We start from the raw sequence: 57,671 nt of genomic DNA on the forward strand, positions 1-57,671 counted from the left end.
CAAAGATCGGTATAAAGCAATGATTTACCTGAGATTTGGAAATCTGAATACGAGCTTCTTCCACTAAGAACGGTGAAGAGCCTTTTATATACAGTATTTTGAGTAAGGTATTGATATGGGTAAAAGCCCCTTCCTGAATAATGTTCGTACGTTTATGCGCCTGCGCGGAATGAGCCTCCGTACCGAGCATACCTACATTTACTGGGTCAAAGACTTCATCCGTTTTCATCGTCTCAAACATCCGGCGACGCTGGGCGGCGATGATGTCATGGCTTACCTGAGTTATCTTGCGGCAAAGCGTAACGTCGCGATTAATACGCAGAAAATCGCACTCAATGCACTGGCATTTTTATACAACCAGTTTTTGCAACAGCCATTAGGAGATCTGGATTTTACCTTTGCAACCAAGCCAAGGCGTTTACCTGAAGTGCTTAGCACACAGGAGGTTGCTGCAATTCTGCGCGATCTTTCAGGGCGCGATAAGCTGATTTTTTCTCTTTTGTTTGGTTCTGGTCTTCGTATTACGGAATGTCTGCGCTTACGCGTGAAAGACTTTAATTTTTCTCATGGAACATTAACGGTTCATGATGGCAAAGGCGCTAAAGACCGTGTAACCATTTTAAGTCCCTTATTACGCCCTGCCATTGAAGCAGAGATTTATAACGTACTTCGGCTGCAGGTGTCTGACAATCAACAGGGTATCGGCCCTTCTATTCCGGGAGTACTGGCCAAAAAGTATCCTTCGGCTTATCGGCAAGCTGCCTGGATGTTTTTGTTTCCATCATCCGGTTTATGCAATCACCCAATCACCGGCACTCTTTGCCGACACCATTTGCATGATTCTGTTCCTAGGAAAGCACTTCGCAAGGCGGTTATAAAAGCCGGACTTACCAATAAGCGCATTACCTGTCACACCTTCCGGCACAGTTTCGCTACCGAGCTGCTTCGTACTGGTCGTGATATTCGCACCGTACAGGAGTTACTGGGACATTTTGATGTAAAAACAACCCAGATTTACACCCATGTAATTGGTCAGCATTTTGCTGGCACTGCAAGCCCTCTGGATGCCATTGCATCGTTCTGAATTCAGGCACGCTGCCGCCCTTCCTTGTTCACGCCACAACAGGACTGGCAATATTTGATTTATGCATATCGTTCTCAGGGAGTATCAGCATCCGTTCCGCTGCTCAGACGAGCGGGTAGGCTCAGCAATCCCTGCTTTTTCATTAGACTATCGGACTTTATTACCGCTCTCAACTGATAAATCACTGATCATATACATGGGTATATTTTAAACGGTCGTTCTGATTTACCAGCCATCCTCCCCTGCTCAGTGCCTTCTAAACCTGCACCAAACGGACACCTGATCGTACTCCCGCTCTCTGGAAAATCCGGCAAACCCCGGAAAACCGGCTACACTTGGATGCAGAGTTTCAATTTTAAAGCCTGCTCGCCAGACTGCGGCAGAAGCAGGCAATCGGTGGCTGCCAACCAGCGCGCAGCCCGCACACGGAGGTAATATCACCATGACCGATCTGATGGAAAGTACTGAGGAAATCAGTCTCCTTAACGCCGAGGTTCAACGCCTCGAAGACGAAATTCACCGCATCACCAATAAACTGAATAACGATGGCTTTATATCCCGGGTTCCTGCGGCGATGATTGAGAAAGAACAAAAGAAAAAAGCCAGCTTTGAGCATGATCACGCCAGATTAAAAGAGAAAATTGCCGCCATCAGAGGCTAGCAATATCTGCGCAGGAGTTAAGCGTCGGCAGGCCCGATACTCCTGCAACCATACTCCTAGCTCACAGCCCTAACGGCTAAGCTCCAGACTTCAGACCAGAGATTCCGATCCAAAACCCAAAAGCCTGAATCCAGTGATACCGGATTCAGGCTTTTTTATTCCACAGTCCAACGTCAAGGGGCAAAGCTACCTTAAATACGACTCCAGTAAGTTAAAGCGATATTCAACTTTCCATTCTTCCGGATAATTTTCGCCCACCCAGCGGGTAACATCCAGCGGAATGCTATACGTCAGCTCAGGATCATAGCCAATGGTTGTAACCTGAATACTTTCCACATTTTTATCCAGTAATGGGCCGCCATTCCAGCGGTCTGACGCATGGCAGTATAAAAACCAGTAATCGTCTCCCTGAGGCAAAGTCCATATCCGCGGAGCTGTCTCTGCCCGTTCTTTCAGGGTAAGTTTGAGCTCATAGTTCGTGGCATTAAGAATGTTGTAAGAGCTGCAGGCGATGGAAGTCTCTTCAGACTTATCATCAGCACCACAACCAGCTAATACAAGCGCAGCAAATATCAGAAGTTTTTTCACAGAACATCCATTTCCGGGTAAGAATTACAGAGGAACGGATGCTGCCAATATTACATGACAGATAAATGACAAAACTAAAAATAAAAACTCAGAGCACCTCTGAATAATTCAACGCTGAAGGATATTGCCCAGTTCTTTGCTGCCAGCCGTCACCGGATGAGCCAGCGGGGCTCCATCATGCACATACACTTTACGTGCTCCGGCACCCAACCCAAGCTCGGTGTACATGCGCCGCGCAATATCAGTTATACCGCCTTCTGTTTTTTCCATCGGCTGAATAATCAGCACAGGTGAACGCGGTAGCAGACTTTTTTCATACGCACTGGCAATGCCGTAACGCAGCAACCGTTCTGCATAAGCAAAATCGGCAATTAACAACCGTGGATGATCCAGAGGGTTGATCAGTGTTAAATCTGGCTCTGGCTTTTCATTGGGTTGTTCATTCCGCTGTTCTTTTAATTGCTCTTGCTGATACAACTGCGCGGCTTTGCACCCAACGGCCAGCACAATTTTTTTACCGTTTTCGGTGCATATCGCCAATAACGGCTGGTCGTCAAAAACTCTGGTTGATTGCGTGCAGCTTATTCGGATACGGTCGCTCCATAATTGCGCATAGCAGGTTCCTGATGGCAGTGAGCGGATAAAAGCAGACAGCATGTTATTCCCTTAATCGTCAGTCATTTTGTATACAGAGAACGGGCCGCTATACGTCGTTCAGCAGTGCCAGCGTATAGTTCAGGCGCTCGTTGGCGGAATCCATTTCCAGAATTTCCTGCAGAATATCGGCATCGAAAGCAATCATACCAAACAGCTCAAAGCTGAAGGCCTGCGCGGTTTTTGCCTGCCATTCCGGTGATTCCATTAAATAATTAATACTGCGCTGTACGTCTTCATCGCCCTGCCCCAGCGCGTATAAACGGTGCAGGATTTTATCTTTTAATTGCGCGTTATCGGCGTCTTCCTGTTCGGCATCTTCAGCTTCACGGTCGGGGAAAGCTTCGCACTGGTAAATCTGATAGGGCAATAATTGTACAGCCTCACCCAGGTGGTAACGTTGCTCAATATGAACGTTCAGGTACATGCGGCCGTCGTCGCTGATTTCGACCAGTTCGCAACGTCCGGCGCTGACCACATCGTACGGACGATAGGTTGCCTGGTTGCTGTTCAGTGCTTCTTCCAGATTGTCGGCCGGTTTGCCGGGGCTGATCATTTTTTCGGTATGGCAAATGGCTACCGGCATGCCGGTATCCAGACAATGCTGGATCATCGCACGATAACGTGGCTCAAATACGTGCAGCGGAAACACGGTGCCGGGGAAGGTAACGCATCCGGGTATCGGAAAAATACAAATGTCGGTGGTGCTGCCGCTTGCGTCTGGTGTTGCATGGTCTGCGGTCATTGGCTATTCCTCGGTTTACTTTACGCCATCAGTGAGGCGATATTCTGCGCCGTAAGGTGAATAATATTCTGCCGCGCCTGCGGGCTGATCCAGGCGTTATGTGGGGTAACAATCAGATTCAGATTGCCCTGCTTAAGTGCAGATAACAGCGGATGCCCTTGCTGCGGTGGTTCAATCGGAAGCACATCCACGGCAAGCCCGCCCAGATGTCCGGCCTGCAATGCCCACAGCGCTGCCATCTCGTCGATAATACCGCCGCGCGCGCAGTTAATAACCAGGCAGCCACGCTTAAGATGATCGATGTTGTCGCGGTTGAGCAGCTGCTGAGTATGTTCATTCAGCGGGCAATGAAAACTGAGCACATCGGCTTCTTTTATCAGTTCCGCAAATGCCGGACGGCGGTCATCGTCACCGCCGGGCCGGGCGCTGAATTTTACGATCATACCCAAAGCGTCGGCCAGTTTGGCCACCGCACTACCCAGAGCCCCCTGTCCCACAATCACCAGCGTTTTACCGGCCAGCTCGGTCGTGCGGTGATTAAGCAAACAAAAGAACGGGCTGTGCTGCCACGCCCCGGCCGCCACATCGTGCTGATACAACGGCAAACGCGCGGCTAAAGCCAGCATCAGCATCAAGGTATGCTGCGCAACGGAATGCGTGCCGTAGTTGCTGACGTTGCGCACAGGGACACCCAGTGCCCGGGCAGCCGCCATATCAATATTATTAGTGCCGGTGGCCAACACCAGAATGCCCTTACGACCGTGCATGGCCCAATCCGGAATCAATACTTTATTGGTGAGAATCAGATCGGCGTCGGCCAGGTGCTCTTTAAGCTGCTCCGGATGAGTGCGGGCATGAACACGCAGCTCGCTCACCGCATCGCGGATTGGGCTTAAATCGATATCAGTGCCAAGGGTATCGGCGTCCAGCAATACGGCTTTCATAACATCTTCCCGTGAGTATTGTGCGCATCGGCACGTCTTTAGCGCGGCATGCAGCGGGTATTCAGACCTGCGCATGCAGTCAGCTAAGGCCAGGCAGCGCTTAATTGTATGGTGTAAAAGACATCGCTGGCTAATACACCCTGCCTGCTCCACTATGATTTAAGCGCTGACGGTTAAGTAGTCGCTTTCATATGTGGCTTTAACCAAAAGAAGGCATTGCACCAGCCAGAACAACAGTCTGTTGCGTTATGACAGGATGAATTCCGTAAGCCTGCCCGCATATAGTTATCGCGATAATCATATACCCATCGACCCACCGGAGTTACTATGTCCACCGACACTCAGATTCTGTTCAACGCCACGACCGTCGGCAATGTTACCCTGCCTAACCGTTTCATTATGGCGCCGCTTACCCGCTGCCGCGCCGTTGATCACCAGCCTAATGAGCTGATGGCCGAATACTACAGTCAGCGCGCCAGTGCCGGTCTGCTGATTACCGAGTGCACCATGGTCACACCGAACACGTCGGCTTTTGGTAACGACCCGGGCATTTACTCTGCTGCGCAGATCGAAGGCTGGAAGCTGACAACCGACGCCGTACATAAAGCCGGTGGCCGTATCTTTATGCAAATCTGGCACGCAGGCCGCGCGGCGCATCCGCTGCTGAATAACGGTACTGAAGCGGTAGCACCCAGCGCCATAGCCATTAACGATGAAGTACACACGCCAGAAGGCAAAAAACCATATACCGTGCCACACGCACTGACCACCACAGAAATTACCGCCATTGTTGAAGATTTCCGCAACGCTGCCGCCAGCGCTATTGCCGCCGGTTTTGATGGGGTGGAAATTCACGGTGCCAACGGCTATTTAATTGACCAGTTCCTGCGCGATGGCTCAAACCAGCGCACGGATGAGTACGGCGGTTCGCTGGAAAACCGAGCCCGTTTTCTGACCGAAGTACTGGAAGCCGTTACCGCCGAAATTGGCAGTGGCCGCGTGGGTCTGCGTTTGTCACCGCTGAACAGCTTTAACGATATGCGTGACAGCGATCCTCTGGCCTGGACCGAATATCTGACCAAGCATCTGAACCGCTTTAATCTGGCTTACCTGCATTTAATGCGTGCCGATTTCTTTGGCGTGCAGCAGGCCGATGTAGTGAGCGTGGCGCGTGAACATTATCAGGGCCACCTGATGCTGAACATGGGTTACAACGCCGCCGAAGCCGCTGCCGTTATTGCCGCCAAAACCGCCGATTCTGTAGCCTTTGGTACCAGCTTCCTGGCGAATCCGGATTTACCGACACGTGTAGAAACCGGTGCCGAGCTGAACACGCCGGATCAGAATACCTTCTACACCCCAGGTGCCGAAGGCTATACCGATTATCCGTTTATGACGGCCTGATCATAAAAAAATCCTGCACGGGTTTCGTCCGGTGCAGGATTTTTTTATTTCCGGAGATCTGATCAGGGACGTTCGTCGTATTGTGGAATATCGTCGTGCGCTCCATCCCATGAGGCTTTTGAGCCCATAAAAATATGCGCAACAGGCTTAACCTGCACATCGGTGTCGAGCGTGCCAATGCGCAGCCGGTAAATATCCGGCATCGACGGTCGGCGACTGTACAGCGGTGAACCGCAGTTTTTGCAAAAGGTCCGGAATACACCGGGCGTGGATTCAAACTCACCGACCAGCGCTTGCCCTTTGAGCAGACGGAATTCATCCACCTTAATAGCGGCATTAACCGCAAAAGCGGAACCGTTGGATTTACGACACTTGCCGCAGTGACAGATCATCGCCTGGCCAAGATCGCCATCGATTTCATACTGAATGCCATTACACAGGCAACTTCCGCTTAACATACTCTTCTTCCCCTCCCGTTCAGGACTTCAGCGCAGCGCTGATGGCATCGGCAACAACCGCATCCGTTACTTTCAGATCCGGTGCGAAACGGGCAAGCACAGTACCGTCTTTACCGATCAGAAATTTCTCGAAGTTCCACATAATGTCGCTGTCGTTTTCCGGCAGCAGGTTTTTATCCCCCAGCTTTTCTTTTAATGCACCACCGGCAACCGCCTCAGGCTGAGCTGCAATCAGGCGCTGATACAGAGGATGACGGCCGCTGCCGTTGACTTCGAGCTTGGCAAACAGCGGAAAGGTTACATCGTAGGTGAGGCTGCAGAACTGCTGAATTTCATCTTCGTTGCCCGGTTCCTGACCCAGAAACTGATTGCAGGGAAAGCCTAAAATTTCCAGCCCGTTGGAGGCCTCGGCTTTGTACAAAGCTTCAAGCTCGGCGTATTGCGGAGTAAGACCGCATTTGGACGCCACATTCACCAGCAGCAGCACTTTGCCACGGTAATCGTTCAGCGCCTGAGTCTCGCCCTGAATGTTTTTAACCTGAATATCGTAAATGCTCATACCTGATCTCCGCAGTGGGTTTTTCAGACCACAGGCTGACGCATTAACCCCACAGGGTCAACGACCAGAAATGGAAACAATGCTTGCAGGTAATTGCCGTCAGTCTCCCTGACGGGTGCGCTTGATAAACCGGGCATTACAGTCGGCATCAATCAGGGTAAAAATGCTGTAGTGTTTTTCACCGGTTTTGACGTAGCTGGCCACTTCTTTGCGGCGACTCGGATGGTGCACTTTCAGCACCCGGGCGGGATGAAAGATTTCTGCCACTTTGAAGTAAGCCTTGGCTTTTTCATCGCTGGCAGCCTTGGCGTCACGGTCAAGACATTCGGCATACGCCGCTGGCACCAGAAACAATAGCCCTGCCGTCAGTATTGCCAATAACCGTCTGAAAAAAGTGTCCCAATAAACGCGCATAAACCTCTCCGGATATCAGAGAAGTGTAGACCGCTCAGCCGCCCGCTGTTTGCTGATGTTGGCGATTACTGGCGGATAAATAACAGGCAAAAAAAAGCCGCAGGCATAAGCACTGCGGCGAGCTTCTCGAGCACAGAGAAATCGTTAGTCGTCGGAACCCATCACACCCAGAATCTGCAGCAGACTCAGGAACAGGTTGTAGATAGCAACGTACAGTGTAACGGTCGCAGAGATGTAGTTCGTCTCACCACCGTGAATAATGGCACTGGTCTGGTAAGCAATCAGACCGCTCATCAGCATGATGAACATGGCGGATACCGCCAGAGAGATCATTGGCAGACCCAGGAACAGGTTACCGATAGACAGAGCGAAGGCGACCAGAATACCCACCATCAGGGTTTTGCCCATACCGCTCAGGTCTTTACCGGTGCTCAGCACCCAGCCAGACATAGTCAGGAAGATCAGGCCGGTAGTACCCAGTGCCATGGCGATCATATCGGTGCCGCCCGGCAATTTGGCGTACATAGAGACGATAGGTCCCAGGGTCAGACCCATAAAACCGGTCAGGGCAAATACCGAAACAATACCCATTGCGCTGTTTTTGGTTTTTTCCACCAGGAACAACAAGCCAAAGTAACCCACCAGCGTCAGAATGATGCCCGGGTGTGGCCAGTTAAAAGCCATCGACATGCCAGCCACACCGGCACTGAAGATCAGTGTCATGGAAAGCAGCATGTAGGTATTACGCAGAACTTTGCGGCCATCCACGGCCTGCGTTTCATACGCCTGATTCTGTTCAGCCGGAACAACCACCGGCTCAGCGGATGCAGACTTCATATTCAGATAATCGGGACGATTCATTGCCAACTCCTGTTTGTCAGAGATGCCGCCATTGTAGGCAGCGTGAATACAAAATAATATTCGAATTATCTTACGCCAACGCATCGGTTTTTACGAACATTCTATGAAACGACTCAATTACAAGCACCTGCTCTATTTTCATACGGTCGCGGCAGAAGGCAGTGTTCTTGCCGCAGCCAAACGGCTGAATGTAACGCCGCAAACCATCAGCGGACAGATGCGCCTGCTGGAAGATGACTTGGGCAATGCGTTGTTCGCCAAGGCCGGACGAGGACTGGAGCTGACCGATGCCGGACGGGTGGCGCTGGATTACACACGGGAGATGTTCCGCCTCGGCGATGAACTGCAGGAGGTAATGCATCAGGGCGCGACCGAGCGGCCGCTGGAGTTTCGTGTGGGAATTGTTGATGCCCTGCCCAAATCCATTGCGCATCGCCTGCTGGTGCCGGCTCTGGGTCTGTCTGGGCGTATGCGGATTGTCTGCCATGAGGAGCAGATGCCAACCCTGTTAGGCGAACTGGCAGTGCATCGTCTGGACCTGGTGCTGGCCGACAGCCCGATTCCTTCCGGTATGAATATCCGCTGCTTTAACCATTTGCTCGGACGCAGCACCCTGGCCTGCTTTGCCGCACCGGCCCTGTACCGGCAATACCCCGGCGAGTTTCCGGAATGCCTGCGCGATGCCCCTTTGCTACTGCCGACCGACACCGCGTCCGGGCTGCGTACCGAGTTGCTGAGCTGGCTTGACCGGCTGAGCATACCGATGCAGATTGCCGGCGAGTTTGACGATTCCGCCCTGCTGGAAGCTTTCGGTCATGAGGGTCATGGCTTTTTCTTTGCGCCAGCGGTTATCCGCGACGAAATCTGCCGTAAATATCAGGTGCAGTGCGTGGGCGAGGTGAATGATCTGGTGCAGGAGTTTTATGCGATTTCGGCTGAACGCCGCATCAGCCATAACGCGGTCAGGCTGATTACCGACCGCGCCAAGGATGGATTTCTGACCAGCTGAGCAGGCCCCGGAATTACTCGACCGGGTTCCTGCATTCGTTACGCGCCGGATCGACTTTGCAACGGATCTTACGTTGTAATTTCAGCATCAACGGGTCGTACACACCTTTGTCACGCAGCGCGATGCGCAGGTCCCTCAGGTGCGCCTGCTCTCTGGCCTGTTCGTCGGCCGGAATATCAATCCAGAATGAGGCATCAATATTGGCGCGCTCTTTTTCAACCCGTCTTACGTAATTGTCGAACTTAAACAGGAAATCTTCGCGCAGAATCTGCGCCAGTCCGACCGGAAAACGCTCACTACGGCCAATCAGCTGAATCGTGGACTGTGAAAGCGGCATATTCAGAATGCCCATGCCCGGCTTCGCTTTCCCCGTCCCCGCCACATGGTAAGCCACCAACGGTGCCAGCATCGCCTCCGCCTGACCGCTGACAAACTGATCAACACTACTCAGCAAACCACCCGTACGGGCCTTTGCTTTCAGCTGCTGCGCCAACGCCTGCAGTGATACATCAGTGTCGGGCACGAGCAGATCTTTACCCGCCATCTGCGAGAATTTATGCAGCGTGCGATTGCCGGAATAGGCGTAGTTCTCACCCAGAGACGCAACCCCCAGCACCACATAATCGCCTTCTTGCAGACGCCCGGCCATTTTGGGGCTGGCCACCACCTGCATCAGCATCTGCAGATGCTGCACATCGGGAATACCGCCCAGGGCTTCCAGCGTTCCGGAAAAGCGGTTAAAACTGAGCGCACGACTGCCACTGATCAAAGCCGCATCACACTGTCCGGAAGTCAGGTCATTAATCAGACTGTCTTCGTCCTGATAAGCGATGAGGGTGAGATTGAGCCCGTAATGCATTGAGCGGAACTTTTGGTCATCAACCGCGGCAAACACCGGGCCGGCCTTGCCGAGCATATCCCAGACGCAGAAACTGCGATTGATTTTGCCGTTTTCTAATTGATCGGCGTACAGTTTTTTCAGCGCTCTGATGCGCTTTTCCAACGGCAGATTCTGACTCATGACCGTTGCTTCCAGCTTGTCCAGCTGCTTACTGTCATACTCTGCTGCACTGACCGTGTGCACGCCAAGTAATGCTGTTGCCAGACAGGCAACCCATAGGCTTTTGATCATCCGAATATCCTGCTGAGTTCTGTGGTGATTATGATTGTTGTTATTGTTTTTTAGCGTTGGCTGTAACGGACACCGTCAAATAAAGAGGTTATCCCTTCGGGCCTTATTGTCTTTATCATCGACGCATTAAATGAAAACAATGCCACGATAACAATGTCGTAATCTGCCTTTATAACCCTTTTTATTGCCGGAGATAACCGTTACGGATACGACAACAAAGGACAAAATACGATAAACACACGCATTAACTGCTCCCGCTGACGGTTGCGGCGACCCAGCTCCTGCTGATACAACTGCACACAGCAATGCCCGACCTGGGCAATGAATTAAAAACAGGAATGATTCATCAGTGTCCGGGTGTTCAGTAATTTACCATTCTTAACAGAACAAAAATGAGTTAGTTATTAATGTAATAAACGGCCTGAAGCCTCAGCGATAAAAATAACAAGGACCCACTCATGTCAGTCAAAACACCTCTGGAAATGCTTTATCACTGGGAAAAAACCACACCGGATGCCGTGTATCTGCGTCAGCCGATCGATGGGGTTTTTCATGATTTTACCTGGGCCCAGGTGGGCGAGCAGGTACGCAGAATCGCCAACGCATTAATTGCCCAAAACTTTGAACAGGGCTCGCACATCGCCATCCTGTCGAAGAACTGTGCTGAATGGTTTATTACTGATCTGGCCATCATGATGGCGGACCATGTCTCTGTACCTATTTATTTTACCGCCGGCCAGGAAACCATCCGCTACGTTCTTACGCACAGTAACTGTCAGGCTATATTTATTGGCAAGCTGGACGACACCGAGCACCAGTGTGCCGCCATCGACAGCCACATTACCCGCTTCGCCATGCCTTACGGCGATATTCCTGCACGCTTCCAATGGCAGGAACTGCTGCAACAGCCACCACTGGCCAGCTCACCGGTTCCCGCTGCCGATGACACCATGACCATCATTTATACCTCCGGCAGTACCGGTAATCCGAAAGGAGTAGTCAACACCTTTGGCGCTTACGGCTGGAGCTGTCAGGCTCTGGCCAAGGCTCTGAAAGTGAGCAATCAGGAGCGCATGCTCAGTTACCTGCCACTGGCTCATATTACCGAGCGTGTGTATGTCGAAGGGGCCAGCCTGTACAACGGTTTCAGTGTTGCCTTTGTTGAGTCCCTCGATACCTTTGCCGAAAATCTGAAAGCCGTATCGCCAACCTTATTTATCTCGGTGCCGCGCCTCTGGACACGTTTCCAGATGGGTGTACTGGCTAAAATCCCACCGAAAAAACTCAACCGCCTGCTCAGTATTCCGATTCTGAAAGGCATTGTGGCGAAAAAAATCCGCCAGCAACTGGGACTCGACAGCGCACGCCTGTTTGGTTCAGGCTCCGCACCTATTTCCCCAGCGACACTGCACTGGTATGAACGCATTGGCATTAATATCAGCGAAGGCTGGGGAATGTCTGAAAATAACGGACTGGGAACCCTGAGTTATCCCTTCCGTCGCGATAAAATCGGTTGCATCGGCCACCCCTATGATGGCGTTGATCTGCGCATTGCTGAAGACGGTGAAATTCAGCTGAAAGGCCCCTGCGTGATGAACGAATATTATCTGGAGCCGGAAAAAACCGCCGAGGCCTTTACCGCTGATGGCTACCTGCGCACCGGCGATAAAGGCACGGTCGATGCCGATGGGTATGTGCGCATCACCGGCCGCCTGAAAGAAATTTTCAAAACGGCAAAAGGTAAATACGTTGCTCCGGTGCCGATTGAATCGTTATTAATGGAAAATTCATTAATCGAACAAATCTGCGTAACGGGTTCCAACCTTAAGCAACCCATCGCTCTGGTCGTGCTGACACCGGAAGCTCAGGTACACGACGAAAGCCATTTGCGTCAGAGCCTGAAACACACCTTGGAGCACATCAATAAAAAACTGGAAAGCCACGCGCGCCTGGATGCACTGGTGGTCGTTAATGACAGCTGGAGTGTGGAAAATGGCTTGCTGACGCCGACGCTGAAAATTAAACGTCACTTAATCGAGAGCAAATACCACGACCTGATTCAGAGCGAGCACAGCCAACCGGTGGTATGGCAACACCACTGACAGCGCCACTGATAACCATCAAAACGCGGGCGTTATTCGCCCGCTAACTCTTCACAGCGCCACACGCCCTGTTCGCCAGCCAGCAACTGGCTGAGACGCGGCAGCAGATTCTGCATTTTGGCCTTTAAAGTCCACGGCGGGTTAATCACAATCATGCCGGATGACGTCATTCCCCGGCCATCGGTATCAGCACTTAAACCCAGCTCAAATAACTGAATACGGGCGATTCCTGTCGCTTTAAGCTGCTGCTCCAGTTTATTAATCCGGCTGCGTTCAACCACCGGATACCAAAGCGCATAAGTTCCCGTCGCAAAGCGGCGATGAGCCTTAGCCAGTGTTTCCACGACCAGCTCATAATCGCTTTTAATTTCATACGGTGGGTCCATTAAGACAAAGCCGCGACGCTCACGCGGCGGCAAAGCCGCAATAAGGCCTTTAAAACCATCGCCCTGCTCAACCCGAATCCGGCGATCGGTCGCCATTAATTCGTCCAGCAAGCGAAAATCCTGCGGATGCAATTCAAATAATTGCGCCCGGTCCTGCTCACGCAAAAATAACTGACCCAAACGCGGCGACCCCGGATACAGCTGATCGCTCGTCAGACCACTCTGGTCATGAGCCGGACGACTGTCAGCCACCGCTTGCAGATAATCCTGTAATTCCGGCCAGTCACAATCCTGCAGACGGCCGATACCGGTTTCGAACTCGGCATTTTTTTCGGCTTGCGCCGATTGCAGTGAATACAGACCAGCACCTGAGTGAGTGTCGATATAGACGAAAGGTTTTTCTTTCTGCTGCAGGTATTGCAGGATTTCAACCTGAATCAGATGTTTCAGTACATCGGCAAAATTGCCGGCATGAAAAGCGTGGCGGTAACTCAGCATAAGATGTCCGCAATGGTCAGATTAAACGTGATTAAAAGATAAAAAAAACGCATCGCCAGGCGATGCGTTTTTAAGGCAGGAGGCCATCAATCAGGGACGGTCGTCCACTTCTTCCACTTCCGGCGGCATCAGATCTTCGCGGCTGATGTTCATCAGCAGCAATAAGCTGGAGGCAACGAATACCGATGAATATGTACCCACCACCACACCAATCATCAGCGCCAAGGCGAAGTTGTGAATCAGATCGCCACCGACAATCATCAGAGCAAACAACACCAACGCCGTGGTTAAGGAGGTCATGATTGTACGACCCAGAGTCTGGTTGATCGAATAGTTGATCACCTCTTCTGAATCGCCACGGCGCAGCATGCGGAAGTTTTCGCGGATATGGTCAGCGACCACGATGGTATCGTTCAGCGAGTAACCAATCACCGCCAGCAGCGCGGCCATTACCGTGAGGTCAAATTCCCACTGGAACAGTGAGAACAGGCCGATGATGATGATCACGTCGTGAAACAAGGCCACTACAGCGCCGACCGAAAATTTAAACTGGAAACGTGCGGCAACGTAAATCATCACCACAAACAGCGCCAGTAATAAGGCCAGACCACCCTGGTCACGTAATTCTTCACCGACCTGCGCACCCACAAATTCACTGCGCATCAGTGTCAGTTTGTTCTCGGCACTCTGGGTCTGCAGAACATTCAGAACTTCTGCGCCCAGATTGTCACGGAAGGCTTCTGACATACGCACTAATACATCGGTTTCTGCACCAAAATGCTGAACCGTTACGTCACGGTATCCGGCATTTTCCAGTGCCGTTGAGATACGCTCGATGGATTCCGGTGTTTCATACTGAACTTCGAGCAGCGTACCGCCGGTAAAATCCAGACCCAGATTCAGGCCACGGGTTGCGATAGCACCAATGGAGATCACAATCAGAATAATGGACAGAATGCTGGCTGCATGACGCAGACGCATAAAGTTAAAGTTGGTCGCCCCAATCATGACTGACCTCCGATAGACAGGGTTTCAATACGGCGGCCACCGTAAATCCAGTTGATGATGGCGCGGGTCAGAACAATGGCGGTAAACATCGAGGTGATGATACCGAACGACAATGTGACCGCGAATCCTTTAACCGGACCGGTACCCACCGCAAACAAAATCACCGCCACGATCAAGGTGGTCAGGTTGGCATCGAAAATGGTAACAAAGGCACGATTATAACCTTCATGAATCGCCTGTTGCGGCGAGCGGCCATTGCCCAACTCTTCACGTATCCTGGCAAAAATCAGGACGTTGGCATCCACCGCCATGCCCACGGTTAATACGATACCGGCAATACCCGGCAGCGTTAACGTGGCACCAATCATTGACATCAAAGCAATCAGAATGACGATATTGGCCAACAGGGCAACGTTGGCAACCAGACCAAACAGTCGGTAATACACCGCCATCAGCACCAGTACCAATGCCAGACCCAGCACAACTGAGTTAATACCCATTTCGATATTTTCTTTACCCAGGCTTGGGCCAACGGTGCGCTCTTCTACGAAGTACATGGGGGCCGCCAGAGCACCGGCACGCAGCAGCAGCGCCAGCTCAGAGGCTTCGGCTGATTCCAGACCGGTAATGCGGAAGCTGTTGCCCAGCGTGCTTTGAATGGTCGCCAGCGAGATAATGGATTTTTCCACAATCTGAATGGTTTTCGGAACTTCAACGCCATCGATTTTTTCGTAAGTCGTTTTCGGTTTGCGCTCAACAAACAGCACGGCCATACGACGCTTCACGGCTTTGCGGGTGACCTGAGTCATCATCGCGCCGCCTTTGGCATCGAGGTCAATGTTCACCTGCGGGAAACCGTTTTCATCGAAAGATGGCTGCGCATTGGTCACGCTGTCGCCGGTCGCGATGATGGCTTTTTCCAGACGTGCAGTGCGGAACTGTTCATTGCGGAAAGCGTATTCTTCGGTCTGGAAACGACTGGCACCCGGCTCAGCTTCCAGACGGAATTCGAGGTTAGCGGCCTTGCCCAGAATTTTCTTTGCTTCAGCCGTGTCCTGCACACCTGGCAACTCAACCACGATACGGTTACGGCCCTGACGCTGAACCAGAGGCTCTGCGACACCCAGCTCGTTAACACGGTTACGCAGGGTCGTGAGGTTTTGTTTGATGGCGTAATCTTCAAACTCTTTGATTTTCGCTTCGGTGATGGTTAACACCACATCGGCGTATTCGCCTTTGTCTTCGCTTTCCTGCTGGAACTCAGGATACGTACGGGAAATAAAACTGTTGGCTTGAGTACGTACTTCAGCATCAACAAAACTGATACGCAGGGTCTGCCCTTCGATCTGAATACGACGATATTTCAGCTGTTCTTCGCGCAGGCGATTGCGGAATTCTTCGCGATAGTTCGTCATTTTGCTTTTGACGTAGTCATCCATATCCACTTCCATCAGGAAGTGCACACCGCCACTCAGATCCAGACCCAGTGTCATCGGACCTGCGCCCATATTCAGCAGCCAGTCGGGGGTGGTTGGGGCCAGGTTCAGCGCAACAATAAACTCATCACCCAGCAAACGCTGTACGGCGTCTTTGGCGGGTAACTGATTTTCGTTGCTGGTGAGGCGAAACAGTGCCGTACTGCCGGTCACTTCTTCACCAAAAAATTCAATATTGCGTTCCTGCATAGCAGAGCGGACTTTACTCAGTACCACTTCTGACATTTCAGCACCGGAACGCGCCGGCGTTACCTGAATAGCCGCATCGGGTGGATACAGGTTAGGTGCGGCATAAAGGCAGGCAAATATCAGCGCCAGCACAATCAGAAGGTTTTTCCACAGCGGGTATTTATTGAGCATACAACTGCCCTTATTCCTTATTCAGAAAACAAAGACGGCCTCCTGAGAGACCGTCCTGAGCCCGGAGACGGGGCTTAAGCTTTAACGTCTTTGATGGTGCCTTTTGGCAGAGCCGCCGTAATGGCTACTTTCTGCACCGGCAACTGCACGCCGTCAGCGACTTCGATTACCACAAAGTCATCGGTAACCTTGGTGATTTTACCCAGCATACCGCCGGCGGTTACAACTTCATCACCTTTGCTCAGACCACCGATCAGATTTTTGTGCTCTTTCTGACGCTTGCTCTGTGGACGCCACAGCAGGAAGTAGAAAATCAGCAGAAAACCGCCGAGGAATACCAGCTGACCGGTGATTCCCATTGGCTGTTGTGCAGCCGCGGCACCGTCGGCCATCGCCAGACCGGAGGTAGTTAAGGCCAGAGCTGCCAGAATTGCTTTCATGTAGAGAGTCTCCCAATTACTTACCGTGAGTTTGTCACGGCTGAACGACAAAATGTTTACAGACAACGCCATTAAGGCAATGTTTGTTATTTATTCCCTGGCTCCGGAGTTCTCATCCAGTGGCGGGGTCTTCATGCCCCGTTTGGCATAGAACTCATCGACAAACCCGGCAAATGTACCTTCTTCCAGTGAGCGGCGCAAACCGGCCATCAGGGTCTGGTAATAATGGAGGTTATGAATGCTATTTAAAGTGGCCCCCAGAATTTCTTTGCATTTGTCCAGATGGTGCAGATAGGCACGACTGAAATTTTTGCAGGTATAACAATCGCATTCGTCATCCACCGGGCCGTTATAGCTGCGATTCGCTGCATTACGGATCTTCAGCACGCCTTTGGAAGTAAACAGGTGCGAATTGCGCGCATTACGGGTCGGCATCACACAGTCAAACATATCCACGCCACGGCGCACGCCTTCTACCAGATCTTCAGGCTTACCCACCCCCATCAGATAACGGGGTTTATCCTGCGGCATTTTCGGCGCCACATGACGCAGCACACGCATCATATCCGGCTTCGGCTCGCCCACACTCAGACCACCAATGGCGTAGCCGTCGAAGCCGATATCCTGCAGGCCAGCCAGTGATTCATCGCGCAGCTCTTCGTACATTCCGCCCTGAATAATACCGAACAGCGCGGAAGGATTATCACCGTGAGCGTCTTTTGAGCGCTTGGCCCAGCGCAATGACATACGCATGGAGTCAGCAGCCTGCTTCTCGGTGGCCGGATACGGCGTACACTCGTCAAAGATCATCACAATGTCGGAGCCCAGATCACGCTGCACCTGCATTGAGCTTTCCGGTGTCATCATGACTTTGTCACCATTCACCGGTGAGCGGAAAGCCACCCCTTCTTCGGTGATTTTGCGCATATCACCCAGGCTGAACACCTGAAAGCCGCCGGAGTCGGTCAGGATGGGTTTGTCCCAGCCGATAAAATCGTGCAGATCACCGTGCTCTTTAATCACTTCCGTGCCCGGACGCAGCATCAGATGAAAGGTATTGCCCAGAATAATCTCGGCACCCAGCGCCTCAACCTGATCCGGGTTCAGGCCTTTCACTGAGCCATAAGTTCCCACCGGCATAAACGCCGGGGTCTGAATTTTTCCGCGCGGGAAGGTAATCGTGCCGCGGCGCGCATGGCTGGAGCCATCGGTAATCTCGGAGTGCAGCTCAAACTGCATAAAACATTCACGGGTCATGGACATTATTCCGGTTGAGCGTCGTTCAGCACTGGCTGCGGACGGGATAAAAACATGGCATCGCCATAACTGTAAAAACGATAACGCTGTGCAACGGCTTCGGCATAGGCTGCCATCGTATGATCACGGCCGGCAAAAGCCGACACCAGCATAATTAAGGTTGATTCCGGCAGGTGGAAGTTGGTGATCATGGCATCCACACTGCGGAAACGGTAACCCGGGTAGATAAAGATGCGGCTTTCATCATAAAAAGGCGCGATCTCACCGCTCTGACTGGCACTCTCCAGGCTGCGTACCGATGTTGTACCCACCGCCACCACCCGTTTGCCTGCCGCACGGGTGGCTTTGACGGCATCCACCACATCCTGGCCAACTTCAATATATTCGGCGTGCATTTCGTGATCGTGGATATTATCGACTTTTACCGGCTGAAACGTACCGGCACCAACGTGCAAAGTGACATAGGCAAAGTTTACGCCCTTCTCTTTAAGTACCTGCAACAGCGGTTCATCAAAATGCAGACCGGCGGTTGGCGCTGCCACCGCACCCGGTTTAGCCGCATACACGGTCTGATAACGTTCGCGGTCTTCTTCTGCATCGTCACGCTCCATATAAGGAGGCAGAGGCATATGGCCAACGTCATCGAGGATCGTCAGCAGTGGGCGTTCGTCGAGAAAGCGCAGCTGAAACAAAGCGCCTTCGCGTCCGACAACCTCCACCTCAACACCACCGAGCAGAATCCGGGTACCGGGCTTAGGTGAGCGGGATGAGCGCAGATGAGCCAGCGCCTCGTGCTCGCCGGTCACTCGTTCTATAAGAGCTTCCAACTTACCGCCGCTCAGTTTCTCGCCAAACAGACGGGCCGGAATCACCCGCGTGTTGTTAAACACCAGCAGGTCACCCGGCTCTAACATAGAAGCCAGGTCTTTAAAGGTATTATGTGCCATCTCACCGCTTGCACCATTAAGGCACAACAAACGTGAGGCGCTGCGCTCGGCCATCGGATAACGGGCTATCAGCTCGTCTGGCAGATCAAAATAGAAATCACTGGTTTTCATATAGTCACGAAAAGAGCCGCAGTCAGCCATTATCTGGTAACAGAGACAGCCGCTTTGCAGTATTTGCTGAAAGAGCCGCAAGATTACCGGAGATACTTTGCTAAGTTAAGGAAATCATTAGAAAAAAAGTGTTGACAGTAAAAATAATCACGGTAATATGCGCGCCACTGACGAGCTACTAACGCGCCAGAGTGGCGAAATTGGTAGACGCAGGGGATTCAAAATCCCCCGCCTTTGCGGGTGTGCCGGTTCGAGTCCGGCCTCTGGTACCAAGCAAAAGATGCTGTCAGTATGAAGTGCGAGATGGTAACATGCCGCGCCTCAATGCCCAGGTGGTGAAATTGGTAGACACGCAGTGTTCAGGTCGCTGTGAGCTATGCTCGTGAGAGTTCGAGTCTCTCCCTGGGCACCATTATTTAGAAACTGATAAGTCTCAGACTTACAGACCCACGCCGAAGTGGTGAAATTGGTAGACACGCAGTGTTCAGGTCGCTGTGAGCTTTGCTCGTGAGAGTTCGAGTCTCTCCTTCGGCACCATTTTTATTCTTTCCAAACGGAAGGTATAAAAAGGTGAAAGAAAGTCCCTTCTTAAAAATCCATTCTTAAAAGTCCATTTTTAAAAATTTCTGTTAAACAAAACATCTCCTTATACCCAGCAACACATACGAAGACTGAAACACCTGTAGCTTCGCTGAGTTACCTGTTTTTTTGCCCTACCGTCTGACCTTCTTACTTATCCGAGAAAAACCGGCTAAAAACCAAGTAGAAAAGTCACGTTATACACTCTATACAGTTCCACCAATCCTCTTCTCGTCACCGTCATACGACTGATCACCGCCTAAGACCATTTACTGCTACGGCAACCCCCGATTTTGACTACGCTGAATGGAATGGACCCTCCGGAGCGCAACATGTCGAAATATGGAACCCGAATTTTCTCCGCAGCGGCAGTCAGCGGCACAGCCAGCCTGATACTGGCGCAGCTGATCAACATGCCCGACCTGATCTCACTGCGCGAAGCCGCCGCCATTGTGGCAACCACCGGCATTACCACAGCGGTTCTTTATTACATGATGATCCGCCCACAGATTTTACTCAGCCATCAGATAACCCATCGCCTGACTCATTCCGGGAGTGATTACGACCCGAAACGGCACTCCCTGCCCGCTTATCTGAAAGGTGAAATGCAGCGCCTTGAACAGCAACTGACGATTTACAGCGAACTGAGAAGCAAATTATCCGGGCACGGTGGCCGGATTGCGATTGCCGCGGCTGAAATGTCGTACGCAGCCGATCAGATGAAAGCCAAAATCCATGATGAAGTCGCCGACACAGAGCAAATCGTTGTCTCTGCCAGACAAATCCATGACACCGTGGAACACATGGTAAGCCAGACTCAGGAGGCCGCACGCGCAGCCGGAGAAGCCAAAACCATTAATTCGCACGGTAAAAAAGCCGTGGATGAAACCATCCCACAGATGGAAGGCACGCGTCAGCAGGTCAACACCAATGCTGAACTGATTGCACAACTGGAAGCAAAATCAGAAGAAATTAAAGCCGTCACCCGCGTGATCAGTGACATTGCCGAACAAACCAACCTGCTGGCGCTTAATGCTGCCATTGAAGCCGCACGGGCAGGCGAACAAGGACGCGGCTTTGCAGTTGTTGCGGATGAGGTACGCGCGCTGGCCGCCAAAACCTCCGATGCCACACAGCAAATTGGTGATACCGTTAATCAAATTAATCTGGAGATTAAAAATGCGGTCGGCAACAGCAAAGAGCTGACGGTAACGATTGACCATGGCGTACAAATGACACAAAACATCAGCACCCACCTGAACGATATTTACGACCGCTCCGAAGCGATAGAACACAGCATCAGCACCATCGCCTCCAGCGTGCAGGAAAACAGCCACAATATCAGCCATATCTCATCGATTGTTCAGGAAACCAGCAAACGTCTGCAATTAACTGAAGAAGAAATTGCCTCCATCGCCCAACGCTCACTGGCATTATCCGAAACCGCCGAAAAAATTTACGAAGCGTTTGGCGACACCGAACTCGGAGAACCGCACGACAGCGCAAAAAATGAGGCGATCGAAGCGGCCATAGCAATCGGGGCATTACTGAGTCAGGCAATTGAAAGAGGGACACTCAATGAACAGCAGGTGTTCGATACTAAATATCAGCCCATTAAAGGCACCAACCCCACCAAGTATTCCACTGAGTATGATAAGTTCAGCGATCAGAACTTCCCCTCGATTCAGGAACCGATTCTGACCCGCAACACCAGCATCGCCTATGCCGGAGCGGTTGATATTAATGGCTATTTCCCAACACACAACAAGCGTTTTTGTCAGCCATTGACGGGGGATCACGCCAAGGATTTATTACAGAATCGCACCAAACGTATTTTCAATGACCGCACCGGGTCACGCTGCGGCTCAAATACCCGCCCCTTTTTACTGCAAACGTACAAACGCGATACCGGCGAAGTTATGCACGATTTATCGGTACCAATATACGTGAATGGCCGTCACTGGGGAGGTTTCCGTATTGGTTATCGCAGCGAATGAACCAAGCCTTCTGGTATAGAACAATCGGGTTAACGAACCACACTGGTTGATAAAACGTCTGTTGGGTAATAAATAAAAAAGGATGCCAGCGCATACTTTTTTATTTCACACCCGATAATGCGCAACCTGATTACGGCCATTGGCCTTGGCATAGTAAAGTGCCTCATCAGCACAGCGCACCCATAATTCCGGCTTGTCGTTGTATTGTGGAACATCACCATGTACGCCAACACTGACTGTAACTGCCAGGCCTTCAGCCAGGCGGCTGAAGCTCAAATTCGCAATGGTTTTACGCAGACACTCAGCCACCAGCATGGCTCCGGCAAGCTCTGTATTGGGTAAAATCAGAATAAATTCTTCACCGCCATAGCGTGCAATTAAATCCGTATTACGATGAACTGTCTGACGAATGGCCTGAGCGACAATACGCAGAATTTCATCACCAGCCTGATGGCCATGCACATCGTTTACCTTCTTAAAATAATCGACATCCAGCATCAGTACACTGAGAGGCTCACGCTCACGGATAGCACGGGCCATTTCACGTTGCATAATCTGATCAAAAAAACGGCGATTGCGGACATTGGTTAACGGGTCTGTAATGCTCATAATCTCCAATTTCCGATTCGCACTTTCCAGTTCCAATGTGCGTTCTTTAACTCTTAATTCCAGTGTTTCTGTCGCTTTACGCTGCACTTCAAGAGCACGGGACTGAGCTTCCCGCGCTTCGCGCTCATGCTCCAGCGCTTTATCCTGAGCCTGACGGGCATTACGCTCCTGTTCCAGCGCCACTTCCTGAGCAATGCGGGCAATCTTTTCATGCTCGAAAGCGGCGATCTGTGCTTCAAATCGCTCGCGTTTTTCCTGATTAAGACGATCTGCCAAGGCAAAAGAAAGCAGGATAACTTCAAGTGCAGAACCAAACTGAACAATATTTTCGGTAAACACATTACGTGGAATAATATTGAATTTATTCATTGCCAGAATAGCGCCACCAACCAGCATCGACGACCAGGCAACGGTATAATAACGGGCCGCAGAATATCCCTGACTCCAACGCCATACGCCACCATAAATTGCCAATCCGATACCAACAACCGCAGTCGCGATCAGAATCCGGATCATGGTGTGGTAAGGAATCACATTACTGAGCACGACAATCGCCAGAGACGCGACCACGATCACGCCGAACGAACGGTTAAGCCAGTTAATATCCTGCAGGTTAAGAAAGTTGCGGGTGAAAATTGCAGCAAACAGAACAACACCGCTTAAGAAAACAATAATACTCTGGTCATTCCACTCCGTTGCCGTCGGCCACAGATACTGGAAATTAATCCCCTGAAGACTGCCGAGAAAAGCCGCCATACTGCCGACATACAGTACGTAATAAAGGTAATCTTTTTCTCGTACCGCCAGAAATATAAACAGATTGTACAGCACCATAATTAACATAATGCCGTAATAAAGCCCCATTCCCATTATCTGGTTCTGGTCATAAACGAAAAAATCCCGCTCTTGCCAGATACTGAGAGGAAACTGCATTGAGCTGGACGTTTCTACACGAAAAACCCATTCATCGGCATCGCCGGCAGCCAATGCAATGGGGATGACGAAATAACGATGAATAATCGGCCGCTGATAAAATGACTGCTTGTCACCCAGCTCCAGCAACTGCCACTCACCACCATTACTGCGATGGTAGACACGCACATGATCCAGAACCGGATAGGCCAGGTTAAGAAAACGCTCTGCAGTCTCGCCCCCCGGATTATTCAACGCCAGACGAAACCAGAAAACAGAGTCGGTATAGCCAAACGACATTCTCTGCTGCCTATGATGTTGCCAGCGCAGTGACTCAGGGGGCGCTCCCTGCATATCGCCGGCAACATCTTCATAGTATTGCAACACCTGATCGAGATCCTGCCCCGACGTCAGCGTGCGGATATCAACCGCTTCTGCCGCACCAACAGAAGACTCTCCTGCCGGCATGGTAATGACAGCATCCGCTGCGGCAACTGTTCCGCTCAGGCAAGAAAAGAACACTAAACACACAAAAATCGCTGACGAAAGTAACCGCTCGACCATAATTCATCCATCCACCTAATGAATTCAGTCTAGCAGGCGTACTGCAAACCGATGCTTATCCGCTCCGATTAATTCCCATAAAGAAAAAGTACAAAAGTCCCATTTAAATCTGCCCGGTAGTGCCCAGCACGCGCAACAACCTGAAGTTACATTTTTTCGTTACAAAACCTACTCAAGCATTCTCCGTATCATCAGAATCGATTGATCAGAGTCGCGTTTTGTTCACAGTTTTTTCACCCAATCACTGCTATAAAAGACCGATCAGGATAACAATAACGAGAATGCCCACAAGAAGGCATAATTCAACGCAGTGAGGCGAGGATGAAACACACACTCTGGTTCCTGTTACTGCTGTCTCTGGGCATTACCCTGAGCGGCTGTAAAAGCGACTATTCCGGTAATGTTGGCGGCGCCTCTAATGGCGGCAATGGCAACTTGATCGGCAACTATAATCCCGAAGGTCAGCGTCAATACGAGCGCCAGTGCGCCTCCTGTCACGGCGTCGATGGTAACGGAACGCCGATCGGTTCATCGTTAGTTGCTTGTGCAACCTGCTCAACCGTCAGCGTTCTGGCGGATGAAATCAGCCGCACTATGCCAATTGGTAATGTCGGCAGCTGCAGCGGTAGCTGTGCCACCGATACCGCGGAATACATTCTGTACGCCTTCAATGGCTACAACCTCGCCGCCGCGACCACCACACTGGAAGGTGTTGCCAATCACGAGCTGACCGTTACCCTGCGCAGCGCCGCATTACTGCTGGCTGGCCGCCTGCCCACCGACAGCGAAATCGCCATGGTAGAAAACAATGGCGAAAGTGGTTTGAGCCTCGCCCTTAACCAGCTGATGAATGAAGAAAACTTTTATCAGTGGTTAATGGAAGCGTTTAACGAGCAACTGCTCACCGATAAATACCTCAGCAGCAATCAATATGAAGGCGGCATTAACCTGCTTGACCCGGATGATTACCCCCAGCGCAAATGGTACAACGATGCTTATCCCGCCGATGAGCAAAGCAGCATCCGTGGCTGCGTTCGCACACTCACCAATGATGCCGTTGCCCGCGAGCCACTCGAATTAGTGCGCTATGCCGCTAAAAACAGCCTGCCACATACTCTGTACATGAGCGCCGATTACATGATGGTGAACTGGTACAGCCAACAGGTGTACGAAGCCACACTGGTCGATTCAAATGCGACCTTTAACCGCCTGGCCGAGCCAGTTTGTGATGCCAACGGCGTTAAAGTTTATTACGACCCGAATGACTTCCGCCCGGCGCGGGTTACCAAAGACCTCGAATATGAAATGGGTGGCATGCCGCACGCCGGGGTGCTGACCTCGCCGATGTTCTTAAACCGCTATCCAACCACCTTCACCAACCGCAACCGTCACCGCTCGCGCATTGTTTTTGACTATTTTCTGGATACCGACATTCTGAAAATTGAAGGTGATCGTCCGGGCGATGGCATCGGTGCAGGCACCGCCAATCCAACTCTGCTTGATCCGGCCTGTTATGCCTGCCATCAGGTGATGGACCCGGTGTCGTCGGCTTTCCAGCATTACGATGATCGCGGTCAGTACATTGTCACCGGCAGCACCTCACGCAATCGCTGGGACAGCTCCGATATCGAACCCGCCGGTCTGGCTGGCAAAACCATTCCACTGTCCGGTAACAGCGGTTATTTCCGCAATATGCTGCAGTGGCTGGGGAAAGAAATTGCCAATGATCCACGTTTTATCCGCGCCACCATGCGCACACTGTATACCGGCATCATCGGCCAGGAGCCGCTGGAATCACCGGGCGAAAATGGCAGTGATGCCGACAAAGTCGCTTACAACAGCCAGCGCGCCGTTATCAACACCATCGGCCAGGCCATGGCGGCCGATGGCTGGAATATCAAAACCGGAGTAAAGGGCATCATCATGAGTCCTTACTACCGCGCCAAAGCACTGGACGCCGGCAAACTGGTCGCCAACGAACACATCGGCGCCACCCAGTTCCTCAGTCCGGAACAGATGCAACGCAAACTGCAGGCAACTCTGGGCTTCGGCTGGGATGAATTCCGCAATGAAAACAACCGCATCATGTACGGCGGCATGGATTCCGACAGCATCATTGAACGCATCCGTGAACCCAGCGGCCTGACCATTGCCATTCAGCAGCGTATGGCCACCGAAATGGCCTGCCGCGCCACCGCACTGGATTTCACCCGCAGTGCCGCCGAGCGCAAACTGTTCCGTTACGTTGAACCCACCACCACGCCGCTGAACAGCGAAGGTGAACTCAGCGCCTCAGCGGTCAGCATGATCAAGCACAATCTGCAGCACCTGCACTGGGTCTTGCTCGGCGAACAGCTCGATATAAACAGCAGCGAACTGCAGGCCAGCTACGACCTGTACTATCAGGTCTGGTCACAGGGCCAGGAGCTGCTGGCCAATTACCGCGACTATGACCCGCGCCCAGGTACGTCTATGGAATGGGAATGTCGCGCACGCTGGTATCGGACGGACGATGGCCGCACCAACGGCGATTTGCCGGAAGAAATGCGTATTGAACAGGATGACAACTACAGCATCCGCGCCTGGACAGCGGTCATTACCTACCTGCTGTCTGACTACCGCTTTGCTTACGAATAAGGAGCACGCCATGAAACGTCGTCACTTTTTGCAACTCATGGCCGCCACAGGCATGACCGCCCACATGCCACTGTGGACTCCTAAAGCCCATGCAGCCGCCGCCCCCGATCAGTTTCTGGTGGTCGTTAATGCCAGCGGTGGCTGGGACCCGACCTCACTGTGCGACCCCAAGGGTCTGAACAGTGCCTATGAGGCTCAGTCAGACCGTTACCTTGGCTCCACCAACTCGGTCGACCTTGATCCGGCCAAAGCCTTTGGCAATATTCGCTGGAGCGCCATCCCATCGTACGTATCCAACGATGAGGCGGTGCTGCTGCGTGTAGAAAGCCAGTTTGACCAGTTTTTCAATACTTACGGCAACCGCTTGACCGTGATTAATGGCATCGACACCGGTACCAATAATCACGATACCGGTAACCGCGTTATCTGGTCCGGCAAAGAAGAAATCGGCTACCCGAGCCTGTCCGCCTACTTTGCCGCCGCCACCGGCCCGACCCTGCCAATGGCCTTTATCAGCAATGGCGGCTACGACTTTACCGACTCACTGGTCGCCCGCGCCCGTGCCAGTAACGCGAATTTTATTAACGAACTGGCCGACCCTAACCGCTACAGCGGCGACCGCGGCTTCTTGTTCCGCACCAGCGATCGCAGCATCGACCAGTACAGCGCCGTTGTTGCAGCACAAAAAGCCCGGCTCCAACGCCAGCAACAACAGGAAGCATTACCGTTGCGCCGCCAGCAACTGAGCCAGTTGTTCGGCGTCCGCAGCGAAGACAGCAACCTTGGCCAACTGAGCGTATCGCTGGCCGATATCAAAGCCAACGTCAGCCGTGACAGCCACTGGAACGCTAACCGCTCCAACAGCCTGAAGAGCCAGGCAGAAGTCGTGACTGCCGCCTTCCAAAGTGGTCTCGCGGCCTCAGCTAACCTGAACATTGGCGGCTTTGATACCCACGGCAACCACGATTCCAATGCCTATCCACAGCTGGGTGATCTGCTCGAAGGCATTCACTTTCTACAGGCGGCGTTGCAATACGCAGGCATTGCCAACCGCACCACCGTGGTGGTGGGTTCTGACTTTGGCCGAACGCCCTACTACAATTCCGGCAATGGTAAAGATCACTGGCCGGTCACCAGCATGATGGTGCTGCACCCGAATAGCACCGGTGGCAAGGTATTCGGTGCTTCGACCAGCGATTATCACGCCCAGCCCCTGAACCGCAGCACCGGACTGGCAGACGCTTCCGGCGATAAACTGACCCCCGCTCATGTGAATCAGGCGCTGCGTAAATTACTTGGGGTTGATCAGAGCCCGCTGAACAGCAATTATCCGTTACGCGTTAACGACTTTGATATTTTTGCCTGAACCCGGAACATTAAGGAGATAAGCCTGTGCGCTTACTGATAACCACTGCACTGTTACTGACCACCCTGCTGACTTCATCTTTGAGTCTGGCGCTGGAAACCGGCGACAAAGCCCCGGCCTTCAAGCTGCCGCTGTTAACGCAGAAAGGTCAGCTGTCACTGGCCAGCTACAAAGGCAAAGTGGTGTATGTCGATTTCTGGGCCTCCTGGTGTGGTCCGTGCCGCAAATCCCTGCCGCTGCTGAACGAACTTCGAGCCGAGCTGAAAGGTCAGGGCTTTGAAGTGCTGGCCATCAATCTGGATGAAGACGTTAAAGATGCCCGCGCCTTTCTCAAAGAGTTTCCGGTCAGCTACCCAACCCTGTACGACGGTGAAGGTAAAACCCCCACCGCCTTTGGTCTGCGCGGTATGCCAACCTCTTACCTGATTGATCGTCAGGGGCGGGTTCAGAGCGTGCATCAGGGTTTCAAACCCTCCGATATCAGCAAAATCCGCGCTGAAGTGATTCAGCAACTGAAGCAAAAATAACGGAGTATTGAGTCCATGCTCAGCCGATTACTGCTTACCGTGGCTATCCTGCTGATGATCAGCGGCTGCAGCACGGTAAAACCCTGGGAACGGGGTAACCTGGCCCAGGACATCATGGCCTGGCAGCCCGACCCGCTGAAGGCCTCGCTCGATAACCATATTCATTTTTCCAAGGAAGGATCGTCCGGTGGCGGTCAGGCAGCCGGGGGCGGATGCGGCTGTAACTAGCCCGATATGTTATGAGCAAACACACACTCAATTCTCTGGCCGCTCTGGCAGCGGCCGCGGCGACTCTGCCGGTTCAGGCAGAAAGCGCACCAACCGAACAGGTGATGGCGTACCGCTTCAGTCAGTATCAGGAAGCCGATGCGCCGCGGGCGCGAACCTTTACTCCCACGACTGAACGCTACAGCATCGATATTCACCAGTTTCGCTATGGACGACCACTAGGTGGTGACTGGTATCTGAACAGCGAGTTTCAGTACGAAACCCTGAGCGGCGCTTCTCCCATGCAGACTTACCAGAATGCCAATGGCCAGAGCGTGCTGCTGATGAGCGGTGCCAGCATTTCCGAAACCCGTTACGACCTGAAAGTTGCCCCCAAGCGATATTTCAGCGGCGCTCTGAACGGCCAGCTCGACGGCACGCTGGGAACCAATCTGGCCCTGTCGCAGGAAAACGATTACCAGTCGATTGCCCTTGGTGCCGATGGTTCGCTGGAGTTGTTTAATAAACACACCACACTGCTCGGTTCACTGAGCCTGTCGCTGGATGAACTGTCGCCCAGTGATGCCTATATTTCAGCTGACCGTCGTCGTGCCGATGGCCGTGGTAAGCGCAGCGTCTCCATTTACGAAGGTGTATCGCAGGTTATTGATAAAAACCGCGTGGTACAGGTTGGCGTCGGCTACACCAAATTATCGGGTTATTTATCCGATCCGTATAAATTTGAAGACCGCCGTCCCAGCAGTCGCGGGCAGCTGACGCTCAGTGGTCAATATCGGCATTTTTTCCCACTGTGGGACGGTGCGGCACTGCACGCTGACTATCGCTACTACAGCGATGACTGGGGCATACGCTCGCACACCCTGACGACCCGCTGGGCACAAATGTTCAATCTGGCACCGTTTTCGTTCCGCCTTATCCCGATGATGCGCTACTACCGCCAGACCCAGGCCGATTTTTACAGCCTCGAACAGAATCCGCCGGATGATCAGCTGAACAGCTCCGATGCGCGCTTATCGTCTTATGGTGCCTTCAGCTACGGCCTGGAAAGCCGCATTCTGTATCAGCAATGGACGCTCAGTATCGACTGGCAGCAATACCTGTCATCGGAAGATTTCGCTCTGGTGCAAACCACCAATAACGAAACCCCGGCACTGGTCGATTACAGCATCCTGAGTCTTGGCATTGAATACCGTTACTGAAGCACAGTCCCTGCACCGCCATGAGTTTACCGCCATGGCGTCGCCCTGCTGTTTTCATCTGCCCGACCTGCCCGGTATTCATACGCTGGCGCAACAGATGGAAGAGGAAGTGCGCCGCATTGAGCAGAAATACAGCCGTTACCGCCACGACAGCGTGCTGTCCCGTCTCAATGCACACGCCGGGCAAACCAGCGTAGTCGATGCCGAAACCGCCTGGCTGCTGAATTACGCCAAGGTGTGTTTTGAGCAGAGCGATGGCTTCTTTGATATCAGCTCCGGCATTCTGCGCAGCGTCTGGGACTTCCGCACGCCAACGCTGCCCGACACCACCGATCTGCAACGCCTGCTGCCGCGCATCGGCCTTGGCCGGCTGACCCTGAACGCTAACGAACTGTGGATGCCCGCCGATATGGAGCTGGATTTCGGCGGCATCGGCAAGGAGTACGCCGCCGATTGCGCCGCCGCCATTGCCCGTAATGCCGGAGTGCATCAGGGCATTGTTGACCTAGGCGGTGATCTGCATATTCTCGGCCCGAAAATCAGCGCACAGGGCGAAGAGCCCTGGCTTCTGGGTGTGCGCCATCCACGCAAGCCGGAACAGGCCATTGCCCAACTTCCGGTATACCGTGGCGGCATGGCCACCAGTGGCGATTACGAGCGCTATTTTGAGCTGGATGGCCGCCGCTACTGCCACCTGTTAAATCCACAGTCCGGCTGGCCGGTCAGCCACTGGGCATCGGTGACGGTGCTGGCGCCGTCCTGCCTGCTGGCCGGTACCTTATCCAGCATTGCCATGCTGCGTGAAGCCGCAGCTGTCGACTGGCTTAAGGAACAAGACGTTCATGCCCTGCTGATCGATCCCGCACTGCAACTGCAGCCTCTCACACCAGCAGCCTGACACTCAGCGCCTGCGTTCTGACATTCAACACCCATAACCTGACACCGGCGGCATTGGCCGTTACTGCCAAGGGCTGATATAAAGAGGCCCTCAATAAGAAAAACATCAGCAGGTCAGACTATGGAAACGCCAAGCGCCACTGCCGTCAGTAACCCGACAACCACAACGCCATCATCCGCCTCCGCGCCGGAGTTTGAATACCGTCAGCATGATGCCCTCGGTCTTGCCGATCTGGTTCGCCGTGGTGAAACCTCCGCCAGCGAACTGCTGGATCTGGCCATTGCCCGGGCCGAAGCGGTGAATCCCAAAATCAACGCCATCATTACTCCGCTGTACGATTACGGCCGTGCCCAGATTAATGCTGGCTTACCCGATGGTCCCTTTTCCGGTGTGCCTTTCTTACTGAAAGACCTGCTCTGCGCAGTCGAAGGAACACCGCTGAGCAACGGCAGCAATGCGTTAAAAGGCCGTATTTCACCCCGCGACAGTGAACTGGCCGCACGCTTCCGTAACAGTGGTCTGGTGTTTTTTGGCAAAACCAACACGCCGGAACTGGGACTGATGGGCGTCACCGAACCCAAAGCCTTTGGCCCGGCGCGCAATCCCTGGAATCTTAATCACACTCCCGGCGGCTCCAGTGGTGGTTCTGCCGCGGCCATTGCCGCCGGTATTGTGCCGATGGCTTCTGGTGGCGATGGCGGCGGCTCTATCCGTATTCCGGCGGCCTGCTGTGGTTTATTCGGCCTGAAGCCAAGCCGTGGCCGGGTACCGACCGGTCCCTATGCGCAGGAGTTCTGGGACGGTGCCGCGACTGAGCATGTACTCACCCGCAGCGTGCGTGACAGTGCCGCCATGCTGGATGTGATCGCCGGTCCCGATGGCTCCAGCCCTTACCCGCTGCGCAGCCGTAATAACTATCAGGATTCTCTCAGCCAGCCCCTGCGTAAACTGCGCATTGGCTACACCAGCACCTCCTTTATCGGCCGCCCGGTCAGTGCCGATGCCATTGCTGCGGTTGAACACAGCGTCAAATTGCTGGAGCAACTCGGCCACGAGGTTGAAGCGGTTGAGATTCGTCTGGATGGCGAAGCGCTGGCCGACAGTTACCTGACCATGTATTTCGGCCATGTTGCGGCCGACCTCGAATTTATGGCACAGCAATTAGGCAGCCGCATCAGCAATCTGGATGTGGAAGACACCACCAAGGTTCTGGGCTTTCTCGGTAAAACCATTTCCGCCGGAGATTTTGTACAGGCCAAACGCCGCTGGAATGATTTTGCCCAGACCATGCACCTGTTTCATCAGCGCTACGATTTACTGTTAACCCCAACACTGGGCTCTGAACCTGTACCCATCGGCAGCTTTGAGCCACCGGCATGGGAAGCGGTAGCCATGAAAGTCATCAATGCCTTCGGCCTGCACAAATTGCTGCTGAAAAGCGGTATGGTGAAACAGATGGCACTGGATAATCTGGAGAAACTGCCCTTTACCCAGCTCGCCAACCTGACCGGCCTGCCGGCGATGTCGGTGCCGTTATACTGGACGGCAAATAACCTGCCGCTGGGCTCGCAGTTTATTGCCCCTATGGGCGATGAGCACACTCTGCTGCAACTGGCCCAGCAACTGGAGCAGGCGCAGCCGTGGATGCTACGCACCCCGGATTTATAAGATGCTACGCACCCCGGATTTATAAAATGCATTGCATCCCGGATTTGTGAGGTGCAATGCATCTCAGGTTTGTAAGATGCAACACACTGCAGAAGTAGCAAATTAAAACAAAAAGGCCATCCACAATCCTGTCACAGGATTGTGGCACCCTGACCAATAACAATTAAAAGATTGCCAATATGACCATGAATACTAAAACCGTTCTGATTACCGGCTGCTCTTCTGGTATCGGCCGCGCTCTGACCGAAGAATTTCTGCGCCATGGTTATCTGGTGTATGCCGCTGCGCGTAATACCGAAAGCCTGGCCAACCTGACCAGCGAGCATTTAATTCCGCTGCAGATGGATGTCAACAACGCCGATGATATTACCCGTGCGGCAACAACCATCCGCGAGCGCTCCGGCCATCTTCATTGCCTGATTAATAATGCCGGCTATGCCGCGATGGGGCCGGTTGCGGAACTCAGCAGCGAATCATTGCAGCAACAGTTTGCCACCAATGTGTTTGCGCCGATTGCCCTGACCAAAGCGTTACTGCCGTTATTACAGGCCGGGCAAAATGAAAAACATCCGGCTCAGGTGGTTAACATCGGGTCGGTTTCCGGCATTCTGACCACCCCGTTTTCCGGCGCTTACTGCGCCACCAAAGCCGCACTGCATGCCCTATCCGATGCTCTGCGTATGGAGCTGGCGCCCTTTAATATTCAGGTCATTACCGTTCAGCCTGGTGCAATTCAATCAAAATTCGGTGATAACTCTCTGGCCAACCTGGGGGATCTGATTCAGCCTGATTCACTCTACGCTCCGCTGAAACAACAGATTCAGGCACGGGCAACAGCGTCACAGGATAACCCAACCCCGGCGGCGGATTTTGCCCGTGAATTAATGGCACAGTTATTAAGCCAGCCCGATCCGGTGATCCGTATCGGTAATGGTAGCCGCGCACTGCCTTTTATGAAGCGCTGGATTCCACTCGCCTTACTCGACAAAATTCTGAGCAAAAAATTCGGCCTGCTGGCGTTAAAACGCTGAGGCTGAGAACACAGCACTATCTGATGCATAAAAAAACCGCAGCCTGAGCTGCGGTTTTTTTATGGTCTTATTACGTCTTATGCAATCAGAAGTAATAATCCATGGTCAGATAGAGGGCATCGAAGTCGCCATCAACGACTTCACCGTTAGCACCAATATCACCATCGTTGGATACGTATTCAACGTAGAACCAACCCGGACCATAGTTATAGCTCATACCCGGTGCCCAGCTGTCGGCAGAGCCCACGGTATTACCTTTGGTATTGGCTTCGGCATTGGTGTAATCCACATAAAACAGGTAATCACCCATGCTGTAAGTCAGCGTAACTGCTTTACGGTCGTTTTTAATTTTAGGAGTACCACTAAAGCCACCAATATCAGTCAGATCACGCTCGGTGATCATATACTGGGCTTTAACGCCTAAGTTGTTGAACTCACCTTCGTAATACACAACGGCGGCATTATGGTCGCCAACGTACGGACGATCGGCATTGGCACCGCTCAGATCACGCAATTTACCGTTCTGGTAAGAGGCACCGACTTTTTGCTTGTCAGCCAGATCATATGCACCGTTCAGCACGAAAGTATGCGTTTTCTGGTAAGTGGTTTTGCTGCCCCAGTGACCGCCGTCGTCCATGGTTTCGGTGCTGGAACCAAAGTCATCAACGTGGAAGTAAGCAACGTCATAGTTAACCGCACCCAGATCGGCACTCCATTTAACACCGACATCCATCTGGTCGGCGTAGCCGCCCAGCAATTCATCGCCAGGCCAGAAGTTAACGGTTGCCCAACCAAAAGGCACCTGAGATTTACCGATTTTCAGCTCGCCCTTGCCAAAGGTTTTACCCACCCAGGCTTTATGGAAGCCAAAATGAGCACCGGTATTGTTATTCGCCGGATCGGTGAAAGCACCGGTGCCATAACGCATTTCTGATGAAAACTGCCAGCCGGTTTTTTCATCGGTTTTATCGATATACAGAATCAGCGCTTCGTAGTTGGTATCACCATAAGACACTTCGTCAACGTTATCGTTGTAAAGCGCATGGTTCAGCCAGAAGCCACCACTGATCGATTCCGATGCAACGGCCGGTACCGCACTTGCACTGATGGCCGCAATGGCCAGGGATAAGTGTATTTTTTTCAAAAGACTCTCTCCTTCCTTATTATGAATGAATCCCGGAAAACTCAGGGTTTTCCGTGGATATTCGCTACGATGGCAGATATAACAACCTGACTATCTGTAGCAAATAATTGCGCAAACCCCAGGGGTTCACCTGGGCCTGTCAACGCGAATTAAACAGGCCCTAGTCATCAGACATCATCTTGCCAAGCAGCGTGTGGTACAACTCCCGGTCTCCGACAACGCCCTGTACAGCCTGATCATCGCCGACCAGAACCGAGTGTCCGGTGTGATAGCGAATTTCCATCACATCGTGCATCGCGGTACGTGGTCCAACGCGGGTTGGAATCTGCTGTAAAGCGCTGATGTCATCACCACTCTGCCAACACTGTACAGCATAGACCTGATCTTTTACCTGTACCTGATTACCATCGAGGCTAAGCCAATAATCATGGCGCTTACTCAGGCAATAGCCCCGTTCCTGCTGCGACATATCCGTCAATTCACGCATTATTGATCCGGCACGCAATACGTTCAGCGGATTGGTATGGGCAACAAAATCACGGACATAATCGTTCGCCGGGTTCAGAACAATGCTTTCCGGCTTACCGTGCTGCACAATTTCACCGTCTTTCATTATGGCGATATGGCTGCCAAGCTTCAGCGCTTCGTCAAGATCGTGGCTGACAAAAATAATGGTCTTTTTCAGTTTTTCCTGCAGCTGCAATAATTCGTCCTGCAACTGAGTACGGATTAATGGGTCCAGCGCCGAAAATGGCTCATCCATTAATAAAATATCGGATTCAACCGCCAGCGCCCGTGCCAGACCGACCCGCTGCTGCATACCGCCGGATAGCTTACCTGGCTTAAGCTTGCGCCATTCAGCCAAACCAACAACCTCAAGCTGCTCGTTCACCCGGCGCTTGATTTCAGCTTTCGGCAAGCCCTGTAATTCCAGTGGCATCGCAACGTTCTGCTCCACCGTCAGCCAGGGCATCAGTGCAAATTTCTGAAACACCATGGAAATCCGGCGCATACGGATATCGCGCTGGGTTTGCGCATCGGCACTGGCAAAGTCGAGCATTTCACCTTCATGCTCAATATTCACCGCACCGCGGGCAACCGGGTTCAGGCCATTAATACAACGCAACAGGCTGGATTTACCGGAACCGGACAGCCCCATCAATACGCAGATTTCACCGCGTTTTACCGTTAACGATGCATCTTTAACGGCAATCAAAGAACCGCTCTGAGCACGAACCTGTTCGCGATCCAGCCCCTGATCAAGCAACGCCAGCGCCTGTTGCGGCTGCGCGCCAAAGACCACATCAAGATGTTTAATTTCGATCATATCAGCCCACCTGCTCACGTTGTTTGCACAGGCGATCCAGTAAAATCGCCAACAGAACAATGGCCAAACCCGCTTCAAAACCACTGGCAATGTCCACGGTATTCAACGCCCGGACCACAGGCTTACCCAAACCATCAGCACCAACCAACGCCGCGATCACCACCATCGACAGTGATAACATAATGCACTGCGTCACACCGGCGGCAATATTGGCCGCCGCTGCCGGCAGCTCGATACGCCACAACAACTGTGAGCGGGTCGCACCAAAGGATTGGCCTGCTTCAACCATTTCTTTCGGCACCTCAGAAATACCCAGATACGTCAGACGTACCGGCGCGGCAATGGCAAAAATAATGGTGGAAATAAGACCGGGTACAACCCCCAGTCCGAATAATGTCAGCGTCGGTATTAAATACACGAAGGGCGGAACGGTTTGCATCAAATCCAGCACCGGCCGTAATACGGTGTATAAGCGCGGATGATGCGCAGCATAAATACCAATCGGCAGACCTAACAAAATGCAAAACAGCGTGGCATACAGAACCAACGATAAGGTCTGCATGGTTTCGACCCAGTACCCAAGATTCCAGATCAGTAATAACGAGGCAACGGCATACAGCACCAGCCCCACAGAACGGTGCAGCCAGAACGCGAACAGCGCCAGAACCACAATAAAAGCGGCCGGATGCATCCAGGTCAGAGCATCGGTACTGGAACTGATAAGCCATTCCAGTGATTCGGCCATGGCATCAAAGAAACCGGAGGTGTTGTCCACCAGCCAGTCGAAAAACAGCTCGATGTATTCACCGAGTGGAATTTTAAAACTATCCATAAGACTCACGTAGTTGAATTAGGACTCACGTAATTGAAAAATCTGTAAAAAAGAACAGAAATTTAAGCAGGAAGTCAGAACATTCAGTGAACAGACTTCCTGTTTTTATGGATACTTAACGGAAAGCAGCCTGTGCCTTGCTTAAAGCTGGCGAGCCATCGGCGGCTTTAACGTCTTTCAGCCAGACGCTCAGTACGTCGGGATTCTGTTTCAGCCATTGGGTCGCTGCGGCTTTGGGTTTTTTACCATCATCAAGGATGGCCGCCATCACCTGATTTTCCATTTCCAGGGTAAAGCTCAGATTGTTAAGGAATTTACCAATTTCCGCACACTGGCCAACATAGCCTTTACGGGTATTGGTAAAGACCGATGCGCCGCCCAAGTCCGGGCCAAAGAAATCATCACCGCCTTCCAGGTAGGCCAGGTTAAAGTTACTGTTCATCGGGTGTGGTTCCCAGCCAAGAAATACAATCCACTTATCACGACGGGTTTTACGCTTAACCTGCGACAACATACCGGCTTCGCTTGATTCCACTACTTCAAAGCCTTTCAGGCCAAAAGCGTTTTGATCAATCATGTCCTGAATCAGGCGATTACCATCGTTACCCGGCTCAATTCCGTAGATTTTCTGGTCGAATTTATCGGCAAATTTCGCGATATCCGCAAAGGTTTTTACCCCGGCATCATAGACATACTGAGGCACAGCCAGAGTGTATTTGGCACCGCTCAGATTTTTACGCACGGTATCGACCGTACCACGTTCACGGTAAGCTTTAATATCGCCTTCCATGGTTGGCATCCAGTTGCCCAAAAACACATCAATATCGCTGTTTTCCAGCGATTTATACGTCACCGGCACTGATAACAACTGCGTACTGGTTTCATAGCCTGCGCTTTCCAGCACTACAGAAGCCAGTGCTGTGGTGGCGGTAATATCCGTCCAGCCAACATCAGAAAAGCGTACCGTATCGCACTGTTCAGCCTGAGCGGCAGAACCTGCAGCCAATACCATGGATAATAAAATCGTTCGTAAAGTCATCGTTCTCTCCTGCGTTTTTTTGCCGGATCAGGCCGGCGGATTAGTCCGTTGTTTTTCTTTCCAGTTGGCTTCCATACCAACCTCTGCGTTACTGGGAGGTAATATCTGTGAGTGGCCCGTCAGACGACTGCGGATAAAATCCGCCGCCCGCTCGGCCACCATAATTGTGGGCGCATTTAAATTGCCGTTCGGAATGGTCGGAAAAACAGAAGAATCAACCACGCGCAGCCCCTGCACACCATGAACGCGGGTTTCTGGATCAACCACGGCCAATTCATCGGTGCCCATTTTGCAGGAGCAGGACGGGTGATAAGCGCTCTCGACATTACTGCGTACAAATTCATCAATCTGCTCATCCGTTTGCACCTGTTCGCCCGGTTGAATTTCACCGTCGCGATAAGCATCAAATGCCGGCTGACCAATAATTTCACGCGTGCGCTTTACACAGTCGCGGAAGCCTTCACGGTCATCCTCATGTTGCAGATAATTAAACAGAATACGCGGTGCACTGTGCGGATCAGCGCTGACAGCCTGAATATGGCCGCGGCTTTTCGGTTTGTTATGACCGATATGCACCTGAAAACCATGACCATCGAATGCCGTTCGGCCGTCATAACGCATTGCTGCGGGTAAAAAATGGTATTGCAGGTCCGGCCATTCAACCCCGGCTTTAGAGCGGATAAAACCACAGGATTCAAAATGATTGGTTGCCCCCAAACCTTTGCGGGTAAACAGCCAGCGGCTGCCAATTAAAAACTTGCTCCACAACCCCAACTTGCTGTTCAGGGTAATGGGCTGTTTGCATTTAAACTGAAAATAAAACTCCAGATGATCCTGCAGATTTTCTCCGACACCGGGTAAGTGATGGTTCACTTCAATACCGGCTTTCTCCAGTACCTCACGCGGACCAATACCGGATAACTGCAGAATATGCGGTGAACCAACGGAACCGGCCGACAAAATAACTTCTTTACGCGCACGCAGATTTTCAATCTTACCTTTACGCTCATAGCGCACACCGGTCGCACGCAATGCATCCGGCTGCTCATCCAAAAGAACCTTATGCACCAGCGCATGGGTAATCACGGTTAAATTATTGCGTTTCATCGCCGGACGAAGATAGGCATTGGCGGTTGACCAGCGCAGGCCATTTTTTACCGTCATATGCATAGGGCCGAAACCTTCCTGCTGCTTACCGTTATAGTCGGCGGTAAAGTCATAGCCAGCCTGCTGCCCGGCTTTAATAAAAGCACCGTACAGCGGGTTCTGCATATTATTGCCGTTATTAACGCCTAACGGTCCGCTGTCGCCGCGGTACTCATCACCACCAAAGGCCCAGGTTTCGGCCTTTTTAAAATAGGGTAAACAATAGGCGTAATCCCATTCGGTCGCGCCAGCTTCTGCCCACTCATCAAAATCACGGGCGTGGCCACGCACATACACCATGCCATTAATGGATGACGAGCCACCCAGCACTTTACCGCGCGGGCAATGCATGCGGCGGTTATTCAGATACGGCTCCGGCTCGGTTTCAAACTGCCAGGCGTATTTTTTAGTATTCATCGGAATGGATAATGCAGTTGGCATCTGAATAAAAATACTTTTATCCGAACCACCGGTTTCGAGCAGCAGTACCGATACCTGCGGATCTTCGCTCAGACGATTCGCCAGCACACAACCGGCGGAACCGGCACCGACAATAATGTAATCAAATTCGTTCATGGGCACTCCTCAGAATGGGCTTTCCAGTGGATTCATACCCACGTACACCGCTTTAAACTGGGTGTAGTGTTTAATGGTTTCGACACCATTTTCACGACCGATACCGGACAATTTATATCCACCTACGGGCATTTCCGCCGGTGAGGCACCATAGGCATTAATCCAGCAAATACCGGCCTGCATCTGGTGAATAACCCGGTGCGCACGGCGAATATCGCGGGTAAAGACACCGGCCGCCAGCCCCAGACGGGTATCGTTGGCACGACGCACCACTTCGTCTTCATCGCGGAAGGTCAGCACCGACATTACCGGGCCAAAAATTTCTTCGCGCACGATGGTCATATCATCGCGGCAATCGGTAAAAATGGTGGGTGCAACAAAATAGCCGTTAGGCGCACTGTCCGGTGCCAGCGCAAAACCACCACTGGCCAGCGTCGCACCTTCGGCTTTACCTTTGTCAATATAACTCAGCACCAGTTGCTGGTGCTTGGCCGAGATTAAAGCGCCGAAATTCACGTCCGGGTCCATCGGATGACCCGCCACAATATTATTTTCGGTACGTTTCAGCAGACGCTGCATAAATTCGTCATACACTGCTTCGTGCACAAATACCCGCGTACCATTGGTGCAGATTTCGCCCTGGGTATAAAAATTCGCCAGCATGGCCGCCGATACCGCATCGTCGAGATCAGCATCGTCAAAAATAATCAGCGGCGATTTACCACCTAATTCCATGGTTACGTCTTTTAAACTGCCAGCCGCAGCAGCCATTACTTTTTTGCCGGTGCCGACTTCGCCGGTAAACGATACTTTGGCAATGCGCTCTTCTGCCGTCAGCCAGGCACCAACTTCGGCCGCACCGTGGACAACGTTAAACACACCGGCAGGCACACCGGCTTCGATAAATATTTCCGCCAGTTTTACCGCGCCGTAAGGGGTTTCTTCTGACGGTTTAAAAATCATCGCATTACCACACGCCAGCGCCGGGGCAGATTTCCAGCAGGCAATCTGCAGCGGATAATTCCACGCACCGATACCGGCGCAGATGCCCAGTGGTTCGCGGCGGGTGTAATAAAAATCACCGCCTAAATCCTGCTGATTGCCTTCAATGGCTGGTGCGATACCGGCAAAAAATTCAATCGAATCGGCGCCGGTCACCACATCCACCACTGAGGCTTCCTGCCAGGGTTTGCCGGTATCCCGTACCTCTCCAGCGGCCAGTTCATCATTGCGCTCACGTAACAGCGCCACCGCTTTTAATAAAATACGGCTACGTTCCATTGCCGGGGTTGCCGACCATTGCTCAAAACCACGCTGGGCACTGGCCAGCGCAGCGGCTTTAATGCTGTCGTCGGCGACTTCCACCTGATAGGCCACTTCCGCAGTCGCCGGATTAATAACGTCGAAGGTTTCACCGCTTTGGTTAGCCATTAACTGGCCATCAATAAAATTCATCAGTCGCATGGATTCAGACCTCATCGGCGCGACCGCTGGTCGCTATCAGTGAATCAATAAAGGCTTTGCACAGACGCTCGGCTTCGTTAAAAGCCTCGTCGGTAGCGGGTGTCAGATTGAGCGTACTGCGCAACCACATGCCATCAATCATGGCGGCAGTCATCGCCGCAGCATCACGGGCCGCAGCGGGGTCAGCGATTAACTGACGGAAGGAATACAACAGATTGCTGCTCAGACGCTGGCTGTTAACCCGCTGTAAGCGGGCCAAAGCCGGGTCATGCATGGCTTTCGCCCAGAACGCCAGCCAGGTAACCGTGGCTGACGACGAGCGCTGAAAACCGGCGAAATTGGTTTCCACAATCATCATCAGACGCTCACGCGGGGACACCTGACGCGCCTGCCCTGCCTGCAACTGCAGCAACAAACCCTGCTTGAGCTGCTCCAGAAGATAACGCACGGCGGCTTCAATCACGCCCTGCTTGCCACCAAAATAATGACTGATAATGCCTGACGACATCCCGGCCAGCTTACTGATGGTGACGATGGTGGTGCCCTGAAACCCATAGAGTTCAATAGATTTCAACGTGGCATCAATTAATTGCTGACGCCGTACACCCTCGATATTTGCTCTGTTTAAACCGTTACTCAACTGCTTTCCCGCCATTGATTGAACGTTCAATCAATACGAGTCTAAAGTTTAGTGCTCTATGGATCAACCTTGACAATCGAGCCAAAACGCAGCCGAGAGCATGCTCAAAACAGCGCCAGGCCTGCCATCATGGGCACCAGAGGGCCCCGCCAGAAGGTAAAAATTAATTAGATATCAATGGAATTATTGTGCAGAACAGCGGCAGAATTGCTCATTTACCAAGCTGAAGGCATAAAAAAACGCAGCACCGGCAATGCCGCAGCTGCGTTTTTTTGACTAGGGCCTGTTAACACTAATTGAATCGGGCCTGCTGAGAGCCAGTTTTTCTCAGAACAAGGAGTGAGGAGGGATATTAACGGGTTAAATGAATGACGAACGACGATGTTAATGGGGAAAACTGGCCTCAGCCCGAAGGGTTCTGGCTAAAAATCCCTCATTCTGCGTTGCTGTTCGCTCGCTGAACCCGTTACCAATCTGTCTGGAACAGATTGGCGTGCCAACCCCAAAGGGGTGAAGCACAGGGATGTGCTGAACATCCCACACTCTCAGCGCCTTGTCTGAGAAATTTTTAGCCGATAACAGGCCTGTTTAATTAGTATTAACAGGCCCTAAGAGGTAACAGCAAGGCCGCAAATGCGGCCAGCTATTACTCGGCGCGGTGTTCGCGCGCCAGATACTCGTGGGATTGCATCTCCAGCATGCGCGAGGTGGTACGCTGGAATTCAAACTCCAGCTTACCCTGGCCGTAAATCGCCGGAATCGCCGCATCGGCCGACATAATCACCTTTACGCCACGGTCGTAAAATTCGTCAATCAGGTTGATATAGCGACGCGCCAGATCGTCATTTTTAATGCCCATGACCGGCACATTGGAAATCAGAATGGCGTGGAACTGCTTACCCAGCTCAATGTAATCGTTCTGCGAACGCGGGCCATCGCACAGGGCGGTAAATTCAAACCAGGCGATGTCATCACACAGTGCCTTCGCCGGAATTTTGCGGCCAAGAATTTTAACATTACAGTCGGTTTTAACGTGACGCGGATCGGCAATCAGGCTGTCGAAGCTCTTCTGCAGACTGGCTTCTGCGCCACTGTCCAGCGGGTAATGGTACAGCTCAGCCTGCTCCAGGGTGCGCAAACGGTAGTCGACACCAGAATCAACGTTAACCACTTCGGTGTACTTGTTTAAAAGCTTAATCGCCGGAATAAAACGGTCACGCTGCAAACCGTCTTTATACAGACCGTCTGGCACAATATTGGACGTTGCCACCAGCGTTACGCCACGGTCGAATAACTCCTGCATCAGACCAGCAAGAATCATCGCATCGCCAATATCCGAGACAAAGAATTCATCGAAGCAGATCACCGCAGCTTCTGCAGCAATCCGGTCGGCAACGATATTTAACGGATTCTTTTCGCCCGCCAAAGACGTCAGATCACGATGCACACGCTGCATAAAGCGGTGAAAGTGGGTGCGCATTTTGCGTTCAAACGGCAGCGCATCGTAAAAGGTATCGACCAGATAAGTTTTACCGCGGCCAACCCCACCCCAGAAATAAATACCCTTTTCCGGCTCCGGTTTTTTCTTACTCAGTTTGCCGGCCAGCTTGCCGAACAACCCTTGCTGCGTGCGGCGATTTTCCGCAGCAACCAGATCGTCAAACAGACGTTGCAGATGCTTTACCGCCATTTCCTGCGCAGCATCATAGGAAAAGTCATCACGTTGCAGATCAGCTTGATAGAGTTCCCAGGGCGTAGACACAGACAGTCTCCCTTATATAAGTGGGATATTGGGCAGTTCCGTCCGTGCGGGCGCACATCGCGGAAGAAAATTCAGGGCGCGCAATTTAACCAAGCATGGGCAAAAGTGCAAATCCTGACCAAGGTCGGACGACAGGAATAACCTGCCAAACCGCCCTTTTCCCCTGACTCAGCCCAGCCATCTTCCCAACCCTCTCAACTCAACCCTCTCAGCCCAGCCCGACCGCCTTAAGCAACGGCGTCCAGTCTTCCTGCAAACTGGCTTTAAGGTCGGTCAGGCGACCATGGAAGAAATGGCTGCCCTCACAGAACACCTGATAGTGCGGCGTTGGCACGACGCGTTCAGCCCAGTCGCTGACTTCATCGAAAGGCACCACCTCATCGGCATCGCCCATATAAATAAAGGTTTCGAACTCATAAGGCAGCTGATTGGGCGCATCGAAGTGATGCACCGCCGGTGCCAGCAGCACCAGTGCAGCAATGCCTTCCGGCGCGCGGCAGGCGCTTAAGCAGGCCATACCGGCACCGAAAGAAAACCCCGCCAGAATCACCTTTTGCCAGCCCAGTTCGTTACGCGCATAGCTTAGCGCCGCCAATACATCATCCTGCTCGCCCACACCCTTATCGTGAACACCTTCACTGTTACCGACACCGCGAAAATTAAAGCGCAGCGTCGGCAACCCCAACCCGGCCGCCGTACGTGTTACGGTGGTCACCACCTTGTTATCCATCGTGCCGTGAAACAGCGGATGCGGATGGCACATCAATACGCCCAACTGCGTCTGCTCTGCCACCTGCCAGCGGCCATCCAGCATTCCGGCCGGGCCTGTGATACTGACTTTCTGTTCCTGCGCCATGGGCTCTTTTCCTCATCGGTCCGATAACTATCCGCAACGGCTGAAGCCTGCAATGGCAGGCACTGAGCCTGCCAAACCAAAGCATCTTCTTCACCATATACATATAGCTAAATGTTATTGAATATACCTTCTTATATATCTGGCAACTTGGTATATTTCGCGCAATTTACATTGCCCCACACCTACCTTTTGGGAGCCATCAGACCAAAATGACTGACTACAACCTGACGCACTTAAAGCAGCTGGAAGCGGAGAGTATTCATATCATCCGCGAAGTCGCCGCTGAATTCGACAATCCGGTGATGATGTACTCCATCGGCAAAGATTCTGCTGTGATGCTGCATCTGGCCCGTAAAGCCTTTTATCCGGGCAAACCGCCATTTCCGCTGCTGCACGTGGATACCACGTGGAAATTCAAAGAAATGATTGAGTTCCGCGACAAAATGGCCAAAGAAGTGGGCATGGATCTGATCGTACACATCAATCAGGAAGGTGTAGAGCAAGGCGTTGGCCCGTTCACCCACGGCTCATCCAAGCACACCGATATCATGAAAACCCAGGGCCTGAAGCAGGCGCTGGACAAGTACGGTTTTGACGCCGCCTTTGGTGGTGCGCGCCGCGACGAAGAAAAATCCCGCGCCAAAGAGCGTGTCTATTCTTTCCGTGACAGCAAGCACCGCTGGGACCCGAAAAACCAGCGTCCGGAATTGTGGAATATCTACAACGGCAAAGTAAACAAAGGCGAAAGCATCCGCGTTTTCCCACTGTCGAACTGGACCGAGCTGGATATCTGGCAATACATCTACCTCGAAAACATCAACATCGTACCGCTGTACTATTCCGCCAAGCGTCCGGTGGTTGAGCGTGACGGCATGCTGATTATGGTCGACGACGAGCGCATGCCTTTAAAAGAAGACGAAGTACCGGAAATGAAATCCGTACGCTTCCGCACCCTGGGCTGCTATCCGCTGACCGGTGCGGTCGAATCTGAGGCAGAAACCCTGCCGGAAATTATTCAGGAAATGCTGCTGACCACGACATCTGAGCGTCAGGGCCGTGCTATCGACCACGATTCATCGGGTTCGATGGAGAAGAAAAAGCAAGAGGGGTACTTCTGATATGTCACACCAATCCGATCTGATCGCTGCCGATATTCTTGAGTACCTGAAGCAGCACGAAAACAAAGAACTGCTGCGCTTTTTAACCTGCGGCAACGTTGACGATGGCAAATCGACCCTCATCGGTCGTCTGCTGTTTGATTCCAAAATGATCTACGAAGATCAACTGGCATCCGTCACCAAAGACAGCGGCAAAGTCGGCACCACCGGCGACCGCCCCGATCTCGCCTTATTGGTCGATGGCTTACAGGCAGAGCGCGAGCAAGGCATCACCATTGACGTAGCCTACCGCTACTTCAGTACCGCCAAGCGCAAATTCATCATTGCCGACACACCAGGGCACGAACAGTACACCCGCAACATGGCCACCGGTGCCTCCACCTGCGACCTGGCGATTATTCTGATCGACGCCCGTTATGGCGTGCAGACCCAAACCAAACGCCACAGCTTTATCGCCTCATTGCTGGGTATTAAGCACCTGGTCGTTGCGGTTAACAAAATGGACCTGCTCGACTTCAGCGAAGAGCGCTTTAACCAGATCCGCGAAGACTACCTCGACTTCGCCAAAAACCTGAATCTGGAACTGAGCGCCATTCACTTTGTACCGATGTCCGCCCTCGACGGCGACAACGTGGTCGAGCGCAGCACGCGCGCCGCCTGGTATACCGGCCAGACGCTGATGGAAATTCTCGAAAGCGTGGAAATTGCCAAGGACAAAAACCTGGAAAACTTCCGCTTGCCAGTACAGTACGTTAACCGTCCGAACCTCGACTTCCGTGGTTTCTGCGGCACCATCGCCTCCGGCATCGTCAAACCCGGCGATACCATCATGGCGCTGCCATCACAGAAAACCAGCAAGGTTGAAAGCATCGTGACCTTCGACGGCAACCTCGAAGAAGCCTTCGCCGGTCAGGCCGTTACCCTGACCCTGGAAGACGAAATCGACATCAGCCGTGGCGACGTTATCGTTAAGCTCAACGACCTGCCAACCGTGGGTAAAAAACTCAACGCCGACATCGTATGGATGACCGAAAACCCACTGGTTCCGGGAAAACCCTACGACCTGAAATTCGCCTCCAGCTCAACCGCCGGTACCGTCAGCAAGATTCACCATCTGGTGGACGTCAACACGCTGGAACAGAGCCTGGCTGATCAGGTAAACCTGAACGAAATCGCCCTGGTGGAAGTCTCGCTGGATAAAGCCGTACCTTTTGACTGCTATAGCAGAATTCCGGGTACCGGCGCATTCATCATCATCGACCGCCTGAGCAACGTCACCATTGGTGCCGGCATGATCGTCGGCGCAGCCAGCGCCTCCGACGACAACACCCCGGTAACCGCTGCGGAAAAAGCCCGTCGCTTTAACCAGAAGCCAGCCATCATCGCCGTTAACGCCGTGAATGCTGAGCAAGTGGTTCAGGGCCTCGACCGCCGTCTGTTTGAAATGGGACGCGTAGCAGCCATTGCCAGCAACGAACACGCCCAGCTTCTGAAAGACGCGGGTCTGGTGGTTCTGGTAGCCGGCGGTGCCGATGGCGCCGACATCAGCCTCGCCGCCGATCAGGAAAGCCTCGACTCCCTGATCGCCGACCTGCAGGAACAAGGGGTTATCTGACCCCTGCCCGCAGGCTGAAACGCTGACAAAAAAGCCCCACCGGAAACGGCGGGGCTTTTTTTATCGGCTGCGAGTAGCTGCTGCCAACCTGGCCACCAGACAATATCCGCTTCACTGCTGCCATCATCGGCACACCACACTGAGCGCGACGGTCTGCGGCGAACACTGCAACACAAGGCCACAGCGCGGGCTTTCGCGCAGATTAGTAACTCTTTGAAAAATCTCAGAAAAAAATGTTTGACAGGTAAAAGAATGCTGGCATAATACGCGCCACTTGAACGGAGCAATGCGGCAAGCACTGGTAACTTCTTTCAGGTAACAATGTGGCTATGTAGCTCAGCTGGTTAGAGCACAGCATTCATAATGCTGGGGTCACTGGTTCAAGTCCAGTCATAGCTACCACGAATTCTAAAGCCCGCGAAGTATGCAAATACTCGCGGGCTTTTTCGTTTAAGCAATAATTTCCCGCCTCCGACAGCCCCCCTTTTTACTTAAATGCTTTTTTAACTAACAGCACGTCATCTGACTACCCTTCGCCCTGAGCTTGTCGAAGGGTTATTTTTTCAGCTGCCACCGAAAAGACGCCGTTCGCCCTGAGCCTGTCGAAGGGTTATTTTTCTCAGCTGCCTGTGCGGCAGCGAACCCGTCGGCTGAAAAGTGAAGAGAGCTATCTGATTTCTGAGCTGCCTGTGCGGCAGCGAACATAACGACAGACGCCGGCTCAAACGCTGCAATTTTCTGAGCTGCCTGTGCGGCAGCGAACTCCGGCAAACTCCGCTTCGATCGCTTTGTTAATTTCTGAGCTGCCTGTGCGGCAGCGAACGCGGCTTGTGCCGCTTTTGCCGCCGTCATTGTTTTCTGAGCTGCCTGTGCGGCAGCGAACTCTGCGTACAGATTTTTTGGGTCCCCCATGGTTTTCTGAGCTGCCTGTGCGGCAGCGAACCGTAAGCGGATTTGCCGCGGTAAACGCGTGGCTTTCTGAGCTGCCTGTGCGGCAGCGAACAATAAACACACCGACGAGCTGTACGACTCGCTTTTCTGAGCTGCCTGTGCGGCAGCGAACGGGGGGAAGGTAGAAGGGAGATCATTATCTGTTTTCTGAGCTGCCTGTGCGGCAGCGAACAGCTTTTCTTTCAAGGTAACGAGGATGATAATTTTCTGAGCTGCCTGTGCGGCAGCGAACACTCCATTCTGCGCACTTCGCACACTCAAACTTTTCTGAGCTGCCTGTGCGGCAGCGAACATTGCATGATTGTGGCGGGTGCATTTTTGCCATTTCTGAGCTGCCTGTGCGGCAGCGAACTTTAAAGCGCTTTTTCATATCACTTACTCCGTTTTCTGAGCTGCCTGTGCGGCAGCGAACCGTCCATACTTGCGAAACGCGCTTATCGTTCTTTTCTGAGCTGCCTGTGCGGCAGCGAACCTTCGCAGTTTCCAGTGTAGCGAAATCAACCGTTTCTGAGCTGCCTGTGCGGCAGCGAACTTTTAGAAATCAGGATTTATGCGGGCTGTAGATTTCTGAGCTGCCTGTGCGGCAGCGAACATGCACCAAGGGCGCATACCGGGCAATCAAAGATTTCTGAGCTGCCTGTGCGGCAGCGAACCACCACCTCAGCCAGAATCCGCACATGGGTCTTTTCTGAGCTGCCTGTGCGGCAGCGAACGATTGTTATCACGCAGCAATGCAGATGCCCTGTTTCTGAGCTGCCTGTGCGGCAGCGAACCTGCCAAGCTCAGAACGCGGCATCCGTAAAAATTTCTGAGCTGCCTGTGCGGCAGCGAACGGCCGCTATTGCGGCCAGCAGCGTATTTATGCTTTCTGAGCTGCCTGTGCGGCAGCGAACGCGATACCCACGCAGTGCCGCCCGAACATTAATTTCTGAGCTGCCTGTGCGGCAGCGAACCTCACAAGTGCGTGGTGGTCTGTGGTTGTGATTTTCTGAGCTGCCTGTGCGGCAGCGAACGCCAGTACCGGTAATCAGCGCCGCCGTGGCATTTTCTGAGCTGCCTGTGCGGCAGCGAACGAATTCGCTAAGCTATCGTCAATGCCCAATGTTTTCTGAGCTGCCTGTGCGGCAGCGAACGCTGGGATTGCCAGCGCTCGTTACCGCTCAAATTTCTGAGCTGCCTGTGCGGCAGCGAACATGGCGGAACAGCAGGCGGCCGCATCTGCCATTTTCTGAGCTGCCTGTGCGGCAGCGAACGCCTGATGAGCCTTGAATACGCTGCTGCCCGTTTTCTGAGCTGCCTGTGCGGCAGCGAACTCAGCACCGCCCATCACATGGCGCAGCACCTGTTTCTGAGCTGCCTGTGCGGCAGCGAACGCTCATAACCCGCGAACCAACAGGGTCTGTTGTTTCTGAGCTGCCTGTGCGGCAGCGAACGGTTGCTACGCCGCCGGCAACGGCAAGCACAATTTCTGAGCTGCCTGTGCGGCAGCGAACGCGAGCAATAAAAACAGATATTTCATTTCAGATTTCTGAGCTGCCTGTGCGGCAGCGAACTTCTGCCGGTTGTTCCACTTGCCGCAGCTCTTTTTCTGAGCTGCCTGTGCGGCAGCGAACGCCAACAATGCCGTCGCGGCTGAAACCCTTCATTTCTGAGCTGCCTGTGCGGCAGCGAACATGTGGGGCTGCCTGGTCATGGTAAGTCTTATTTTCTGAGCTGCCTGTGCGGCAGCGAACGATTATGTGGAGTTATCGCAGCCGGTGGAGTTTTTCTGAGCTGCCTGTGCGGCAGCGAACGCATTGCAGCCGGTGGGCGTGAATCATGATTATTTCTGAGCTGCCTGTGCGGCAGCGAACAGGTCAAGGATGTCTTCGATCATAGTGTCACCTTTCTGAGCTGCCTGTGCGGCAGCGAACGGCATCCGCTGGCCTTGGACTGTTTACATTGCTTTCTGAGCTGCCTGTGCGGCAGCGAACTATGCCCACATGGATAATTACCGCGCCATGGCTTTCTGAGCTGCCTGTGCGGCAGCGAACGGTAGGCTGAGTTTTCACTAGTCACTGTAAACTTTCTGAGCTGCCTGTGCGGCAGCGAACACGTTAAAGTGGCGGGTGATGGGACTCAGGATTTTCTGAGCTGCCTGTGCGGCAGCGAACGGCGAGCAGTTAGTAAGACTGGCAGATTCTCTTTTCTGAGCTGCCTGTGCGGCAGCGAACCAGCCCTCGGTGCGCTCTTCGTGACTGCTGTTTTTCTGAGCTGCCTGTGCGGCAGCGAACTGTCGTACTGCAGCCCCATGTGAATTTCACCATTTCTGAGCTGCCTGTGCGGCAGCGAACGTGCTACGAAGTTAGACCTTCACTGCCGAACATTTCTGAGCTGCCTGTGCGGCAGCGAACAGCATCGTTTTACGACGTTGCTTTGTTTTCATTTTCTGAGCTGCCTGTGCGGCAGCGAACTGACCCATCAGAAATCTCTTTCATGCGATCTATTTCTGAGCTGCCTGTGCGGCAGCGAACTGCCTGTACCGCTGCAGCGAAAAGCCAGGGATTTTCTGAGCTGCCTGTGCGGCAGCGAACTTTAGACGCGGCGGACTGGCAGTGATTCAGTTCTTTCTGAGCTGCCTGTGCGGCAGCGAACCTCAAAAACGGCGCGGCTCACGAACTCTTCAGTTTCTGAGCTGCCTGTGCGGCAGCGAACGAGCGGGCCATACTCCGAAATATGCACACACTTTTCTGAGCTGCCTGTGCGGCAGCGAACCAGGAAATTCAGCGTCAGCGCGGGGACATTCATTTCTGAGCTGCCTGTGCGGCAGCGAACGGCGTGGGTTTTGGTTAAGAGCTAATTACAGGTTTCTGAGCTGCCTGTGCGGCAGCGAACGAAACCACATGAGTAATCCGTGGGTAAGGTTCTTTCTGAGCTGCCTGTGCGGCAGCGAACCGGCGGCGCATAACGTGGCGCTCAAACAATATTTTCTGAGCTGCCTGTGCGGCAGCGAACGTCGCAAGGAGCCGCGCCTCACGCACTTTACCTTTCTGAGCTGCCTGTGCGGCAGCGAACGCTCCCACTCGGTGCGCGTCTTCGTATTGGAATTTCTGAGCTGCCTGTGCGGCAGCGAACGCCAATCCAATCCGGAACGCCATAAATGCTTTTTTCTGAGCTGCCTGTGCGGCAGCGAACGCCTCTCAGGTTAAGGGTGGCGTTCCGTGCGTTTTCTGAGCTGCCTGTGCGGCAGCGAACAGAAAATCTGCGCTTGAGGTTGAACGCCTTCATTTCTGAGCTGCCTGTGCGGCAGCGAACCTCATAAACTCATTGCAATTCGTGTGGATGGTTTTCTGAGCTGCCTGTGCGGCAGCGAACTAATGCGTGATAATCCACTGCGCTTTGCCAATTTTCTGAGCTGCCTGTGCGGCAGCGAACGAACAATTGCCCTACGGCCCCGACGCTCTGCCTTTCTGAGCTGCCTGTGCGGCAGCGAACTGGGGAGGGTGTATGGGCCGCAGCGTAAACAATTTCTGAGCTGCCTGTGCGGCAGCGAACGTGCTGATTGTGGGTATCGCGACCATTGCGCTTTTCTGAGCTGCCTGTGCGGCAGCGAACGGAGCGTAGCGCCGAGACTGTTAGGGGGTATTTTTCTGAGCTGCCTGTGCGGCAGCGAACTCTCAGCGTGGTCATCACTTGCTGATGGCGATTTTCTGAGCTGCCTGTGCGGCAGCGAACTCAATTACCGCCATTTTTTGCCTCCCCTCTCATTTCTGAGCTGCCTGTGCGGCAGCGAACGTGGCTTTGGCGATGGCGGCGCGTATCATGTCGTTTCTGAGCTGCCTGTGCGGCAGCGAACCTTTCTTATCCGACCGTGTACGGGATCGCAAATTTCTGAGCTGCCTGTGCGGCAGCGAACCAAGCGTTGCGCCGTCGCTGGTAAGTCCATCATTTCTGAGCTGCCTGTGCGGCAGCGAACGGAGCCTTACATCGTTTCTGGATTCTCAGCGTTTTCTGAGCTGCCTGTGCGGCAGCGAACAAAGACGGAGGAAGACTTGCCATGATCTCTTTTTTCTGAGCTGCCTGTGCGGCAGCGAACTTTGACCGGCCACGAACAAACACACGGTGATATTTTCTGAGCTGCCTGTGCGGCAGCGAACTTCTGGCCGAAACACATCGCCGTCAGGACAGTTTTCTGAGCTGCCTGTGCGGCAGCGAACTAGCCGTCTGGGATTTCTTGCTCTGGTAACAATTTCTGAGCTGCCTGTGCGGCAGCGAACAGTCTGATTCGTCTGGTGTTCGGGGTTCAGAATTTCTGAGCTGCCTGTGCGGCAGCGAACATTGTGTTGACTGACACCTTTCCTTTTTGTAATTTCTGAGCTGCCTGTGCGGCAGCGAACAACAACCAGCGCAGAAGAAAAATACGTCATGATTTTCTGAGCTGCCTGTGCGGCAGCGAACTAGAGCATTTTCTATCTAATCGCTTGATTATTAAAGAACTTCAGAGAAAAAGCCTGCTTCACCCTTTTTATAATGAAGCAGGCTAACTCTTTGATTTTTAAGGCGGTTAGTGCATCACCTTAAAAAAGGGTCAAAACCACGGGACGGTCGCATCCGGGCTTAATCCGTAACGATTAAACTCGCCACCTTCTTGCTTCTCCTGCAATGTACTTCTTTCGATAAACAGGCAAAACGGTTGGGCGGTGCTGTGGCTGCGCAGATGTACATAGGGCAGGTTAGGTTTGCGTTCTATGGTTGCCGGAATCGCTTCTGTTGCCTGCCCGGCTGTTTCTCCTTTGCGTTTCATGCGGCGTCTGCGCATCCGCTCGGCGTTGGTTTTAAATTGTTTACGCCGGAACGTGCAGTGCTGGGCATGCTCTGGCACGGGTTTGATGTCGGTCATGCGTACATGGTCACGCATGCCTTTCAGCCAGTCTTCCTGCATCAGGCTGCGCAAGGTGCTTTCGCTGCTGTGCAGGCGTAATACATTCCCGACGCCACGAGGGTTAAGGCTGTAGTGCGGAAAGCTGATGCCAATATCACTGCGCTGTTGTTGTACCAGCGCTATGTGCAGGCGGCCATAGAGCGCGCCCAGTAACTGGGCGGCACTGGTTTCCGGGTCGGGCTGCACGTTCAGTTCAAGGTAGTGTGTTGTCATGGCCTCACCCTGCATCACCAAATACACCGCCACGGATTAAGGTGGCGATCACGAAGTGTTGTTGATTCTGTTCCGGTACTTTGTCTTTCAGTACCCAACCATCCAGCAGGTTGTAAAAATCCATTTTTTCTTTTGGCTGACGATACGCTTTACCCTGGGTGGTAACAGAACCATAAGGTTCTACGGCAATTGGGCCATTGCTTTGCGCATCCGGGTACCAGGTGTCGATGGTGCGCAGTGCATTACCGATTTTTTGTGAATGCATGGCGGCAACATCCGCAACGTGGTAAAGGGTTTTACTTTTTTTGCTGTTGGATTTATCCAGAATTAATTCCTGCGATGGAAATACTTCCTGCCCTTCGCCAAGTCGTACAAAGGCGGTAATTTGCAGCAGCACATGTTCTTTGCCGGCTAATCCGGCTTCCATTAATGCGGCGAGTTCGGATAGTTTTCCGGCGTCTGCGGCTGGCGCTTTCAGTTCCGTCATGGAATGCGTTAACGCATCAAAGCACCATTCTGATACGGCGCGGCCACCTTGCAGGCGGGCAACGGTTACTTCCACCTGTTCTGCGCCAATACGGTTGCGCCATAAAAAGCGACCATTGGCCAGGTTGGCCGCGTAACGCTGGGCCAGTTCACCCAGGCCTGCGTTCTGAATATAACCGGCAACGGTGGCCAGTAATTTTTCGCGGTAGGCCGATTCATTACAGGCAGATGGTTCACCTACCCCACTGAGTACGCGCAGGGTAAATTGTACTTTCAGGGTGTCGGCATCGGCGGGTAATGCGGCAACATCGACGGTTTGCAGATTAGGGTTTTCAATCGCAGCATCCAGCTTAGCCGGGTCCTGATCTTTGGTTTTCAGACGATTAGAGATCGTACCGCGCACCGATTTTTCACGGATGGATACGGGCTGCCAGTGATTATCGTGGCGGTTATCCCACTCGCCGGAAAATAACAGCGCATCGGACACGTCCAGTTTGCGTTCAAATGCTAATACGGAAGCGGTTTTAAGTTCATTAGTCATAATGTATTCCTTGTTACGTCACTTAATCGTTATGGGGTTTAATGAAGTTATTGCGGCAGCGGTATAAGCCGTTTTCCGGCTGGCTGTCGACGTACCAGAGCAGTTGCTCAATCGAATTCAGGCGATGCGGTGCAAGCCATTGCCCGATAGAAAACAGGCTTTCAACAAAGCGAAATGGTGTCTGCGGATCACGGCTATTGGCCACGGCTCCAGCCGGGTGTACGTCACCCAGTGCGCCGTAACCCACCGGAATGGGTACGATCCAGCCCTGCCCTGTTCGGTCGTGCTGCCATTCGCCTTGTGTTTTTTCTGCGGTCTTTTTTGTTTTTCCTTCTGTTGTTTCTTGCATTACCTCTTCAGCTGTTTCTTCTGCCGTATTGTCGCTCGCCGGTTGGTAGTGCCAATTAATGCGCGACAGCGATAACCAGGCATCCAGTCGGGTCGCATCCGGCTGCGTGTTTTTAAGTGCCTGTAAACGCTGATCGAGCAAATCGTCACGGGCGACCAGGGTGAAACCGGGTAATAATTGACGGCTTATTTTTTTCATCACCTCAGAGTCGCTGTTAGGTTCAGCAAAGGGCTGATAACGACGTAACCAGGGCTTGGCCTGTGGATGAATGGTGCCTCCGGCAATGCGCATGCGATTAAGAATTTCCGCTACCTGAGCCGGGTATTCTTCGCGCCATTCGTCCGTACCAATATTGACGCCAAATACCAGGCTGATCTCCAGGTGAATACGGCCTTCTTCAACAATGGCGGCGGTTTTTCCGCTTTTATCGATGGGGTTACGGGTAAGGCGGAAAGATTTTACAAAGCCATCGTCGGTGACCAGTTCCTGATGATCGTGGCACACCACCCCCACGGCATTCAGGGGTAAATCTAACCCGGCCTGTTTTAATTGTCGCTCCAGTGCCCACATCAGGCCGAGGAAGGCCGTCATCGATGGGAAGCCGTGGGTTAACGGGCTGGAAATGGCGTTGGCGTTTTGTACCCGTAAACGGGGAATGACCAATACATGAGAAATCGCCGGCAGGCTCATACCGCACCTCCTGGCGCACGGCGTTGCTGCGGCACCGGCCAATGGGCTTCGATAACCGCTTGTTTTGCCCAGTGTTTGTATTCCACATCGCCGACGGTTTTTAATCCGGCTTTGTGCAGCTGCGTGTTTAACCAGTTGGCAAAATAACCGGCAACCTCATCGGGCCAGTCGCCCCACTGATAATCCGCATTAAATTGTTCGTCTTTGGCTTGATGATCTTGCCGCAGCGGTAATTCAATGCGTTCGGGGTCGAGCCAAAGCCGCTGACATTGCGGTAACTTGCAATCGGTGTGACGGCTCCAGCCCGGCTCCTGGCCAAAGCGAATACTCTCGCCAAACAGCGCCAGTTGCTGACCCAAAGCCTGCTCCAGAGCCTCGCGCTTTTCACGGGTTGCTTTAATAGCCTCCGGGTCCGATTGCAGTAAACGGCTCAGCGATTTCAGCAGCTCAGCAACATCATCAAAGAAATAAAAAGAATGAAAGACAGAATCGACTTTAAGTACCTTAATCCGGTCTGAAGCATTCCAGTGTGGTGGCAGGGACGCTAACAGGTAATTAACCCCACCCCGTTCGCTGTTCAGCTGCGAAATATTCTGCGGTTTGGTGCCCCCCAGTTTACGCACGACCAGCCCACGGTAATCGTGATAACTGCCGTCGTAAGCGCTGTTTTCCCGGCGGGCCTGGCGGGCCAGTTTGTTTTCTTCACCAAAGCGTACTGCCTGAATATCGGCATGTACTGTATGCGTCAGTGCGCTGGAAAATAACGGCTGCAACAGTTGATAGTCTGCATTATCGGAGGGTTCTTCACCCACCAGCCAGTAGAGCTGTTTGGCGACTACGTGTGATGTTGGTTGTGTTTCTGCGCGGATTAATGACGAAAAAGCGTGCATCCATTCCTGGGCAGTTTCTGCATCTTCTGACAATGCGGCCTGTAAGTCAGAATCCGATGCCTGCATCCAGTCAAACAGACGCTTTCCTTCTACTTCGGTTTTCAGAAATTTGAAAACATCCAGTGCGGCGGCATTGCCAACAATATCTTCGGCAAACGCATCACCTAACAGGTGACTGCCGATTTCATGATGTTGAGGGAGATTATTGGGCGTCAGATGCAGGCTGCTGCCTCTGGCATCCGGGTGGGTGGCTTTGAGTACGTGGGTCACAGCCTGAATTTGATTGACTCGACGGGCGGCATCAGCCAGCCAGGTCGTGTATTCATATTTAGCCGTCGTCTCAATATCGGTATTGTTGCCTTTCAGCTTGGCATCCCGCCGTTCGTCAATAAACGTGGTAATGGCCGAACGAAAGGCGCTCGCTCTTGCGGTTAATGTTGTCATTCCTTTTTCCTCATTGCTCCGTTTCCTTTGCTGATTTTTCCATGTTCATCATCCTTTTTATTGTCGCTTCATAAACCCAAGCCACGGGTGCCAATTCCACCCCTGTGAATTATCCAACACTTCAACCGTTGTCATTTTTTCTGCACAACGCTCAAGCGACATATCCAGCGCTTCGGCCTGTTCACGCACTAAGGTCATTAAATCAAAATCACCCCAGACGCTGATGCCGGTTGCTGGTTGCAGCAACAGGGTGTGTCGCTGGCTGTGGTCTACCGGTATATACAGGTTTTGCCCACGTGCTGATCGGTTAGCTTCCACCCGATGCAGTCGCAGTTGTTCTTCATCGTCGTCAGGGCGGAACACTAACGTGAGGGTTTGGCTGCCTGCGGAATCACGGAACGGCTGATACTGCGCTAATACGCCGGTCAGCAGGTTGTGCGGATGCCGCCAGCCCGGTGCGGCTTCATCTTGCTCCAACCACTGAACCTGAGTATTACGCCGCGAAACGTTGGCCGGTTTTGGCCGTGGGTACATGCTGGCGGCGATGCGCGCCTGTTCCAGATCAACCAGACTAGTCTGCGGTTTTTGCTCTTCAGCATTGCGCGGGAGAATACGCGGTACGGCGTTGAGGCACTGGTACTCATCGGTCTGCAGCAGATCGTGCAACCAGGGGCTGGTTAAGCGGAACTGCGTTCCTGCTGGGCCTTTTTCAAAACCGGGCCGCTGATAAATACCGTCATCGTTGTTCACGTTGGTAAAGTATTTAACCGGCGCATCCAGCAGCAACATATTGGCGTGTTGCGGTGTTTTGCGACGGTGACGCTGTACGCGACCAGCCAACTGAATGAACGAGCGCATGGACGATGGCTCGGCGATGGCCCAGTCGGCGTCCCAATCGCGCCCGACTTCACACACCGGTGAGGCCAGCACCACAAACAACTGCTGCGAGGCGGTTGTAGTATCCAGCGCATGGCGTATCTGGGGTTGTTGATACACCACCTGGCCGCCATCACCCCGGCGGTTAAAGGCGCTATCCAGCAGGTTCTCGATGGCTGAGCGCTGCACCAGTGGAAAACGTGAGTGGTAGACGCACAGGTGAATGTGAACATCATCAGCGGCGCCCAAAGCGTAAAGCGCTCTGGCCACCTGAGTCAGCGCTTCGATATTGGCCATCCGCACCATGCCAAAGCTCACCTGTTTAGCGCTGACAGGGTCGATCTCAGAATGATGGTGATGTAAGCGGATGCAGCCATCACGAAGGATGCGGGCCAGCTCAGAGTAGACCTCATTGGGCTGCCGGGTGGTGATGTCCAGCGGCAAAATTTCTGCCTGAC

46 protein-coding genes, 4 tRNA genes and 1 CRISPR repeat array (1 of these 51 running past the window's edge) are annotated in these 57,671 nt (G+C 52.7%); of the genes, 20 read left to right on the forward strand and 30 right to left on the reverse strand.

Going from position 1 to position 57,671, the window contains the following annotated elements:
• Positions 1 to 115: 115 nt before the first annotated feature.
• Positions 116 to 1,084, forward strand: coding sequence for an integron integrase (locus tag NYR02_RS01180; RefSeq protein WP_260974572.1), 969 nt, complete (start codon positions 116 to 118; stop codon positions 1,082 to 1,084).
• A gap of 442 nt (positions 1,085 to 1,526) precedes the next feature.
• A complete protein-coding gene (locus NYR02_RS01185; protein WP_260974573.1) occupies positions 1,527 to 1,745 on the forward strand; it encodes a hypothetical protein in 219 nt (72 codons plus the stop codon).
• A 186-nt stretch (positions 1,746 to 1,931) separates the two neighbouring features.
• Here the strand turns inward: NYR02_RS01185 and NYR02_RS01190 are convergent, their stop codons facing one another.
• The 4 genes from NYR02_RS01190 to NYR02_RS01205 form a co-directional block, all read right to left on the reverse strand.
• Complete coding sequence (locus NYR02_RS01190) at positions 1,932 to 2,333, reverse strand: hypothetical protein (RefSeq protein ID WP_260974574.1); 402 nt, start codon at positions 2,331 to 2,333, stop codon at positions 1,932 to 1,934.
• Positions 2,334 to 2,441: 108 nt separating this feature from the next.
• Entirely contained in the window at positions 2,442 to 2,990 is a 549-nt protein-coding gene (locus tag NYR02_RS01195; RefSeq protein WP_260974575.1) for a rod shape-determining protein, read from the reverse strand.
• 46 nt (positions 2,991 to 3,036) lie between these two features.
• Positions 3,037 to 3,732 carry an LON peptidase substrate-binding domain-containing protein gene (locus NYR02_RS01200; RefSeq protein WP_260974576.1) on the reverse strand — a complete coding sequence of 232 codons (696 nt, stop codon included), beginning with the start codon at positions 3,730 to 3,732 and terminating at the stop codon, positions 3,037 to 3,039.
• Positions 3,733 to 3,752: 20 nt separating this feature from the next.
• On the reverse strand, positions 3,753 to 4,676 hold the full coding sequence (locus NYR02_RS01205; RefSeq protein ID WP_260974577.1) for an NAD(P)-dependent oxidoreductase: 924 nt from the start codon (positions 4,674 to 4,676) through the stop codon (positions 3,753 to 3,755).
• 327 nt (positions 4,677 to 5,003) lie between these two features.
• Here NYR02_RS01205 and NYR02_RS01210 point away from each other — a divergent pair, with 327 nt between their 5' ends.
• Positions 5,004 to 6,080 carry an alkene reductase gene (locus tag NYR02_RS01210; protein ID WP_260974578.1) on the forward strand — a complete coding sequence of 359 codons (1,077 nt, stop codon included), beginning with the start codon at positions 5,004 to 5,006 and terminating at the stop codon, positions 6,078 to 6,080.
• A gap of 62 nt (positions 6,081 to 6,142) precedes the next feature.
• On the opposite strand, the gene NYR02_RS01215 is transcribed toward NYR02_RS01210, so the two are convergent.
• The 4 genes from NYR02_RS01215 to NYR02_RS01230 all read right to left on the reverse strand — a co-directional run bounded on the left by NYR02_RS01215 (position 6,143) and on the right by NYR02_RS01230 (position 8,372).
• Positions 6,143 to 6,538: a GFA family protein gene (locus NYR02_RS01215; protein WP_260974579.1), complete on the reverse strand. Its 396-nt coding sequence runs from the start codon at positions 6,536 to 6,538 to the stop codon at positions 6,143 to 6,145.
• Between the two features lie 19 nt (positions 6,539 to 6,557).
• A complete protein-coding gene (locus tag NYR02_RS01220; RefSeq protein WP_260974580.1) occupies positions 6,558 to 7,097 on the reverse strand; it encodes a glutathione peroxidase in 540 nt (179 codons plus the stop codon).
• A gap of 99 nt (positions 7,098 to 7,196) precedes the next feature.
• Positions 7,197 to 7,511, reverse strand: coding sequence for a hypothetical protein (locus NYR02_RS01225; protein WP_260974581.1), 315 nt, complete (start codon positions 7,509 to 7,511; stop codon positions 7,197 to 7,199).
• Between the two features lie 144 nt (positions 7,512 to 7,655).
• The gene (locus NYR02_RS01230; protein ID WP_230332094.1) at positions 7,656 to 8,372 is read right to left on the reverse strand and encodes a Bax inhibitor-1/YccA family protein; all 717 of its coding nucleotides are present in this window, start codon (positions 8,370 to 8,372) and stop codon (positions 7,656 to 7,658) included.
• 103 nt (positions 8,373 to 8,475) lie between these two features.
• Here NYR02_RS01230 and nhaR point away from each other — a divergent pair, with 103 nt between their 5' ends.
• On the forward strand, positions 8,476 to 9,381 hold the full coding sequence (gene nhaR / locus NYR02_RS01235; RefSeq protein WP_260974582.1) for a transcriptional activator NhaR: 906 nt from the start codon (positions 8,476 to 8,478) through the stop codon (positions 9,379 to 9,381).
• 13 nt (positions 9,382 to 9,394) lie between these two features.
• Here the strand turns inward: nhaR and NYR02_RS01240 are convergent, their stop codons facing one another.
• Positions 9,395 to 10,513, reverse strand: coding sequence for a putative solute-binding protein (locus NYR02_RS01240; RefSeq protein ID WP_260974583.1), 1,119 nt, complete (start codon positions 10,511 to 10,513; stop codon positions 9,395 to 9,397).
• 458 nt (positions 10,514 to 10,971) lie between these two features.
• On the opposite strand from NYR02_RS01240, the gene NYR02_RS01245 reads away from it, so the two are divergent.
• A complete protein-coding gene (locus NYR02_RS01245; RefSeq protein ID WP_260974584.1) occupies positions 10,972 to 12,615 on the forward strand; it encodes an AMP-binding protein in 1,644 nt (547 codons plus the stop codon).
• A gap of 32 nt (positions 12,616 to 12,647) precedes the next feature.
• On the opposite strand, the gene NYR02_RS01250 is transcribed toward NYR02_RS01245, so the two are convergent.
• From NYR02_RS01250 to queA, 6 genes are all read right to left on the reverse strand, one after another.
• Positions 12,648 to 13,499 carry a 23S rRNA (adenine(2030)-N(6))-methyltransferase RlmJ gene (locus NYR02_RS01250; protein WP_260974585.1) on the reverse strand — a complete coding sequence of 284 codons (852 nt, stop codon included), beginning with the start codon at positions 13,497 to 13,499 and terminating at the stop codon, positions 12,648 to 12,650.
• A 90-nt stretch (positions 13,500 to 13,589) separates the two neighbouring features.
• A complete protein-coding gene (gene secF / locus NYR02_RS01255; RefSeq protein ID WP_260974586.1) occupies positions 13,590 to 14,507 on the reverse strand; it encodes a protein translocase subunit SecF in 918 nt (305 codons plus the stop codon).
• Positions 14,504 to 16,363: a protein translocase subunit SecD gene (gene secD / locus NYR02_RS01260; protein ID WP_260974587.1), complete on the reverse strand. Its 1,860-nt coding sequence runs from the start codon at positions 16,361 to 16,363 to the stop codon at positions 14,504 to 14,506. Before secD ends, secF begins: the two co-directional genes overlap by 4 nt.
• A gap of 74 nt (positions 16,364 to 16,437) precedes the next feature.
• A complete protein-coding gene (gene yajC / locus NYR02_RS01265) occupies positions 16,438 to 16,803 on the reverse strand; it encodes a preprotein translocase subunit YajC (protein WP_260974588.1) in 366 nt (121 codons plus the stop codon).
• Between the two features lie 90 nt (positions 16,804 to 16,893).
• The gene (tgt, locus tag NYR02_RS01270; protein WP_476756252.1) at positions 16,894 to 18,042 is read right to left on the reverse strand and encodes a tRNA guanosine(34) transglycosylase Tgt; all 1,149 of its coding nucleotides are present in this window, start codon (positions 18,040 to 18,042) and stop codon (positions 16,894 to 16,896) included.
• A gap of 23 nt (positions 18,043 to 18,065) precedes the next feature.
• A complete protein-coding gene (queA, locus tag NYR02_RS01275; RefSeq protein WP_260974590.1) occupies positions 18,066 to 19,118 on the reverse strand; it encodes a tRNA preQ1(34) S-adenosylmethionine ribosyltransferase-isomerase QueA in 1,053 nt (350 codons plus the stop codon).
• A gap of 185 nt (positions 19,119 to 19,303) precedes the next feature.
• Between queA and NYR02_RS01280 the strand changes: the two genes are divergently transcribed.
• The 4 genes from NYR02_RS01280 (at position 19,304) to NYR02_RS01295 (ending at position 21,694) form a co-directional block, all read left to right on the forward strand.
• A tRNA-Leu gene (locus NYR02_RS01280) sits at positions 19,304 to 19,390 on the forward strand.
• Between the two features lie 54 nt (positions 19,391 to 19,444).
• A tRNA-Leu gene (locus NYR02_RS01285) sits at positions 19,445 to 19,530 on the forward strand.
• A 39-nt stretch (positions 19,531 to 19,569) separates the two neighbouring features.
• Positions 19,570 to 19,655, forward strand: a tRNA-Leu gene (locus NYR02_RS01290).
• Between the two features lie 374 nt (positions 19,656 to 20,029).
• Positions 20,030 to 21,694, forward strand: a complete 1,665-nt coding sequence (locus NYR02_RS01295; RefSeq protein WP_260974591.1) for a methyl-accepting chemotaxis protein — start codon at positions 20,030 to 20,032, stop codon at positions 21,692 to 21,694.
• 105 nt (positions 21,695 to 21,799) lie between these two features.
• On the opposite strand, the gene NYR02_RS01300 is transcribed toward NYR02_RS01295, so the two are convergent.
• Complete coding sequence (locus NYR02_RS01300) at positions 21,800 to 23,683, reverse strand: sensor domain-containing diguanylate cyclase (protein ID WP_260974592.1); 1,884 nt, start codon at positions 23,681 to 23,683, stop codon at positions 21,800 to 21,802.
• 417 nt (positions 23,684 to 24,100) lie between these two features.
• Here NYR02_RS01300 and NYR02_RS01305 point away from each other — a divergent pair, with 417 nt between their 5' ends.
• The 8 genes from NYR02_RS01305 to NYR02_RS01340 all read left to right on the forward strand — a co-directional run bounded on the left by NYR02_RS01305 (position 24,101) and on the right by NYR02_RS01340 (position 33,333).
• Positions 24,101 to 26,416 carry a c-type cytochrome gene (locus NYR02_RS01305; protein ID WP_260974593.1) on the forward strand — a complete coding sequence of 772 codons (2,316 nt, stop codon included), beginning with the start codon at positions 24,101 to 24,103 and terminating at the stop codon, positions 26,414 to 26,416.
• A 10-nt stretch (positions 26,417 to 26,426) separates the two neighbouring features.
• A complete protein-coding gene (locus tag NYR02_RS01310; protein ID WP_260974594.1) occupies positions 26,427 to 27,782 on the forward strand; it encodes a DUF1501 domain-containing protein in 1,356 nt (451 codons plus the stop codon).
• A 26-nt stretch (positions 27,783 to 27,808) separates the two neighbouring features.
• Positions 27,809 to 28,309, forward strand: a complete 501-nt coding sequence (locus tag NYR02_RS01315) for a TlpA family protein disulfide reductase (protein ID WP_260974595.1) — start codon at positions 27,809 to 27,811, stop codon at positions 28,307 to 28,309.
• Positions 28,310 to 28,324: 15 nt separating this feature from the next.
• The gene (locus NYR02_RS01320; RefSeq protein ID WP_145470993.1) at positions 28,325 to 28,537 is read left to right on the forward strand and encodes a DUF4266 domain-containing protein; all 213 of its coding nucleotides are present in this window, start codon (positions 28,325 to 28,327) and stop codon (positions 28,535 to 28,537) included.
• An 11-nt stretch (positions 28,538 to 28,548) separates the two neighbouring features.
• Positions 28,549 to 29,736, forward strand: coding sequence for a DUF3570 domain-containing protein (locus NYR02_RS01325; protein WP_260974596.1), 1,188 nt, complete (start codon positions 28,549 to 28,551; stop codon positions 29,734 to 29,736).
• Positions 29,720 to 30,634: an FAD:protein FMN transferase gene (locus NYR02_RS01330; RefSeq protein WP_260974597.1), complete on the forward strand. Its 915-nt coding sequence runs from the start codon at positions 29,720 to 29,722 to the stop codon at positions 30,632 to 30,634. The genes NYR02_RS01325 and NYR02_RS01330 overlap by 17 nt, the downstream gene beginning before the upstream one ends.
• A 120-nt stretch (positions 30,635 to 30,754) precedes the next feature.
• Positions 30,755 to 32,302: an amidase gene (locus tag NYR02_RS01335; protein ID WP_260974598.1), complete on the forward strand. Its 1,548-nt coding sequence runs from the start codon at positions 30,755 to 30,757 to the stop codon at positions 32,300 to 32,302.
• A 179-nt stretch (positions 32,303 to 32,481) separates the two neighbouring features.
• Positions 32,482 to 33,333 (forward strand): SDR family oxidoreductase, encoded by an 852-nt coding sequence (locus tag NYR02_RS01340; RefSeq protein ID WP_260974599.1) that lies wholly within the window; start codon positions 32,482 to 32,484, stop codon positions 33,331 to 33,333.
• A gap of 85 nt (positions 33,334 to 33,418) precedes the next feature.
• Here the strand turns inward: NYR02_RS01340 and NYR02_RS01345 are convergent, their stop codons facing one another.
• The 9 genes from NYR02_RS01345 to NYR02_RS01385 form a co-directional block, all read right to left on the reverse strand.
• A complete protein-coding gene (locus NYR02_RS01345; RefSeq protein WP_260974600.1) occupies positions 33,419 to 34,477 on the reverse strand; it encodes a porin in 1,059 nt (352 codons plus the stop codon).
• 160 nt (positions 34,478 to 34,637) lie between these two features.
• Positions 34,638 to 35,804 carry a choline ABC transporter ATP-binding protein gene (choV, locus tag NYR02_RS01350; RefSeq protein ID WP_260974601.1) on the reverse strand — a complete coding sequence of 389 codons (1,167 nt, stop codon included), beginning with the start codon at positions 35,802 to 35,804 and terminating at the stop codon, positions 34,638 to 34,640.
• A 1-nt stretch (position 35,805) separates the two neighbouring features.
• The gene (gene choW / locus NYR02_RS01355; protein ID WP_476756251.1) at positions 35,806 to 36,645 is read right to left on the reverse strand and encodes a choline ABC transporter permease subunit; all 840 of its coding nucleotides are present in this window, start codon (positions 36,643 to 36,645) and stop codon (positions 35,806 to 35,808) included.
• Positions 36,646 to 36,751: 106 nt separating this feature from the next.
• Positions 36,752 to 37,675 carry a choline ABC transporter substrate-binding protein gene (locus tag NYR02_RS01360; protein WP_260974603.1) on the reverse strand — a complete coding sequence of 308 codons (924 nt, stop codon included), beginning with the start codon at positions 37,673 to 37,675 and terminating at the stop codon, positions 36,752 to 36,754.
• Positions 37,676 to 37,702: 27 nt separating this feature from the next.
• Positions 37,703 to 39,397, reverse strand: coding sequence for a choline dehydrogenase (gene betA / locus NYR02_RS01365; RefSeq protein ID WP_260974604.1), 1,695 nt, complete (start codon positions 39,395 to 39,397; stop codon positions 37,703 to 37,705).
• A 9-nt stretch (positions 39,398 to 39,406) separates the two neighbouring features.
• On the reverse strand, positions 39,407 to 40,861 hold the full coding sequence (gene betB / locus NYR02_RS01370) for a betaine-aldehyde dehydrogenase (protein WP_260974605.1): 1,455 nt from the start codon (positions 40,859 to 40,861) through the stop codon (positions 39,407 to 39,409).
• A 4-nt stretch (positions 40,862 to 40,865) separates the two neighbouring features.
• Complete coding sequence (gene betI / locus NYR02_RS01375; protein ID WP_260974606.1) at positions 40,866 to 41,501, reverse strand: transcriptional regulator BetI; 636 nt, start codon at positions 41,499 to 41,501, stop codon at positions 40,866 to 40,868.
• Positions 41,502 to 42,147: 646 nt separating this feature from the next.
• Entirely contained in the window at positions 42,148 to 43,263 is a 1,116-nt protein-coding gene (zapE, locus tag NYR02_RS01380) for a cell division protein ZapE (protein ID WP_260974607.1), read from the reverse strand.
• Between the two features lie 208 nt (positions 43,264 to 43,471).
• The gene (locus NYR02_RS01385) at positions 43,472 to 44,119 is read right to left on the reverse strand and encodes an alpha/beta hydrolase (RefSeq protein WP_260974608.1); all 648 of its coding nucleotides are present in this window, start codon (positions 44,117 to 44,119) and stop codon (positions 43,472 to 43,474) included.
• A gap of 209 nt (positions 44,120 to 44,328) precedes the next feature.
• Here NYR02_RS01385 and cysD point away from each other — a divergent pair, with 209 nt between their 5' ends.
• The 3 genes from cysD (at position 44,329) to NYR02_RS01400 (ending at position 47,254) form a co-directional block, all read left to right on the forward strand.
• Positions 44,329 to 45,237, forward strand: a complete 909-nt coding sequence (gene cysD / locus NYR02_RS01390; RefSeq protein ID WP_260974609.1) for a sulfate adenylyltransferase subunit CysD — start codon at positions 44,329 to 44,331, stop codon at positions 45,235 to 45,237.
• A 1-nt stretch (position 45,238) separates the two neighbouring features.
• Positions 45,239 to 46,852, forward strand: coding sequence for a sulfate adenylyltransferase subunit CysN (cysN, locus tag NYR02_RS01395; protein WP_260974610.1), 1,614 nt, complete (start codon positions 45,239 to 45,241; stop codon positions 46,850 to 46,852).
• Positions 46,853 to 47,177: 325 nt separating this feature from the next.
• A tRNA-Met gene (locus NYR02_RS01400) sits at positions 47,178 to 47,254 on the forward strand.
• A 213-nt stretch (positions 47,255 to 47,467) separates the two neighbouring features.
• Positions 47,468 to 52,240: a CRISPR direct-repeat array (repeat unit 28 nt; unit sequence TTTCTGAGCTGCCTGTGCGGCAGCGAAC).
• A 130-nt stretch (positions 52,241 to 52,370) separates the two neighbouring features.
• On the opposite strand, the gene cas6f is transcribed toward NYR02_RS01400, so the two are convergent.
• The 5 genes in view from cas6f to cas3f are tightly spaced (at most 57 nt apart) and all read right to left on the reverse strand, a layout consistent with a single transcriptional unit that may run on beyond the window.
• Entirely contained in the window at positions 52,371 to 52,937 is a 567-nt protein-coding gene (gene cas6f / locus NYR02_RS01405; protein ID WP_260974611.1) for a type I-F CRISPR-associated endoribonuclease Cas6/Csy4, read from the reverse strand.
• 4 nt (positions 52,938 to 52,941) lie between these two features.
• Positions 52,942 to 53,964 (reverse strand): type I-F CRISPR-associated protein Csy3, encoded by a 1,023-nt coding sequence (gene csy3, locus NYR02_RS01410; protein WP_260974612.1) that lies wholly within the window; start codon positions 53,962 to 53,964, stop codon positions 52,942 to 52,944.
• A gap of 22 nt (positions 53,965 to 53,986) precedes the next feature.
• Positions 53,987 to 55,003: a type I-F CRISPR-associated protein Csy2 gene (csy2, locus tag NYR02_RS01415; RefSeq protein WP_260974613.1), complete on the reverse strand. Its 1,017-nt coding sequence runs from the start codon at positions 55,001 to 55,003 to the stop codon at positions 53,987 to 53,989.
• Positions 55,000 to 56,337, reverse strand: coding sequence for a type I-F CRISPR-associated protein Csy1 (csy1, locus tag NYR02_RS01420; protein WP_260974614.1), 1,338 nt, complete (start codon positions 56,335 to 56,337; stop codon positions 55,000 to 55,002). The genes csy2 and csy1 overlap by 4 nt, the downstream gene beginning before the upstream one ends.
• A gap of 57 nt (positions 56,338 to 56,394) precedes the next feature.
• Positions 56,395 to 57,671, reverse strand: partial view of a type I-F CRISPR-associated helicase Cas3f gene (gene cas3f / locus NYR02_RS01425; RefSeq protein ID WP_260974615.1) — the 3' portion only. It continues 2,155 nt past the right edge of the window; 1,277 of the gene's 3,432 nt are visible here — the last part of the coding sequence; the start codon falls outside the window, past its right edge; it ends in the stop codon at positions 56,395 to 56,397.

Origin of the sequence: Thalassolituus pacificus (assembly GCF_025318105.1) — a bacterium.
In the GTDB taxonomy this organism is placed as follows: domain Bacteria; phylum Pseudomonadota; class Gammaproteobacteria; order Pseudomonadales; family Oceanobacteraceae; genus Venatoribacter; species Venatoribacter pacificus.

Excerpts from the sequence above, each read along its gene's own strand:
- NYR02_RS01180 (WP_260974572.1), top strand. The coding sequence starts at position 116 with ATGGGTAAAAGCCCCTTCCTGAATAATGTTCGTACGTTTATGCGCCTG.
- NYR02_RS01185 (WP_260974573.1), top strand. The coding sequence starts at position 1,527 with ATGACCGATCTGATGGAAAGTACTGAGGAAATCAGTCTCCTTAACGCC.
- NYR02_RS01195 (WP_260974575.1), bottom strand. The coding sequence starts at position 2,990 with ATGCTGTCTGCTTTTATCCGCTCACTGCCATCAGGAACCTGCTATGCG.
- NYR02_RS01200 (WP_260974576.1), bottom strand. The coding sequence starts at position 3,732 with ATGACCGCAGACCATGCAACACCAGACGCAAGCGGCAGCACCACCGAC.
- NYR02_RS01205 (WP_260974577.1), bottom strand. The coding sequence starts at position 4,676 with ATGAAAGCCGTATTGCTGGACGCCGATACCCTTGGCACTGATATCGAT.
- NYR02_RS01210 (WP_260974578.1), top strand. The coding sequence starts at position 5,004 with ATGTCCACCGACACTCAGATTCTGTTCAACGCCACGACCGTCGGCAAT.
- NYR02_RS01215 (WP_260974579.1), bottom strand. The coding sequence starts at position 6,538 with ATGTTAAGCGGAAGTTGCCTGTGTAATGGCATTCAGTATGAAATCGAT.
- NYR02_RS01220 (WP_260974580.1), bottom strand. The coding sequence starts at position 7,097 with ATGAGCATTTACGATATTCAGGTTAAAAACATTCAGGGCGAGACTCAG.
- NYR02_RS01225 (WP_260974581.1), bottom strand. The coding sequence starts at position 7,511 with ATGCGCGTTTATTGGGACACTTTTTTCAGACGGTTATTGGCAATACTG.
- NYR02_RS01230 (WP_230332094.1), bottom strand. The coding sequence starts at position 8,372 with ATGAATCGTCCCGATTATCTGAATATGAAGTCTGCATCCGCTGAGCCG.
- nhaR (WP_260974582.1), top strand. The coding sequence starts at position 8,476 with ATGAAACGACTCAATTACAAGCACCTGCTCTATTTTCATACGGTCGCG.
- NYR02_RS01240 (WP_260974583.1), bottom strand. The coding sequence starts at position 10,513 with ATGATCAAAAGCCTATGGGTTGCCTGTCTGGCAACAGCATTACTTGGC.
- NYR02_RS01245 (WP_260974584.1), top strand. The coding sequence starts at position 10,972 with ATGTCAGTCAAAACACCTCTGGAAATGCTTTATCACTGGGAAAAAACC.
- NYR02_RS01250 (WP_260974585.1), bottom strand. The coding sequence starts at position 13,499 with ATGCTGAGTTACCGCCACGCTTTTCATGCCGGCAATTTTGCCGATGTA.
- secF (WP_260974586.1), bottom strand. The coding sequence starts at position 14,507 with ATGATTGGGGCGACCAACTTTAACTTTATGCGTCTGCGTCATGCAGCC.
- secD (WP_260974587.1), bottom strand. The coding sequence starts at position 16,363 with ATGCTCAATAAATACCCGCTGTGGAAAAACCTTCTGATTGTGCTGGCG.
- yajC (WP_260974588.1), bottom strand. The coding sequence starts at position 16,803 with ATGAAAGCAATTCTGGCAGCTCTGGCCTTAACTACCTCCGGTCTGGCG.
- tgt (WP_476756252.1), bottom strand. The coding sequence starts at position 18,042 with ATGCAGTTTGAGCTGCACTCCGAGATTACCGATGGCTCCAGCCATGCG.
- queA (WP_260974590.1), bottom strand. The coding sequence starts at position 19,118 with ATGAAAACCAGTGATTTCTATTTTGATCTGCCAGACGAGCTGATAGCC.
- NYR02_RS01295 (WP_260974591.1), top strand. The coding sequence starts at position 20,030 with ATGTCGAAATATGGAACCCGAATTTTCTCCGCAGCGGCAGTCAGCGGC.
- NYR02_RS01300 (WP_260974592.1), bottom strand. The coding sequence starts at position 23,683 with ATGCCGGCAGGAGAGTCTTCTGTTGGTGCGGCAGAAGCGGTTGATATC.
- NYR02_RS01305 (WP_260974593.1), top strand. The coding sequence starts at position 24,101 with ATGAAACACACACTCTGGTTCCTGTTACTGCTGTCTCTGGGCATTACC.
- NYR02_RS01310 (WP_260974594.1), top strand. The coding sequence starts at position 26,427 with ATGAAACGTCGTCACTTTTTGCAACTCATGGCCGCCACAGGCATGACC.
- NYR02_RS01320 (WP_145470993.1), top strand. The coding sequence starts at position 28,325 with ATGCTCAGCCGATTACTGCTTACCGTGGCTATCCTGCTGATGATCAGC.
- NYR02_RS01325 (WP_260974596.1), top strand. The coding sequence starts at position 28,549 with ATGAGCAAACACACACTCAATTCTCTGGCCGCTCTGGCAGCGGCCGCG.
- NYR02_RS01335 (WP_260974598.1), top strand. The coding sequence starts at position 30,755 with ATGGAAACGCCAAGCGCCACTGCCGTCAGTAACCCGACAACCACAACG.
- NYR02_RS01340 (WP_260974599.1), top strand. The coding sequence starts at position 32,482 with ATGACCATGAATACTAAAACCGTTCTGATTACCGGCTGCTCTTCTGGT.
- choV (WP_260974601.1), bottom strand. The coding sequence starts at position 35,804 with ATGATCGAAATTAAACATCTTGATGTGGTCTTTGGCGCGCAGCCGCAA.
- NYR02_RS01360 (WP_260974603.1), bottom strand. The coding sequence starts at position 37,675 with ATGACTTTACGAACGATTTTATTATCCATGGTATTGGCTGCAGGTTCT.
- betA (WP_260974604.1), bottom strand. The coding sequence starts at position 39,397 with ATGAACGAATTTGATTACATTATTGTCGGTGCCGGTTCCGCCGGTTGT.
- betB (WP_260974605.1), bottom strand. The coding sequence starts at position 40,861 with ATGCGACTGATGAATTTTATTGATGGCCAGTTAATGGCTAACCAAAGC.
- NYR02_RS01385 (WP_260974608.1), bottom strand. The coding sequence starts at position 44,119 with ATGGCGCAGGAACAGAAAGTCAGTATCACAGGCCCGGCCGGAATGCTG.
- cysD (WP_260974609.1), top strand. The coding sequence starts at position 44,329 with ATGACTGACTACAACCTGACGCACTTAAAGCAGCTGGAAGCGGAGAGT.
- cysN (WP_260974610.1), top strand. The coding sequence starts at position 45,239 with ATGTCACACCAATCCGATCTGATCGCTGCCGATATTCTTGAGTACCTG.
- cas6f (WP_260974611.1), bottom strand. The coding sequence starts at position 52,937 with ATGACAACACACTACCTTGAACTGAACGTGCAGCCCGACCCGGAAACC.
- csy3 (WP_260974612.1), bottom strand. The coding sequence starts at position 53,964 with ATGACTAATGAACTTAAAACCGCTTCCGTATTAGCATTTGAACGCAAA.
- csy2 (WP_260974613.1), bottom strand. The coding sequence starts at position 55,003 with ATGAGCCTGCCGGCGATTTCTCATGTATTGGTCATTCCCCGTTTACGG.
- csy1 (WP_260974614.1), bottom strand. The coding sequence starts at position 56,337 with ATGACAACATTAACCGCAAGAGCGAGCGCCTTTCGTTCGGCCATTACC.